Genomic DNA, 42,816 nt, shown 5'->3' on the forward strand with positions numbered 1-42,816 from the left:
AACTTATTTAATCGTAGGGTGGGTTAGGCACGGGCGATAATTTCAACACTTTCAACCAATAATTAAGTTCCCGTGCCGTAACCCACCATCCCAGCTATCTGTAACATATACAAACATTTTCCACCATCAACCCGAAAGACCCGGCGCTATGAAGCACTCAATTTTGTGGCACCGTCTGACTACCTTGAGGAACAGTAACTGGCTGAACCGCAGGCGCATTATTGTTTTGGTTTGGAGAGATTAACTCAATGCCAGAACAAACCTCGGCAAATTGACCGGAAAGTCTAGCATTTCTCATAATTTGAATACATTGATTGATAGTAACTAAAGTAATATCAGTCCGAATTTTAGCTGCTTCTAAATTAGCTCTTTCCGTTTGCGCTTGGAGTGCCCGTAATTGAGCCTCACCAAGTTTTCTACAAGTGCGTGCGTTACCACCCCCCAGAGGTATGTTAATAGAAGCAACTGCGCCGATAGAAGTACTGGAAACTTCAGCATCAGAACCGCTACCATTGCCTAATCCTCCATACATCGATAACCCCAAAGTTGGACTCGGACAGGAAATACCAGGGCCAAACCCGTAGAATTGGTTGTTATTTACTTGTGTATTCTGTTGTTGGTTTACCGTAGTCCCGGCGCTGCTGGAAGTCGCTCTAGAATTGCTGCTAGTAGAGGGAAGGTTAAATGTGTCTTGAGAAAGTTCATCCGCCTTGACAGCATTTGTCCAACCCAGGCTATACAGAATAATTATAGCAGCTATAGCCCACTTTGTATTCATAGCTATAAAATCAAAAAAATTACTCTAATTCTAGGTATGATGCCCTGAGAATTAGCCACATATTTTCATCGCCATGAAAATATTATGTTCGGCGATTCTTTCCCATTTACTAGAAAGAAGCAAACACGCTCAGGTTAGTGGAAGTACCGTCAGCATTGGTAGTTGAATTTGTTTCAACCGTGCGAATATTACTACCAGTCAAATCTTGTTGCAGCAGATTAAAAGGTTTATCCGCATCGCGAATGCCAAAGTCTGTATTAACATTAATAACTGGGTTGTTTCCTAAAGGTTGCACGTTTTCCCCATCAATGTTAAATCCCCGGAGCGATCGCACGTCAACTTCATTAGAAACTGTTACCGTTTTGGAAGATTGCGTAGAAAACCCAACCGAAAAACCTACGCTTTGGGCTGCCGCTCTATTCGATATAACTGGGAAAGAGCCGACGATTATTAGCCATAATAAAAGATACTTCATTTTGCCTTTTACCTATTATTGAAACACCGTGAAAGACCTGCTTTGGGTTTCTGTAAAAGAGTCCTGTCCGGTAACTTTCACAGAAGTAGCCGCACCAGCATCAAAACGATTGATACCTAAATTAAATTGACCGCCTGGTTGGTAAATCACATAAGATGACTCTGGTGTGACGCGACCGCCAGGATCGGAAACCGATAAGTTATCTCCAGCGACAGCAAATCCCGCACCAGTGTTAGAATATTGGGTTTCGGTAATATTAGTGTTGACCGTTTGTTTGATGCAAGAAGTAGTGCGGGAAAAACCTGATGTAGGTTCGATAACTACTTGGGCGCTAACAGGTGCAGTCAAAATTACAGCAGTTACAACCGCACCCAAAACAGTTGAAAAGCCGCTCGTAAAATTGAGTTTTTTGCGCTCGAATTGTGAGCCTTTAGAAAAAATTATCATTTATCGTTCCTCCTTTGGATATTGCAGGTTTATGGTAGAAAATGTTTATCAATATTACATATTTGGGGATGGTGGTTTACGGCACGGTAACTTAACTGTTGGTGGAAAGCACTTAATTTATCGTCCGTGCCTAAGCGACCCTACTATTAGAGTTGATTTGACGAGCTAGTTTCTAGTTACTCTTCACTTAATTAAAAAGTAGAATTTTCAAACACGCTGAAACTATTGGTTTGAGTGAGGATAGCATTCGTTCCCGAACCGCCTGGGGTAACAGTTCCTTCTCCACTTCTGGAGATATTTCCCGATAATCCTTCGCTGTTACCACCGTTAGTCACGCTGACTTTCGAGTAAGCGGGTAGGCTGTTATTGCCTGTAGAGGTGAGCGATACTGGTGTCGTGTTATCGGCAGAGAAAGTGTTGAGAGAGAAGTTAAAAGGAGAGCTGTTTGTCGGGGCAGTAAATTGAGTATTTGGGTTCAAATTTGAACCTTGATTGAGGACGCCAGAAGCATCAATTCCGCTTCCGGAAATAGCAAAGCCGTTGAGTCGATTTGCTTCGGCAGTTCCGGAAGGAGCATCAACTCTTAACTGAATTTGGGTGGTGCGAGTTTGGGAGAAGTCAGCGCGGACTGGTAGTGTTGGTAGCGATAATGCTGTCACCAACAGCATTATTTTCAACCAGTTAATTTTGGCAGTAGCCATATTGATTTAGTTTTGGTTGTTGGTATCAGACTTGAATTGTGCCTGAATTGTGGCAAATTAAGAGTGGGAAAGCGAGAAATGCCGTTTCGCTTTCCCGTAACACAAGTTAGGTGTTAGGCAGGAAAGAAACCCAAGTTAGCGCAAAGGCGACTAACCTGCCTCGCCTAATTACTGACCGAATACGCTCATGCTACCGGTTTGCGACAAGACACCCACTGTACCTTGTCCGCCAGCAGTAACAGTACCCGTACCAATGCTGGAGACGGTACCTGCAAGAGTTCCGGCAGTACCGCCAACAGTGATATTTTGGATACCATAAGCAGGGCCTGCGATCGTACCTGAAGTGCTATCGAGGGTTGTCGCGCTTACGGCATCCAACACATAACTGGATGCGTTGTAGCTAAAAGTGCTGCCATCTGTGGGTGCAGCAGCGGTACCGGCAGTGATAGCACCGGTGGCATTTAGTGTTGGCAGGGTGACGGCTCCCAGATTGGAACCCGATACGCTAACGTTAGCACCTTTAGCTTCTGTTTGATTTTGGGCTGGTTGAACGATTAGCTGAAGTTGCGTGGTGTATTGGTTAGTAACTGCTGGGCCTGCATAAGCGCTCGATGTGGCGATGGAAAAGGCTCCGCCTAAGACTGCGGCTGAAGCAACTAGAAGAGCTTTGACTTTCATTGGAGTTCCTTGAATAAAAATTTAGGTTTCTAGCGGCTGCTGAATTTACGCATCAGCAAGCTTGCTATATCAATTTGTATTTGATTTAGTTTGGCAGCGTCGATACTGATTTCTTAAGGATCTGGCTTTTTTTGGCCGGGGAAAGGAGGGTAAGGTAAGGTAAGTGGCTGCTGCGCTACGTTGAACTACGTAATTAAAGTCTATGCTCTCTCAGTAGTCTCGCAATTGTCAATGGCAGCTAAACGGTTTAGGCAAACGACAGTCAATTACTACGATAGCTGAGAAAGCGCCTGGGATGCGATCGCTCTTTGCCCAAAATTTTTCAGATAGCCTGCGATCGGGCCGATTTTGAGCTTTATTTACCTATCGATCGACTCAGTGTTCTTTCCGTAGTTCGCTGGATTTTTCTCTGTTATCCACATCAGTATAAAAATCCCTTTGCTAACAATAGTAAGCGATCTGTATTAATATAAAAATAAAGTTTTTCTAAAGAGCAATGGTTAAATTGCTTTGGAGATTTTTTGGAGAGGCTCTACCTGCTGTGGTTTATAGGAAATACAGACATCATGGAATTTCAATCAGCCATCCAATTTGCAGATGCAGCCATTTTCGCACAGACTAACAGACATCTTAAAACTGTCGAATTAATGTTAATGCGTGGTGCTTGGTCAGGACAGACTTACCAAGAAATAGCGGCCACTATAGGTTATACACCTGAATATTTGCAGCACGATGTAGGGCCAAATTTATGGAAGATTCTTTCCAAAATAGCTGGTGAAAAGGTCAACAAAAATAATTTTCGAGCGGTAATTGAGCGGTGGTGTACATCGAAGCTTAATTACGCGAAAGAAGAAGCTATTGTTGCTGGATTTTTTTCTGGTTATACTCAGCCAATAAATAATCAAATTTCTCAGGGTACGCAATGCTCAAATTTGGCGATCGCAGAAATTGCAGAAATTACTACTATGGATATGGATTTTCTTCCCAGATACTCTACCCGTTCGGCGACGACATTAGAGTTACCTAGAGGTCAAGTACCTATTGATTCTAACTTTTATATCCAACGTCCTCCGATTGAACTGCATTGCTTGGAAGAAATTAGTCAGCCAGGAGGCTTGGTGAGGATAGAAGCGCCCAGACAAATGGGCAAAACTTCCTTAATGGCTAGAATTATCAATCAAGCCAAAAAGCAGGGGTATCGCACCGTGCTGTTGAACCTACAACTAGCAGAAAGAGAAATTTTTAAAGATTTGAATCGATTTTTAGAGTGGTTCTGTGCTAGCGTAGGTCAAAGTTTGCAATTACCAAATCGGATTGCCCATTATTGGGATGATTGTTTAGGTACTAGCTATAATACTACCGTTTATTTTGAAAAGTATTTACTAGCTAAGATTAATGGCCCTGTGGTGATGGCGATCGACGAAATGAATCGCATTTTTCAATATCCGGAAATTGCCTGGGACTTTTTGGGAATGCTGCGAGGCTGGTACGAAAAAGCCAGGTATGGAGAAAGTGTGTCCAATGCTTTTGAAAAGTTGCGATCGATCCTTATAAATTCTGGCGAAATTGATATATCTGCTGCTAGGAATTTGTCGGCATTTAATGCCGGATTGTTAGTAAAATTGTCAGGATTTAATTTTAATCAAATTAAAGAACTAGCAGATATACACGGATTGTATTGGGAGGATTCTCAGGTAGAAAAACTAATGAATTGGGTAGGCGGACATCCTTATCTGGTGCGCGTTGCTCTTTATCATATTGCCAGAAAAGATCTAACGCTGCCGCAATTATTGCAGACAGCCACTACACAGTTTGAAATTTATAAAGACCACTTGCAACGCCAGTGGTGGTATCTCCAGCAGGATCGGGAACTAGCGCAGGCATACAGTCAAATTGTGACTAGAGAAAGCTTGGTAAGTCTGGATTTAGAGCCTGCATTAAATTTGGAAAGTATAGGGCTGGTGAAGCTAATCAATAATCAGGCTATACCGAGCTGCGAGTTGTATCGTCAGTATTTCCGCGATCGCTTGCATAGCTAACACAACGATTATATCTATTTCGACAGATTTTTTACATTTTGTAATTTATCTAGGATAACAGAGATAGTCCATCTTATAAAGTTGCATCAATGGAAACTTACGACGTTGTAATCATTGGCGCAGGCCATAATGGTTTAGTTTGTGCGGCTTATCTGCTCAAAGCCGGATATAGCGTTCTTTTACTCGAAAAACGTCCCGTTCCTGGTGGCGCTGCTACTACCGAGGAAGCACTGCCAAAAGAAGCACCGGGTTTTAAATTTAACCTGTGTGCGATCGACCACGAATTCATCCATCTGGGGCCAGTAGTTGAAGAATTAGAACTGGAAAAATACGGTCTGGAGTATCTTTACTGCGACCCAGTGGTATTTTGTCCCCATCCAGATGGTAAATACTTCTTAGGACATAGATCCGTTGAGAAAACCTGTGCGGAAATTGCTCGCTACAATGAGCGCGACGCCAAAAAATACGCAGAATTCACAGCTTACTGGCAGCGCGTCCTTGGCGCGATGATTCCTATGTTCAACGCGCCGCCAAAGTCGATCGTCGATATTGTTGGTAACTACGACTTTAAAAAGCTAAAAGATTTATTTTCTGTGATCGGTAGCGCAGATAAAACGCTGGACTTTGTTCGTACAATGCTTACCAGCGCAGAGGATGTCATCAACGAGTGGTTTGATTCCGAGTTTCTCAAAGCACCTTTGGCAAGATTGGCATCGGAACTCGGTGCGCCTCCCTCTCAAAAAAGCATTGCCGTAGGTGCGATTATGATGGCGATGCGCCACAATCCCGGCATGGCTAGACCTAGAGGCGGTACTGGCGCTTTGGTGAAGGCGCTAGTTAATTTAGTCACAAGCTTGGGTGGAAAGATACTTACTGACCAGCACGTTGAGAAGATTTTAATTGATGACGGTAGGGCTGTGGGGGTTCGGGCTGGTGGTGGCAGGGAATACCGCGCCACTAAAGGTGTTATTTCTAACATCGATGCCAAGCGCCTGTTCTTGCAATTGGTCGATGAAAGCGATGTGAATGCTGCCGACCCAGATTTAAAGGAGCGTTTGGAACGTCGCATCGTTAACAATAACGAAACTATCCTCAAAATCGACCTGGCGATGGATGAACCGCTGCGCTTTGTGCATCACGACCACAAAGATGAATACCTGATCGGTTCTGTGTTGATTGCCGATTCTGTCAGACAGGTGGAAATTGCCCACAGCGATCCGTCTGTTGGTAAAATTCCGCTGGAAGACCCGTCAATGTATGTAGTTCAGCCGACGATGCTAGACCCGTCGATGGCTCCTCCAGGCAAGCATACGGTTTGGATCGAATATTTCGCGCCTTATCAAATTGCGGATGCGGAGGGAACGGGTTTAAATGGAACGGGCTGGACGGATGAATTGAAAAATAAAGTAGCCGATCGCGTTATCGATAAGCTTGCAGAATACGCGCCCAATGTCAAGACGGCGACGATCGCACGTCGTGTGGAAAGTCCCGCCGAACTGGGTGCGCGTCTGGGAGCGTACAAAGGTAACTACTACCATATCGACATGACGCTGGATCAGATGGTGTTTTTCCGTCCGTTACCGGAATTAGCTAATTACAAAACGCCAATTGATGGACTGTATCTCACCGGTGCGGGAACTCATCCGGGTGGCTCAATTTCCGGGATGCCGGGACGCAATTGCGCTCGCATCTTCCTGCACGCACAGCAGCCTCTAGCCCAAACTCTCAAAGATGCGGGCAATTCTCTCAAGTCTACTGTCGCGTCAGTGTTCCGCATCTCTTAATCCCTCTTTGAAAGAAAAGTCATCCTTGCTAAGGATGGCGAGGATGACTTACATTTGCTCCACTGAGGTTAAAGAGATCGAATTTTAAAAATGACAGATAAAGTTTTAATTGTGGGAGGAAGCGGGCGAATTGGCAGCAGCGTTGCTGCGGATTTAGTTGCCCACACAAAGGCAGAAATTACTATTACGGGGAGAGATTCGGCGGCTGGGTCAGCGGTGGCCCAGGAGTTGGGGTCGCAAGTAAAATTTTTGACTTTGGATTTGGCGGAAAAAGAGAAATTGCGGAATGCGATCGCATCTTCCGATATTGTCATCCACTGTGCTGGGCCATTTCACTATCGCGATGCGATCGTTCTCAAAACCTGCATCGAAGAAGGCGTTAATTATTTGGATGTCAGCGATCATCGCTCTTTTACAATCAAAGCGCTCAATTATAAATCTGCCGCCGAACAAGCTGGCGTAACCGCAATTGTCAATACGGGTATTTTTCCCGGCATTTCTAATAGCATGGTGCGACAGGGTGTAGAACAATTGGATGAGGCAGACAAGATTCACCTCAGTTATGTAGTATCGGGTTCTGGCGGTGCGGGAATCACGGTGATGCGAACGACGTTTTTGGGTTTGCAAAATCCCTTTGAAGCTTGGATAAATGGCAAGTGGGAGACACTGAAACCTTATAGCGATCGCGAAGCAGTTGTATTCCCGCCTCCCTACGATCGCACGGGCGTTTACTGGTACGATATGCCAGAAACTTTCACTTTGCCGGATACTTTCCCCGTCAAAACTGTGATTACAAAATTCGGTTCTGTTCCCGATTTTTACAATTACCTAACTTGGTGGGTTGCTAAGTTCTGGCCGCCCAAAGTGCTAAAAAATACCGCGACGATCGAGTTTTTATCTACTGTCAGTCACAAAATGACTAATTTTACCGATCGCTTCAGCGGTATTGGCGTAGCAATTCGTGCGGAAGTCACAGGAAAAAAAGATGGGAAAACAGCTATTTTTTGTTCGACTTTAGTACATGAAAATACCGCAATTTCAGCAGGCTACGGCACCGGCAGCATTGCCGAATTATTGCTGAACGGCAAGCTGAAAAAACCCGGTGTTTGGGCGGTGGAACAAGCATTGCCAACCGATTTGTTTGAACAAACAATGGCAAGCCGTGGTGTAACTATTCAGGGAGAGTGGCTAAATTAGTATCTCATCGTAGGGTGGGTTAGGTACGGGCGATAACTTTACTTTAAGCATTCGGACACAAAAATTGTTGCCGATCGCGATCGATTGTCGCCCGAATGCTTCGCCCCTACACAATATATATCTTGTTCTTTTTGTCAATTTATTCTACTGGACTGGCGTTCTAGCGATCGACCTCCCGGAGTGTGACAGAAGAGGAGTAAGTGCGATGCTTGTTTACTCTTGAGAAAGGAGGAAAAAAGAAATCGCACCAACTACATCTGTAAGCGAAACATAATCGAAGCTTTTTTGCCAAACACCTCGCTAAGTGCAGCCAAAAATTCAGCTTCCTTCAAGTGCAGGCGTTGGGTTTTGAGTTCGGGAACGTTCCGCAGTTCGATCGAGATATTGCAATAGGTATCGCTATCCTCAACGGAAAATAAGCCAGCATTCTCCCTCAAAAATTCTGCCGTAGAACTGTGACAGCGGGAAAGAAAGAGTTTCCACTGGCGGGCATATTTCTTGCGAATATCGGGGTTGCCTACAGCAGGTAATGCTTTAGTTTTCTGTTGGAGGGCAACTATTTTTTGCGCTGGCTGAGGTGGCTGAGGTGGCTGAGAAGTTAACTTCTGTTGTTCTAAAGATTTTCGCTTAGACATAGCTTCTAAAGCCGCCAGACGGTTTTGGTGTTTAAGTTTACCTTCCAAGTACAATTCCCAAGCAATCTTAGTAGGAATAGTATGAGTCGGTTCCACCAATTTTACTATTCTCCGCCAATCGCCCAAACTAAAATCATCGATAATTTTGATAAACTGCCGGAAAATAGCTTTATAAATTTTATCGGGCGTACTGATTGAAGGTTGAGTCTTCACAAAATGATAAACTTGTTTAATAATTGATGGTGTAGAATTTAAATTGAGTTCTACTAACTCGGTTTGCCTACCTACAGTGAGCCTCACTCTGACTCGCTGATGATTTTTGCCTTCTCTTTCTTTAGTAGAAAAGGGCACATCACTACCGCAGCCCGGACAAGTAGCCCGATAGTGTCTGATGATATATCCATCTTTATCTATTTCGGCCTCTATAACTTTTAGTTCCTCGGTGAGCGGTCTAAATATATGAGAGCAGAATTCGCATTTTTTTAAACCGATATGATTGGTTGGGGGCGGCGTAGCTTGCAGAGTCCATTCAAAGTTATCATCCGGCAAACCGTGTTTGTTCCAGTTATCGGTAACATCAATAATAATCGCGGTTGATTTATTTTCGCTAATTCTCAATCCCCGTCCCACCATTTGCAACCAAAGAGTTAAACTTTCCGTCGGTCTTAAGCAATAGATACATTCGATGTTTTCACAGTCGTATCCTTCGGTTAATATCTCATAATTAGTGATGATTTTAGTAGAACCTTTTTCAAAGCGTTTCAAAATCTCAAAACGGGTTTTGATGGGGGTGTCTCCATCTAAATGTTCGGCTTGAATGTGAGATGCTCTCAATGCTTTGGCAATATCTTTGCTGTGTTGGACGGATGCGGCATAAATTATGGTACGCTTATTAGCAGCATATTTGAGGTAGTTTTGGACAATTTCATCAACTCCTACTTGGGTAGTTACGGCTAAGGCTAAATCTCTGGAGTTAAAATCTCTTTCATTTTTGGCTACTCCGTAGGTAGAAATCGTTTTATCTGTAGCAAACAAACGAAATTTACTCAGATAACCTGCGGCGATTAATTTTTCGGTGGAAACTCCCAGGATCAGTCGATCGAATAAGTTTTCAAATCCCTGTCCGTCAATGCGTTTGGGGGTGGCGGTGACTCCTAAAATCAGGGATTCTTTGTAATGTTCGATTAACTGACGGTATGATGAGGCGGTGACGTGATGGGCTTCGTCAAAAACGACCAGTCCGATATTGGTTGGTAATTCTTTGCGTCTAATTAAAGTTTGGATCGAGGCGACTTGAATTTGACAACTGGGGTCAGCTTTCATGCCAGCTTTAATGATACCTACGGGAACGCCGACCGCTTTTTCTAATTTAGAAGCGGCTTGGTTAATCAATTCGATTCTATGGGCAATTACTAGCACATTTTGAGATTTTTTGAAAAATTCCCGACAGATATAAGCAAAACAAATCGTTTTGCCCGCGCCACAGGGTAATTGCGCTAAAACATATCGAGAACCTTGCGACCAAGCATCGAATATATCTTGAATCCATTCAATTTGATATTCTCTTAGTTTGGTTGTCAGTGGGGTAGTGAGCATGAGGTTGTAAATACAAAATACAGTGCGATCGATCGCTTTTAACAAGATAATTTAATTTGGCCCTGATTTGCACCTGCTGGTCGGCAAAACAAAAAATTCCACTCCTTCACCGCCTGAAGGAAGCACCGCAATAAGGACAAAAGCGAAGCTTCAGAGACTCGATCGGCTGAGAGCAGTGAGGACAGCGCTACCCGCAGCGCTGTCCCACAAGCAAAAGTCCAGCACCACGAAATCATCCGCTACGAAGACCCGCATACACTCGAAGTTGCTGCCGAGTAAGGCTTTGGGCAAAAACTAATGCAAATATCTAAAAAGCCCTACATTTCATACTTGATGCGTAAGTTTTAAAATAATTGAACAATGGGCGCAACTTCTTGACGGCGAATAAATTCGCAGGTGTCGGCTTTCATCCCCGCAATCTTCTTGATGGGGCTTCCATCCTCCCGTTTTTCTCTGTGATAGGTTCAAAAAAACAGCTGATGGTGTTCTATTATGGTTCGTTCTGTTCGGGTAGCTGACCATTGTATCGAAAAAGTCAAATCGGCTCTGGCTCGCAATGGCTTTCCCACCCAAGGACACCTCGCTAGCGAGCTAGAGATAGGTCTGTCTACGATCAACAAGTTTTTCAACGGTAAACCCGTCTATTTTTCCAAATGCGAAGATATTTGCGATCGTTTGGGCTTGCAATGGCAAGAAATCATCGATATAGGTAATGCTGACGTTACTGTTGCTGCACCCAGCATCGCAGAAGCCGAGACTGCACAACACTCTGAGACGATCGCCAAGCGATCGGCTCCGATCGGGTTTTATTCCTGGGATGACTCCTGGGTAGGACGGGAAAAACTTATCTTGGAATTAAGTGCTAAGTTGCGTTCCGAATGCCGTTTGTTATTGATTTTGGGTTTGACAGGCATTGGCAAAACGGCTTTGGCAGAAAGATTGGCGATCGAATTGCAAGATTGGTTTTCTCAAGATTGGAAGAATAACTGTAAAAGAGCTAATTTTGATTATCAGGAAAAAGTTACCGATTTTACTTCGGTGGCTCTCCAATGGTTGGAAGAATGGGGGCAACCTATGGCTGCTGAAGATAAAAAACCAGAAATATTACTGCCAAAATTAGTCAAATATCTGCGAGAGAATCAAATATTACTGATAATTGACTCTTTAGAAATACTACTAACGGTAAATGAAGAGCTTGGAACGGGTGAATTTATCGATCCGTATTGGGAAAAATTCTTTCTGTCGCTATTATCAGCGGAATCATGCCAAAGCCGGGTAATTGTTACCTCGCAGGATTTACCAGTAAAATTGCTTTCTTATCGCTATAAAAACTTTTGGTATCGACAAGTTTTATATGGATTAGAAGAAGCGGAACAATTGGCATTGTTTGAGGTATCGGGATTCGATCTGAGTTCAAATAGTGTCGATCGCTCTTGTTTGTTACGCATGGGAAAAGCTTACAAAGGTCATCCTTTGGCTTTGCGAGTGATTATCGGCGAAATAGGCAGCGAACCTTATTATGGAAACGTACAGGCATATTGGAATGATGTTGGTAGCAAAATAGAAGAAGTGGAAATAGCACTATTGGAAGCAGAGCAAGGAAAAATTGAAGGGGAGGAAGATGATTGGCAGTTACATCGATTGACTGCTGAATTACGAATACAGGTAAACGAACGATTAGAAGCGACTTTTCAGCGATTGGCTAGAGATATAAAAGATGCTTACTTATTAATTTGTGCCGCTTCTGTTTATCGCGCACCCGTGCAACAAGAAGGATGGCTGATGCAGTTGGCTGCTTTTGCCAAACGTTTATCAGGAAAGGCTTGTAGTCTGGAACGCCAAGAAATCGCCTTAGAACAATTATGCGATCGCTTTTTGGTGGAAGAATCAGTTAATCACAATAATAAGCGCGTTCTGGGACAACATAACTTAGTTCGCAGTGTAGCGCTAGCTCACCATAAAAAATTGTTGCAGCGTTTGAAGGATGGCACTTTTTAGCGGTACTTACTCAAACGCTGTCGCCGTCATATCTCAACTCATACACGAACTCATAAACGAGCAATACTAACTCACATACGAACTCATATAGTCCCCTGTAAAACTATAAAAGTTAGAAGGAAAAAGTAAAAAAGCAAAAGAAATATTTAATTAATCTTTCTTTTGACTTTTAACTTTTTACTTATTCAGCGGGGTATTTAATGGAATTTACCCAAGAACAGTTGATAGCTGCTTGGCTGCAAGTCCGTTTGGGAAGTCGCAGTGCAGGCGTGGATGGGATTACGGTTGATTTGTTTGCTGGTATTGCTAACGAACAGTTGAAGTATATCCAGCACCAATTACAAACGGAATCTTATACTGCTAGTCCCGCCAAAGGATTTTATTTACCCAAACGTAGTGGAGGTAAGCGATTAATTGGGATTCCCACAGTGCGCGATCGCATTGTTTCTCGCGTGCTGTTGGAGGAGATTTATCAACCGTTGGAAGATAAATTTCTTGATTGTTCTTATGCTTATCGTCCAAATCGGGGAATCCAAATTGCTGTCAAGCATTTTTACTCGTACTACGTTCAATATCCTTGGGTTGTCAAAGCTGATATCGCGCAGTTTTTTGACAATCTTTGTTGGGCGTTGTTGTTGACCGATTTGGAACAATTGCAGCTAGAACCTATTTTAGTACAATTAGTTTCCCAACAACTTAAATCTGGGATTGTCATTGCTGGAAAGCGGTTATTTCCAGGGAAAGGCGTGTTGCAAGGAGGTGTACTTTCCGGTGCGTTAGCCAATTTATATCTGACTGATTTCGATCGGCGCTGTCTTCAGGAAGGTATTAATTTAGTCCGCTATGGCGATGATTTTGCTATTGCTTGTTCTAGCTTTCTGGAAGCTACGCGCACTCTCGAAAAAATTACAGTTTGGTTGGCAGAAATTTACCTGTATCTTCAACCGGAAAAAACTCATATTTTCTCACCAGATGACGAGTTTACTTTTCTCGGTTATCAATTTGCCAAAGGGGAAGTTTACGCGCCACCTCCACCTGTCATCAAAGCGGGAGAATGGGTAATCAACGATTCGGGAATGCCTTACTTTCGACGCAAATCCCGACGACCCGCGAAAGGTTTTTCTCAACGTCCGAAGGCTTCCAGCATTGTCAAGCCCGTCACTTTACCTACAGCTACTAGCGAACATTACTTCACGAAATTTATGACTACATTATACGTGACTGACCAAGGTGCTTATTTGAGCGTTCGCAATCAACAGTTTCAGGTATATTACCACCAGGAACTCCGCATTAAAGTTCCGGTGAATCGAGTCAGCCATATTGTTTTGTTTGGCTGTTGCAATTTATCGCACGGTGCTGTTAGTTTGGCACTGCGACGACGAATTCCCATTATGTACTTATCCCAAAAAGGACGTTATTTCGGACGGTTGGAAACTGAGGGAACTGCTAAAGTTGAATATTTGATTCAGCAAGTGAAATGTTCTCTCGATCCGCAATTTACTCGCTTGCAAGCAGAAGCGATCGTCCGAGCAAAATTACACAATTCTCGGATTCTGTTGATGCGATTAAATCGGCGTCGCAACTCGAAGGATAAGGATGAATCGCTGGCGATGCGAGCAGTTGATGCGATCGAGACTTTAATGGATAATTTACCAACGGCTGACAATATGGATGCTCTGCGAGGTTACGAAGGTAAGGGAGCAACCCTTTATTTTCAAGCGTTGGGTTCTTTGTTTACCGGAGTTTTTACTTTTGACAAGCGTACTAAGCGTCCGCCAACCGATCCGATTAACAGTTTGCTCAGTTTGGGTTATACGCTATTAAGTCAGAATGTCTACTCTTTTATTCAAGCAGTCGGATTGCATCCCCATTTCGGTAACTTGCACGTCCCTCGCGATAATCACCCGGCGTTGGTATCCGATTTGATGGAGGAATTTCGCGCTCAATTAGTTGATTCTTTGGTGGCTTATTTAATCAATTCTAAGATTTTTGTCCCGGAAGATTTTACGCCGCCGGATGAGTGGGGTGGTGTATATTTGCACCCTTATGCTTTGAAGAAATTTTTGAAGCACTGGGAGGAGAAGTTACAAGCGGAAACTACCCACCCGCACACGGGTTACAAAGTGCCATACCGCCGCTGTTTGGAATTGCAGGTACGGGAGTATATTGCTTGTTTGATGAGAGAGGTGGATGTATATCGACCGATGACGTGGGATAAGTAGCAAGTTGGCATTTAGGTGCTGTTTAAGTCTAATTTGGCCTAAATAGCTACTTTAAAGCCGTTGGTTTCATCACCAACGGCTTTTCTATGACGGCTGAAAATCAGATTTTCGCGGGGGTAGGGTAAGGGCTGAAACCCGCATTCTCTCGTTGACCCCCGCGAAACGCTCTCTGGGTATGGGTTGTGATGGTGCGATCGCGCGGCTTATTGAGAGTAGTTAGCAACTATTTTGGGTTGATTTTGACCCCCGCGAAAAATGGCTGTAGAATTGTCTCAGGGCAAGGCTTTTAGAGGCTAGCCTTTAAGCTTCTTCGGAAGTTGAATTAATGGAAACGATTTAGTAGGCACAGGCACATTTTGCAGAGACGCAAAACTTTAAGCTTCTTCGGAAGTTGAATTAATGGAAACCCACTGCTTGATTTTTTGACAAAGGCATAATCCCACCTTTAAGCTTCTTCGGAAGTTGAATTAATGGAAACTTCCCGTAGGTCGCCCAAGAAAAGTTGACACTGCATACTTTAAGCTTCTTCGGAAGTTGAATTAATGGAAACTATTTTTCCGGCAATGGCTTGGTTGACACTTAACGGCTTTAAGCTTCTTCGGAAGTTGAATTAATGGAAACCAATTTTTAGGCACATCGTTTGCGAAGTTCATTAAACTGCTTTAAGCTTCTTCGGAAGTTGAATTAATGGAAACCTTTCCCGATTGTTGACTATGTCGTTGTAGTCAACTTCCAGAACTTTAAGCTTCTTCGGAAGTTGAATTAATGGAAACTTCAGCGTAGTCGTTGCCTTCGCCGCCGTAGATTTGATCTTTAAGCTTCTTCGGAAGTTGAATTAATGGAAACTTCCGAATTAGTTCCTTCAACTCTTTCTCGAACTCAGTATCCTTTAAGCTTCTTCGGAAGTTGAATTAATGGAAACAAAGTTAGCCGACGCGAGTAACCAAAGTTACGCGAACATCAGCTTTAAGCTTCTTCGGAAGTTGAATTAATGGAAACGTTGGATGGCACCCACAAAAAAGAATCAGAAAAACCACTACTTTAAGCTTCTTCGGAAGTTGAATTAATGGAAACTCTCCAATTTGAATTCCGGCGGCGAGGCCGGAAATGAAGCAACTTTAAGCTTCTTCGGAAGTTGAATTAATGGAAACTAGTTGCCCCAAGGGTTGCATCGGCACCTGATTTGTCTTTAAGCTTCTTCGGAAGTTGAATTAATGGAAACGTTGAGCCGAACCCAACCCCTGCGAAAATTAGTCCGAGTACTTTAAGCTTCTTCGGAAGTTGAATTAATGGAAACGTGCGGGGTTCTCCCGCACTATTCAGGTTTGTGCAAACTTTAAGCTTCTTCGGAAGTTGAATTAATGGAAACTGATCAAATACTTCAAAAGTGGAATTACAATACTGCTTTAAGCTTCTTCGGAAGTTGAATTAATGGAAACAATTCTACAGACCATGTGGAGGCTTGAGTTGCCCCCAAGGCTTTAAGCTTCTTCGGAAGTTGAATTAATGGAAACTGTACCATGTCCCGCCAGGGGACTTATAATCAAATTTGTGACTCTTTAAGCTTCTTCGGAAGTTGAATTAATGGAAACGTCACGTTCATCTGAACGGACTGATCCATAATTGCTGAAGCTTTAAGCTTCTTCGGAAGTTGAATTAATGGAAACCCAGTATCTTGCACAGTTGGCCGTATCGGTAACGGCCAAATTCTTTAAGCTTCTTCGGAAGTTGAATTAATGGAAACTTGATAGCCGGAATGTAAAAAACATTGCACCCAACCTTTAAGCTTCTTCGGAAGTTGAATTAATGGAAACCACGGACCCGGAAAGCGGTCCAGATGTCCAGCTATAGCTTTAAGCTTCTTCGGAAGTTGAATTAATGGAAACTGTTGGGCGATTATGATATTCATTTTGTTTGCTATCAAACGCTTTAAGCTTCTTCGGAAGTTGAATTAATGGAAACCGTCGATTGTGCGTGCTAGACCTTTTTTATAGTCACACTTTAAGCTTCTTCGGAAGTTGAATTAATGGAAACAACATGAAAAAACATGTTCCTGAAATCCCTAACATTGCTTTAAGCTTCTTCGGAAGTTGAATTAATGGAAACCAAAAGTTGCTGAGTAGGAGTCAGCTGCCGCTGGGGGCTTTAAGCTTCTTCGGAAGTTGAATTAATGGAAACGATATGCCACTTTTTCGTGGCATTGGACCATTAAAACTTTAAGCTTCTTCGGAAGTTGAATTAATGGAAACTTGAAAACACCTTGCTCATCTTCTCCGACTCCGCTCATTCTTTAAGCTTCTTCGGAAGTTGAATTAATGGAAACTTTTTAACACGAGATCCGTTGCGTATGGCATGAAATATAAATTCTTTAAGCTTCTTCGGAAGTTGAATTAATGGAAACAAAACTTTTCAAAAATGTTTGCGAAATCAGCAAGTTCAACTTTAAGCTTCTTCGGAAGTTGAATTAATGGAAACTTTCCAAACTGGAAAAAAATACATCGTCATGGGAATAACTTTAAGCTTCTTCGGAAGATGAATTAATGGAAACAATTAATGGCTTGGCCGACATAGTACACAAATCCGCAGTCTTTAAGCTTCTTCGGAAGTTGAATTAATGGAAACTTTACCCATAAAATCCTCCAAAAAGTTCCCACAAAATCCCAATTCTTTAAGCTTCTTCGGAAGTTGAATTAATGGAAACGTCTGAATACCAGATGCACACACAGCCAGTGAGACCGCTGCTTTAAGCTTCTTCGGAAGTTGAATTAATGGAAACAAACTCCAAATGTCATCAAGGGTGTTTGATCCAAAACTACTTTAAGCTTCTTCGGAAGTTGAATTAATGGAAACTTTTCCTTCGTGACTTTCGCGTGTCACGGGGAGAAAAATAACTTTAAGCTTCTTCGGAAGTTGAATTAATGGAAACTAGAAAGCAGGAAAATATTACAACTGTCTCTGGGTTCTTTAAGCTTCTTCGGAAGTTGAATTAATGGAAACCAGCGGGTCTCGTATTCTCCGTTGGATTTCATCAATACTTTAAGCTTCTTCGGAAGTTGAATTAATGGAAACTTGAGCTTGTTCCCAAGCCCAACTTTCCAACACCCGCTTTAAGCTTCTTCGGAAGTTGAATTAATGGAAACCAAACTTATCTTTATACACGGAAACAGAGTTTCCGGAAGACTTTAAGCTTCTTCGGAAGTTGAATTAATGGAAACTAATCAGTCCTGCACTCGCTAATATGGCAAACAAAATTGCCAATACTTTAAGCTTCTTCGGAAGTTGAATTAATGGAAACACAAACTGACGACTGCAAGAGCCGCCAAAAAGAGCAAAACTCTTTAAACTTCTTCGGAAGTTGAATTAATGGGAAGACGATCGCTCCACTGACAAATTGCACTTATCTTGCATCTTTAAGCTTTCTCGGAAGCAGGATATGTGCTGATTGTCAGTGGATTTTTCGTTGTCGCAATTGCTATCAACTGAGTTTAGGTTATTATATAAAAATGAAGTCTACAAATTGCATAGATGATGCGCTCTTTAATTCACTCGACTTTTCACCTGAAGGGATAAATAATAATGACTGACACGCAAACACTAGGTCAATTACTGTTTGGCAAGCTGAAAATCGACCTTGATGAAGTGCCGATCGATCGCCTTTCTGAGTATATAGCAGTGGAGTATTATCTTACCAATGAAGACGACCCGCCGCCAGAAGCAACTAATATAGAAAAGGTAAATCGTTATTTGCAAGCATTTCATCATCTTAGCGAAGCAGAAGATTGGTCAAGAGCGATCGAAGTTATTTCTATTTGTTTTGATGCACGTACTGAGGAAGAATTATACAAGCAGTTGCATATTTGGGGTTATTACCATCAATCGATCGAGTTGTTCGATCGCATCGCAGGTAAACTAAGTCCTAGCATGGATGCCATTTTATTAAATGGATTGGGTAATGCTTACCACTATCTTGGCAATCAGACGAAAGCGATCGAGTATTTCCAGCAAAGTTTAGCCATCACTCGCGAAAGCGGTAATCGTCAAGGTGAAGGCGCAATGTTGGGAAGTTTGGGACTTGCTTATATTTATCTCGGAGAATACGAACAAGCAATTTATTATCACGAACAAAGTTTAGAACTGGCGATTGAAACTGAAGATTTTAAAGGAGTAGTTAATACTCTGGGACATTTGGGAGTAGCTTATTACGATATAGGAGAGTACCAACAAGCAATTGAATACCAACGGCAAAGCTTGTCAATTGCCCAAAAACTCGATTATCTTCAGGGAGAAGCAGCCGCTTTAGGTAATTTGGGAATTGTTCATTTAGCTTTAGGAGATTACCAGCAAACAATTGATTACTTAGACCGACAATTAAAAATAGCAGAAATAATTGACGATCGCCGCGCCCAAGAAGATGCAATAGGTAATTTAGGTATTGCTTACGATTGCTTAGGCGATTATCCTACCGCTATCGAATATCAGCAAAAGCGCTTAGTTATAGCTAGAGAGACTGGCAATCGACGTGGTGAAGAGATGGCATTAGGAAACTTAGGATTGATTTATCAATCACTTGGGGATTATACCAAATCCCTAGAATACCAACAGCAGAGTTTAGCAATTGCTAGGGATATTAAAAATCGGCGAGGTGAAGAAACAGCGTTAGGAAATCTCGGTACTGTTTACTATTATTTAGGAGACTATACCCTAGCAATTGATTACTTACAACAAAGTGTAGATATTGCAAGAGACATTGGCAATCGATCGGGAGAAGCAAGCGCGTTAGGAAATTTAGGACTTGCTTACGATGCTTTGGGAGATTATCAAAAAGCAATTGAGTACCAGCAACAGCGCTTAGTAATTGTACGGGAAATAGGCGATCGCTCTGGGGAAGGCGAAGCGCTGGGAAATTTGGGAATGATTTATTTTTCCTTAGAAGATTACGAAAAAGCAATTGAATATGTAGAGCAAGATTTAGCGATCGCGCAGTCAATAGGTAACCGATTGAGTGAAGGTAATTCGCTCGGTAATTTAGGTGGTATTTATTGTGCTATGGGCGATTACAAAAAGGCGCTCGACTATCTCCAGCAACATTTAGCGATCGCTCAAGAAATCGGACACCAGCAAGGTGAAGGAAATACGTTAGGAAATTTGGGAATAGCTTTCACTAAATTAGAACAGTATCCTTTAGCGATCGAACATTTTGAGAAATCGTTGCAAATTTTTAAGGCGATCGGTAATGTACCGGGCGAAGCTACTACCCTGCAAAATTTAGCAAAAGTTTATCACGAAATCGGTGAAGATACGTTAGCTGCTGAATATTGCGATCGAGCTTTAGCGATCGCACTCAAGTTAGGCATTCCCTTAGCGCAAGAATGCCAGGATTTTCGAGAAAAGTTGCTCAAAGACAGATTGCAGTAGTTCTAAGCCGCTGTCTTTTGGTACAACTCATACACGAACTCATACACGAACTCATATACAACTTTTTTCTACTCACGCACGAACTTACATATTCGCTTTGGAAGATAGGGACGTACAGCAAGAAAGCCAAAAGCAACCTTGCTAAATCAACCTAATTCCAATTGAAGATATGACAGCAATCTATCTCACAGACATCAAAGCCAAAGTAAAAGTGAAATCGCCTTACTTGTTGGTTTTGCATAACCAACAAACTTGCCAAAAAATTAACATCACTCAAGTTAGCCAAATTGTTCTTTGGAGTCGCTGTTATCTTGACCGCGAAGTCGCATCGTTAGTATCGTTTCGTGGCATACCGATTATGTTTGTGGGAAATCAAGGAGAAAACATAGGCAGCTTAGAACACTCTTTGAAAAAGCATCCCAAATGTCTGAAGTACCAAAAGCAGCGATCCTTAGATGCAGAATTTACCCTGGCAATTGCGGAAAGCATTGTGCGGGCTAAACTGCACAATTGCTACATCGTATTGCAACGACTGCACAAAAATCAGCCCACTCCAGTGATGCAAACTGCCTTGGATGTGCTGGTAATGCTGATTGATGATTTGGCAATGGCAAATTCAGTGCGGGAATTGCGCGAGTATGCGGTAATGGCTGCGAGTTTCTATTATCCTGCTTTAGCCTCACTATTACCGCGTCGGTTTCATTTTCAGCGTCGTAAAAAGCAACCGCCTACTGATGGAATTAACTGTCTGCTCAATTTAGGTTATAACCTGTTGCATCAGATAGTTGAGATGTTTTTACAGGAATTGGGGCTGCATCCTAACTGGGGCAATCTTTATGCTAATAGCCAGCATCAATCTCCCCTCGCCTGCGATTTGATGGCAGAATTTCGCGCCCCATTGGTAGATGAATTGGTGGCACAGTTGGCTATGTCTGAAATCATTCAGCCGAATGATTTTCTGCCGCTCTCCCAAGGCGGAGTGTCTTTACATCCAGCACTGCTGAAAACGTTTTTTCAGTATTGGGAAGAAAAATTACAACTTGAAATTATTCATCCCTATGCTGGAACGGTAAGTTATCGCCAGTGCGTGCAGTTGCAAGTGAAGGAATATGTCGCTTTCTTGTTAGGCGATACTAACAGTTACCGTCCGATGGTGTTGCAAGTAAATTCTGCTCCGTTGCATATTGGGTTAACTCGCAAGCAGGAAGTGAAACAACTGACTTTAGTTAAGGCGTAAGAAGCAAGCTGAAGAGAGAGGACAAATAAAATATTGTCCTTTCTCTACTGACTGTACCGAGATTATTGAGGATGAACAAATCTTCATGTTTTACTTGGTCTGCTACGACATCGTAAATAATAGTCGTCGCCAGAAAGTTTCTAAATTACTAGAAACTTACGGTTGGCGAGTGCAAAAGTCAGTATTTGAGTGCGTTTTGGAGGATAAACAGCAAGAAATGTTGCAAAATCGATTAACTAAAATGCTGAATAAACGGGAAGACCAAATTCGATTTTATCCTTTATCCGCGCACTGTCGTACTAAGGTAGTGGTGCTGGGTATACAGGCAGAATTTGCGGTCGATGATGCAGCGTTTATTGTTTAAACCAAAAGTTAAAAGCTAAAGAGTCAGGTTTTTACTTTTAGCTTTTGGAATTTTATGAACTTTGAGATTAAGTTTAGTCCCAAAGCGATCGAACAACTTGAAAACCTGCCGCTGAAAGTTCAAAAACAATACCGCAAAGCTTTTCAGTTAATTGCTACTGAAGGGCCAACATACAGAAGTTTACGAACCCATCGATACCGTCAAAAAAAAGGAGAAATTTGGGGTTCGGCTGCTTCGATGGCTTTGCGATTCTATTGGGAATATGCGGGGAAGCAAACAATTGTGGTGATAGGAATCGATTCTCATTAGTTAGCGATCGGCGGTTAACAGTCAGCAGCCAGTAGTTAATAATTAGTAATTTTTGATAATTGACTGCTGGCTTTTTTACTTTTTACTTTTTACTTATGAAACAGCCTCGAACTTTGCAAGAACGGGAGTTAGCGCTGATTCAATTATATAGCCAGTGTCAGTTGGGAATGACACCCCAACAATTTTATAGGAAGTGGGGGGTAACTTACGAGCAAATGGCGATAATTTGCTCTCGTTCCGATTCTACTGTGCGGGGATGGTTCAAGCGAGGACGCTTACGCCGATATCCTACCCAAGCAGATTTACGAAATCTAGCACTCATGGATTTTTTACTGGAGCATTTTGAAGAAATCCCCGCATCTTTGTGGCATATTCTTTGTCCGCCGTCAACTTAGGACGGAAGTGATAGGAAGTGTCAAGGTCAGCTTGACCTGTTTTGGTTAGGTTTCTTGAATTAATCTATTAATTGAAAGCTTCTTCGTAAGCTGAATTAATGGAAACATCCAGATTACGTAGATAATATCTGCCGAATTTATCTGCTGAATACAGAGTTGTTTCTGTGTTCCAGGTGCAAGTAATGGCGAAAAGCTAAATACTTGCGATCGGCACAAAGGGGTTCAGCCGTTGGTTTCATCACCAACGGTTTTTGTATGGCTGCTGAGGTCGAAAGTCACATTTTCGCGGGGGTAGGGTAAGGGCTGAAACCCGCATTCTCTCGTAGACCCCCGCGAAACGCGCTCTGGGTATGGGTTGTGATGGTGCGATCGAGCGGTTTATTGACAATTAGTAGCAAGTATCAATGGCTAAATTTGACCCCCAAGAAAAAGTGCTGTAGAATTGGCTCAGGGCAAGGCTTTTAGAGGCGACGCTTTAAGCTTCTTCGGAAGTTGAATTAATGGAAACGACTGGGTACTCTGATAGGTACCCACCCCGCTCCCGTTCTTTAAGCTTCTTCGGAAGTTGAATTAATGGAAACGATTGGGGTATTTCTACCCCGAAAAGCAGGCTGGCTGAAGCTTTAAGCTTCTTCGGAAGTTGAATTAATGGAAACCTTTCCAGCTTTTTCCGAATTAGTTCCTTCAACTCTTTCTCCTTTAAGCTTCTTCGGAAGTTGAATTAATGGAAACCAGATGCACCCACTATCGCTGGTGCAAGGAGTTTTTTCTTTAAGCTTCTTCGGAAGTTGAATTAATGGAAACCTAACAACCTGCCCTGTCGCTGGCTTTTTAACCGGCCTTTAAGCTTCTTCGGAAGTTGAATTAATGGAAACCCATAGGAACTCCGTTCACAATCACCGCGTTAGTTCCTGACTTTAAGCTTCTTCGGAAGTTGAATTAATGGAAACGTTTTACTAACTTCCCCGATATTTATGTTTCTCGACACCAACTCTTTAAGCTTCTTCGGAAGTTGAATTAATGGAAACGTACAATGTTTTGCTTATTCCCAATTAAACGCCACAAAACTTTAAGCTTCTTCGGAAGTTGAATTAATGGAAACGTGCCGGCAAGAAACTGCTGCACTTCGGGTGCAGCCAGCTTTAAGCTTCTTCGGAAGTTGAATTAATGGAAACCCTCACTGGTATTGTACTTCCAGTCTAATCCTCCTACTTTAAGCTTCTTCGGAAGTTGAATTAATGGAAACCATACACCGGACAAGCCGGTGATCCATTTTCTCTCCCACTTTAAGCTTCTTCGGAAGTTGAATTAATGGAAACTATCCACCGGCCGCATCGAGAATTCTTGCCCACCCGCGCTTTAAGCTTCTTCGGAAGTTGAATTAATGGAAACAGAAGTAGTTTTGTTTCCAGCACAAAAATTGCTGGATTCAAGCTTTAAGCTTCTTCGGAAGTTGAATTAATGGAAACAAAAACTTTTTAAGTTTTTTATCAAATTCCCGCTGTGCTTTAAGCTTCTTCGGAAGTTGAATTAATGGAAACCAAAAGATTCTGTCTTCGTCCGGATCAGCCGGAGCAGAATCTTTAAGCTTCTTCGGAAGTTGAATTAATGGAAACCCGTTGATAACTAGCACCTTCCACATCCGCATAAGCACAGGCTTTAAGCTTCTTCGGAAGTTGAATTAATGGAAACTTAACCGCTTTTTCCAGCATCTTGTCACCCATCTTTACTTTAAGCTTCTTCGGAAGTTGAATTAATGGAAACTGTTCTTTTTCCACACTCATAGTTTGAATACTCCGGCTTTAAGCTTCTTCGGAAGTTGAATTAATGGAAACCCGGATTTGGCTTGGGTCGGCGGCGCATCGACCGCAACGACTTTAAGCTTCTTCGGAAGTTGAATTAATGGAAACTAGCTAGAAGCTAGGTAAAAAAACTCACAAACTACCAGGCTTTAAGCTTCTTCGGAAGTTGAATTAATGGAAACACTTGTACCAAATACGCCCATACCAAAAATGTGCAAACTTTAAGCTTCTTCGGAAGTTGAATTAATGGAAACCCTGGTTTGGTGCGGGTGCAGGGGGCGGGGGAGTCATACTTTAAGCTTCTTCGGAAGTTGAATTAATGGAAACGAGCCACTGGTTTTATTCCGGTCGCTTTCCCCACAACAGCTTGCCATAGTTTAGCTGCTCGAAAGTAGTTAACCAGCCTTTCTTTTCTCGATCGTTAGCTGGTAATAATTTCGTTTCGGTTGGCAAATTATCCCGATCTTTAAACAAATACACGCTACCTGGAGGAACGAAGGCGCGTTGAGGTAGGAGTGCAAATTCAGCTTTTCCTCGTTCCTCAGAGTCGAGGAGACGGCGGTGAATGGTGGAAACTCCGCCCCAGAGAATAGCGCGATCGCTTACACATCCTTGCAAATAAGGTTGCCACTCTTGAGGATAAACACCGTAAAGTGGTTGATGAGAAATTCTCATTTCCCCATTACGTTTTTTCTGGATAATTTCTTCCACAGTGAGAGCAAGACCAGGCGTTAACAGGTAAGCAAAATCATGAGATTTTTGTGGGCGATCGGAGTCAGTTAAAAATTTAAGTTGTTGCTCTAATTGTTGAAAGTGGGCATAATTTTCTTCAGAAGATGAAGGTGATGTTAACTTATTAACAATTGCTCGGTGTCCTTCACCGCCCAATCGCACAACTGTTTCCTCTAATAGTTCGCTCAAAGCAGCTAAAAAACACCATCCTGGTTTGAGGCGAATTGCTACTTCCGTGAAATATCCATCTTTCTCTAAAACTTGTCTTGTACCCGATTCAATATGAATATGGGGTAACACTTGAATACCCCAAGGATCTTCAATAAAATCAGATGGTTTCCAATGGTTGTCGTTACCGTTGAGATACTCAATTAAAGCTGCTGCTTTCACCCAAGGTAGAGGTTTTCCCCAATCGCGATTTGGTAAGGGAGGCACCATCGGCGAAATTTGATTTTCATCAAAGCATAAATATTTCCAAGCGGGATCTGTTTGTTTTAGTGGCTGCAATCGCATCACTTTTTCCCAATTACTCGTTGCTTCCTTACGATTAATCTTTTGTCCCTGTTTCCCATCTCGATCTTTTTCAGGATAAAGGCAAACTAAATCTTTGGGAGTTGGTAGCCAAAGAGTATAGTTTTCTTGTAACAAAAACGGGCCAAAAAATTCCAAATTTTTACCCGATTTAGCAGCTGAACGTAGTGCTTGAAAAACAGGAGTAGGCATGGGGGGAAACTGACCTTTAGCCCAAGCTCCATCGCCAGGACTAAAAGGTTTCGACTCTCGAAATAAAAGAATATCCAGTGGGGTTAACGTATACCAATTCATTAGCTATTCTCCTCTTAAGGAAGTAATGTCCATTTTTGCCGTTCTACCATTTTGTCTACCCAAAAGGCACTAAAACGCAGTAATTTACCTAAATCTTCCGGCTTTGTGCCAATGGCTTTTTCTTCTTCTTGAGGAATGGTTTTTACCCAATCTTCCCAAGCATCTAACCATTTGATTAATGATTTTTCCAGATCGGAATTGAGTTTTTTCGATTCATCTCGACGAGAAAGAATTACTTTTGCTGCTTTCGAGAAAAGGTGATAATCGTCGGTGACAACGGCGCGACGCGGCAATTCTTCCGCAAGGCGATAAAGTAAAGGACTCAAATCTTGGTTGTAGTTTTTAACTAAGTCCCACCAAAGTGATAGTAAATGACCTTTCATCAGAGCTTCTAGTTGATTACCCCCGCCATAAATGACTCGAAAACATAGACCATCTTTGGTGGGATTTTCAACTTCAGGATTTTTGCCAAGAAGTTTTTTAGCTCGGTCTTTTTCTGCTTCCCAAAGGCTTTCTAAAACTGTTGGTAATGGAACAGTTTTATAAGCAATTACAATGCCCATACTGATGGTAGCATCGGCTCCCATTGTAAATAATGGACGATCGGGTAATTGAGTGCGATCGCCATCAGGTATTTTCCACTCCGGTTGCCAATATCCTCCTTGTTCGACAAACTTAATATTAGGGTCTTTATCCCCACCAGAATCGGCTTTACCACTCCAAGCTGCTCTTAATGACAAGAGATATTCTGGTAAATCTTCTAATGGCATAATAGCCATGACATCATCGCCACCGCTATAGATAACTTTCCCACAAAAACGCTGTTCGGTTAAGTAAGGAACTAGGCGGTTAGAAAAGTCCAATAAGGCACGATTGAGTCCGACATGAGTAGCGGGTCCCATCCGCTTTTTAGTTTTATTTAATAAGTCATTAAACTCATCTTGATTTGAGATTTCTGGCTCGATTTCTGGCAAAACAATGTAATCCTTGTAATATTTGAGATTTTCTCCAGAAACATAATCACCCATACCATCTCCATCCGCCAGAACAATTGCCCACCAATCGGCGGGACTACCTTCACCAAATTGCATTTTCTGATGAGCTTGTTCTACAAATATTTTTAAAGTCTCCAATTCATTTTTTTGCAATCCCATGTCATCAGCTAACCACTTACTAGAAAACATCGTGCCGTTATACGAGCGATTTTGCGTGGCTGGATCTATGGCGATCGCACTGTCTGTTTTGGGAACTTGAAAAGGTCGTCTCGTTTTGGATTCAAATGCTTTCTTTTGTTCGCGATCGAAGCTAGAACAACCATCAATTCGACTTTTGAGTTCTTGCCAATATTTTTTCACTAAATCAGGCCGATCGCACGCAAATCGAGCAGATGCGATCGAGCTTAAATTAGGAAAGCGAATCCAGGTTTCATAATCTTGGGAACTTGATATATCTATCCCTAAAGATTCTGCTACTCCGCCATATACCCAAGCCATTCGCTTAGTTAATTCCAAGCAATTAAGTTTTTCTGAACCGTTGAACAATCCAGGGTAAGCTTTCTGCATCACGAACCAAAACAAGCGCATAGAACTGGCAGGTAATCCACCACCTTCGCAGAAATCATCGCGATATTTCAGTCGTGGATGTGCAGCGCTAAATTGCCCGGAAATAGTGGAACGTTCGCCCGGTGCAGGTGGAATTTGCCAAGTGCGTAAATTTTTGACAGCGCGTAGAGATTCCCCCAATCTAGCTTGCAAGCTTCCCCACCAAGTTCCTACATTTAGTAATTCATAAGTAGACTTTTCTGGTTCTGATGGAAGCTTTAAATTAGATTGTGCGATCGATGTTTGTGCTGCAATCCAATCTTCTGGGAAAGATTCCGTTTTCAGACGATTAATTTGCATTGCGCGATCGGGATTTCCCAGAGGTATAGCCGTCCAATAAGGTTCCCAAGTGTGATTCAATTGAGCTTCCCACAGTCGATTCCATTCCCAACAACTTGGTTGTTGCCAAGTTTGCAATTCTTCCAGTATGGCAGTCAAATCGGTATTAGGAAAAAAATCTGCGATCGTCGTGAGAAAACGATCGCGCTTCTCAGATTCAGTCAGGGTTTTGTCAAGGTATTCTCTCACCTGCTTCTTAATATTTTCCCGAACTTTTCGACCAATACCTACCCATTCTTTTTTCAATTTTAATGTTAACTCTTTCCCCAATCTTTTGGCGGCTTTTTCTCCAGGTACTAAAGCAATCATAATATTAGGAAAGCCTGCGGTACTTAAAGAGGTAGATACACCTTCATTAAATTTATTAATAGGTGTAGATTGAAAATGTCTTTCAAAGCTTTCCTGAAAAACTGTCGAATCTTTAAACTTTTCCAACATTAAAGCATCGATAATTTCCTGACTCCAAAGTGAAGGAGTAATAATCGCATCCGGCCCATATCGATCGGCAATATGCCAGCAAAGTTTAACCCCTAGATAATGCAACAAATATGAGCCAGCCCAGAAATCTAAAAACTTACGAGAAGATTTTATAAATTCCTGTACTGGTGAGAAACTAAAGATTAGTAAGTAGGGCTGTTCGTGTTTTTTTAAGCCCTCTTTTTGTGTAGTTTCCCAACCTTTCGGAAACATCGCCCCTGCTAAAGCTGAAACAGTGCTTCTATAACTATGCCAAGGACAATCAGGAAGTATTCTGTGAGCGGGAAATAGCAATCCATTTTTATTTTTACTGTTTGCATTTCTCGAACCAACTAATTCAGGATAAAAGCGCCAAAACCACCAAAATAGCTTTTTGGCATTGCCAGTGGAAATTGGTGCGATCGCACTCCGTATATCATCAATTTCCTGCGCGGTTAAATTATCCAAACCACCTACATCTTGGGTCTGTCCGCTGATGGGATGACAGGCTTTTACTGGGGAAGAATTATTAGCTGCTTTCTGTTGCAAATTTACTCTGTCAGAAGAACTAGCAATTTCTGCCGACACTGACCTCTGTTGGTTTTCTCCATTCCACCACCAATTGTCCAATTCTGTTAACTGCGATACGGAAAAACATCCCAGTTTTTGCAAAATTGTATTGTATCTAGCAGGCAGTTCCGAGTCGTGCAATAAGGCGTAGAGTTTGCGTTGATAAAAGCTCATGATCGGTTACTTTGAATCAGAAGGTTAGTAAAGAATCGGATCGACATCAATTACAACAGGACTCATTTGACCTTTCGGTAAAGGATTTCCCTGCCAATCTCTTTGCGAATCCATATATTGCATCCTTCGTCCCGGTGGAATGCAAGCCATAGCCAGCGCAACACTCATCATTTTTGTACCACCCGTAATATCTGCCACTAAAACTTCATCTTTATAGCCAGCTTCGCGAAATATTTTTTCGCCTAATTGACAGAGGCTTGCATAATCATAATCCTTGACAGAAAGGTTTTTGGTATGAATATCAAGTCTTTGTTGACCATATTGGAAGTGCAGATATTTTTCCAAAATCGCCGCTGTAATTTCCGAACCTTTCACGGTGTCGTAACTTTCGCTACAAATCAGCCAAACATCCCGCAAACTACCCTGTTGGATATGATATTCGATTGCTTTTATTTGCGGAAGTAGATTAGAAGATGGCAAACTTATATTATCAAAATCTGCTGCTTGAGGTTGAGGAGAATTGAGCAGCGTATCGAGTAATTGCTTGAGAAGTTTTTCATCTTTAAGAGAAGGATTCATGGGATTATAAGGGCTGAGCAAGAGAATCAAGCCTTTCGCAGGACGCGGACTTTCTTTATTCACAGAGAAAGCCGTTCTTTGCGCTTGTTTCCGGGTGCGCCACCGATCTATTTGCCACCAAACAAGTGCAAATAGGGAGACAAAGATAAATCCTATAGGTTGACCAGCCCAAATCAAAGGTATCATCCCTGATACTATAGTATAGCCTAGAAATTCTAGGGGCGATCGAGGAGAAAAAAAACCTTCAATTTGCGGTAAATTCTTGGATTTTTTGGTGAGCATAAGTTTGAATTAATTGGTAAAGTTTTACGTGAAAGGCCAGAGTTGGATGTAGTTTTGGGGGGATGTGCGATCGCTATACTATTGCTGTGTTGGCGGTTGAACTCCAAATAAATGAACAGCACCAGAGATTTTGGCAAGGTCATTGAGAAATTGCGATCGCAAATGATTAGATCCTGGTCTTTGTCCACCCATAAACAAGCAAACAATTTCTTGACAATTCGTATTTTCTTTTTCATTAGGAATATTCATCCGTTTAATGCTTACCCAAGAACAAAAAGATCCACCATTTCCAGCAATTCCTCCTACATCAATTTTTCGTTTATAAGTTGGTTGATAAATTAGATCAACTCCATCTCCGCGAGTATCTAAGGGATTAGTTTCTTGCCATTCAATATCGACCAATTCAAGAGGTTCATCACTAGGGCCAGGAACTACATAAACCGCACAGCTTTCTGGAGAAAAAACCTCTGCTATAGGATTGTTGTAACCGGAAATAACTCGCTTTGGCCAACGGTTTTGCATAGCATTTCGCCAATCATCATAAGTCTTTTTCCAATCATTCGATGGCGACAAACGATAAGGAACGTCTTTCAACTCATCTGTACCTTTCTTTTTAAGTTTTTGAGTTAAGGTTAGATGAGTACCTCTTGCAGCCTCAAAGTTGCGATCGTTCCTAAAAATATGCAATGGTCGTCGCCAACCTCGTCCTACACCGCCAACACTGACAGCAAATCTGACAATTGGTAGGATAATTTCATTTAAAATTTCGTTGGGTGCGTTTAAAACAAGCCTACCTTTCCAAACGTAAAAAGAGGGTGAATTTTCTGATACTTTTACCTTCTGGATTTTAATCATTTCCGATCGCACACACCCCTTCCGACTATCGGGTTCTAAAATCCCCATTAATTCTGCTAGTGTTAATTTGGCATCATTTTCAGACATTACTCCTAATAAAAATCGCAATACCCAAGAACGTAACCATCCCCGCCAGTGAGAAGGACGTAAATCAGGGTTATTTTGCGTATCTGTGCCATAACATCCTTGGCTGTAAAGAGTAAAATCAAACCGTTTGATTGCATAATCAGGATCGGCTTTAGGTTTGGGTACATCTTTAGTTTTAATCGCACCATAACCAGAAGCAGTGCGACTGCCAACTCCGTATAAACTAAGTCCTTGTTGTACCCATTCCCATACTTCCTCAACCTCTGTTTGTGTAACTTTACCGGGAATACCCCGAATAGCAACAGTTATATTTATAGTGTCTTTACCGTTGCCTAGTGTATAGAAAGATAGAGGCGTGCTTTGGCCTTGATGATAAACTTGAAAAGGCTCTTGGGGATTGACGATATCTAATGTTAACTTGGTGGCATTTTCAGGCCAAGCATCCAAAAACTCAATTTTTCCAGGGTTGATATTTTCGTTATCTTGAAACCCCAAAATTTCCAACATTCTTGGTTTAATTTCCGGCCTTTGCTTTGCCCAAGCTCTCACTAAACCTCGAATAGAAGACCCTGGAATATATCCGTTTAGTGGTAGCACTGGTAATAACTTTAAATTATCACCTACATTGCGTTTATCTTCTGGTCTTCCATTAGTTATTTTCCACGCACCGCAAGGTTCACCCGCAGAAACAATCGTTTCTGCATCGGGATGAGGAAAATAACCAACTTTGGCTCGCCACTGGATAGTAAAAGTGCCTTTTTTGAACAAGCCTTTGTATTTTTCTGACTGTTGCGATCGCGTTTCGTGCTGTTTCTCCAACAGTTCAATTAATCGATTTCCAGAATACATTAATCCTCCTGATAGGCTCTTGCCCAAAAGTTCCAATGATTTGATAAATTCAGAGATTTTCGCCAGTTTGCCATATACTCAGATGGTTGCTGATTAGCTATCCTGACAACTTGTTCCATTAACTCTCTTGCCATCTCATTTGGATCTTCGATTTCCATCAGTTTGGGAGTACCTGGCAGATTAAGTTCATCGATCATTTGCCCTAATAATACTCGCCACACGGGGGCAGTTCTTTGGCGAGTCTTATTATTCTCTTGTGCATTGGATTGATTTACATAACCTACAGCGGATAGCAAACCAAATACTCGCAAATGCTGAGATAGCCGCAAAATGGCATTCAAATCATTTTTATCTATTTTTGACTTATCGCTAATCTCCAGATATTTCTGAATGTGGCGATGAGCATCTAAGCTGATTTGTTCTGGTTTTATTCTGCTAGATTGAGAAGTTGGATTCGCTTCTTGTGCCGCAGGTATAGTATTTGGCGCACTATTAGGCTTATTAAGATTGCCAGAACTTTCCGCAGATGCACTTTGATTGGAAGGATTCGATTTAGAATTTTTGTGTTTTTTAGACATGGCTAACCTCTACATTTGTAGCAATCGATTCAGATTCTGAGAATTTAAAAGTGTCATCGCTAACCCAGCTTTGCACCCAACCTCGCCCTACATTTGCTTGTCCGCCAACTTGCAATAAACCTTCCAACACTTCTATCATTGATTTGTGTTGTAGCTCGGTAACAGGGTTTTCTTTTAGCAAGCGGTAGCCCCAAGTAAAATACAAAATGGTATCTCTGGGAATACAAACATCTGTCCAAAATACTTCCGCCGATCCTGCTTGATTTGCACCTTTTGTTTCCTCCTGAATTTTGTTGCGAACTTGCGTCCAAAGTGAGTGTTCCATTAAAACTTGGAAATCTGCATCTGGCAGGACAATGTGATTTTTTTCCCAATTGGGTTTAACGGAATCTTGCAGTGAAGATGGCCAATCGCCAGCAAGTGCGATCGCATTTTTTTGCTGGTCATTCATAGCGGATACTTCAATCTGTGCATCTGCTACTATGTAAGTACCTGCACGAGTTCCCACAGGTCGATCTGGGAAGGCAACGAATTGTTTATTAGATGCGATCGCATGATCTCTAATTAAAGAGTGACAACTTACCCAAGTGAAAATATCAGCACCGCCTCTTAAAGACATCGTTCGCATGGGAACCCACAGCAAACGCGCATCCCCAAACCAAACTTGATGTACTCCCATTTGACCGTTTTCATCTAGTTCCTTCCCGAATAAAATATCTACTGCTTTTGGATCGAGTAATTTCACTTCATCTCTCAAGCTACCTCGCAAAGAAGAACCTGGTACATAAGGAAAATTGGTATGTACTTCACGGGCAATTTCTAAAATGTTACCCAAATCGCCTTCACCACCACAATGAATAGGTGCGAGACTGTAAAGATAACCAATCCGAAAGTCTTTCATCTTCATTACTCCTGATAAGAAATCCACAACAATTCTGAATAACCTAATTGCCGCCAACGTTTAGCTTGTTCTGTTCCCTCTTCGCTATCCTGAAACAATTCTTGCGGTTGTTGCAAGTAATAAATACTGCCAGCAGGTGCAGCAAATACTTGCGGCGCGGGGACGCTATCGCCTTGATGCCGAAGGCGGCAGCTAATAGGAACGGCTTTATCGGTGGCGATCGCAACTAATTGACCTCGGTTTTGGTTAGGATTGGTAGCGTGGGCTAATTTCCATTCCCAAGGCCATGCCTGACAGATGGCTTTGTTACCATCGTGGAGGCGTTCAAATACTCCTGGTGTAATTAGGTAAGCAAGTTTTCTTCCTCCTGGTGTAAAATTGGATTGCGATCGCGTTTGCAAGTTGTCCCATTGTGCGTCTAATTCCCGACAGCGCTTTAAAATTACGCGATGACCTTCGCCACCAAGTCGTAAGGTAGCTGGGGTGGGAATTTCTCGATCGACTCCAATAGCTAAACTCCAATCTTTTTTCAGTCGGATGGCGTTTTCCACGAAGTAACCATCCGCGTCTTTGACTTGGCGCGTACCTTCAAGAAGGGCATTGTGCGATCGCGTCTCGATGGCCCAAGGTTGGCTTTCTCCTTCTTCTTTCACCAACCAATCTTCTGGGCTGATTTTACCTGTTTCGAGATATTCGCTTACTATATCATAAGGTAAAAATTGCCGATATTTGAAGGATTTTCGCTCGAATTCTTCTTCATTTTCGCTATCTTTGTCGGGTGGGTACGGACGCGATAACGGGCATGGTTGTTGTTTATCCCATAGGGCGTTATTTAGAGGCGACTTTTTATTCCAAGCGATGGGAATTAACGGGATAATACCGTCAAATCCTAAAGGTCGGGGCAAGTATAGAATTTGCTCTTGGTAGCAGAAGAATGGCCCTTTTAATTGAAAGTTAACTTTGTCGCCCAAGAGTCCGCGTAATGCACCTGCGATCGCATGGCCGTTGGGCGGGAAACTGCTACTCGCCCACGCCCTTTCGCCTGGAGTAAATGGTTTGGCATCGCGGAACATTAATACGTCTAATGAAATTAGATTATACCACAACATTGGCTTGCTTTCTTAATTGGATTTGACGATTTCGGAGCGTAAAGGCAGCTATTTTTAACCAGCTTTGCATTTGGCTATCTAGGTTTTCTGTCTGGGTAGTATTCCATAACTTATCGATGAAATCTGTTAGTTTTTGCTGAAATTTATTTTTGGCATTCTCATCGGATTTGAAGAAGTCGCGGCGGCTGCAAAAGGCTTTTGTCCAAGGTGCGATCGCTTCTTTTACCGGAATACGATGTTGCGTTAAAAGTTGGGCTGCTTGTTCAAATATCGCACTGTCTAAGTTTGGTGTGGCAGTTAGCAATTGTTGCCATTCTCGGAAAGTGTCGAATTTAGCGGTAGCTTTTAGAATGTTGCCGTTTCCGTAAATTATCCTGACTTGAACGGCATCTTTTGTGATATAATTTTTATCAACATATTTGTGTTCTTTTGCTTCTGATTCAGCTAACCAGAGATTTTCTAAGGCAATGGCTAAAGGGACGGAATAATGGGCGATAATAATACCGAAACTGATGGTAGCTTCATGTCCCATCGTGAACAGGGGACGCTGGGATAAACCTGATGGTAATTCGGATCGATCGCAATTCCAATACCAGTAATCACCATCGCGATCGAAATACTTTCCTTCGTTATTTTCCTCTCCTGCAAACGGGTCTTCAAATCCTCGAAAACATTGCCGAATATCCCACAACCATTTATCCCATTCCCAAAGATTTGTATAAGCTAAAACATCATCGCCACCACTGTAAATTAACCTGCCCGCATAACGTTGTTCTGTGAGATAAGGAACTAATTGATTCGAGAAATCTAATAAAGCGCGACTGAGGGCGTTGTGAGTGGATGGCCCCATGCGTTTCGGCAATTCTAAAAACTTTTGGAAACTTTCTCCTTTAGTTGCTAAATCCGAGGCAATATAGTGACGGTAACTTTTTAGTTTCTCCCCTTTCAACCATTTACTCATATTATCGCCGTCGCCAGCGGCTAGCACGTACCAATCGGCTGGGTTATTATTGGGATAGTAATCGTCTATGACTTTTTGGACTTGCTGGCGATATTCAATTTTGATTTTGTTGTCGTTACCGATATCTTCTGTTGGCAAATCTTCCACTAACCAACCTGCATTTAGCAAGCGAGGATGAGATTTTTTCGGGGAAGGATTGCTATCTATCCAGGGAATACCCCACTTACTCCTCATATCTGCGATCGCATTTTTCGCCCAATCAAATTCCTTTAAGATAGCTTGACAAGCAGCATCGAAATTTTGCTGATGGTTGATATCGCCAGCATTCACTTTCAAATATCCCGCCACGCCTGCGGTTAAGTCCGGGTAAGAAGCGACAATTTCATCTTCTGATATCCCTAACAGTTCGGGTAATACTTTTTCTAAAGTGCGTTTGACTATTTCCGTCGCATTCAATTGTTCTCTACCATCAAATAAACCAACTCGTTGCTGCCAATATTTTTTCGTTTCTCCTTCCGTTATCCAATCAGCGCCGGGATGGACAACTGGCCCTAAACCGGATATAGTAGAACGAGGGCCGAAAGCAGTGGGAATTTGCCAAGTACGGGCATTTTTGACGGCGGCTAAGGCAAAGCGAGTTTGGTCGAAAATTTTTGGCCACCAAGAACCAACATTCACGCTAAATTTTCTGCCTTGTTTCTCTAAACGTTGTTGGTATGCTTCCCGGAGAAAGGCGATTTCGTTATCGTGAAATAAGTTATCTTTTTGGTTGGTAACGTAAGCTTGATTTTGCGCGTCTAGCCAAAGTTGAAATTCGGTTTCCCTTTCCTTCGGAATGGCAGCATTTTTCAGTTCTTCCCCTTCTTTCCCAATCGGTACTGCACTCCAGTAAGTTTGCCATTGGCTGTTCAGCCAGCCGAACCAAGTGCTACTATTAGGTTGTAAATCTGGCATCCATTTTCTATTATTTTGCAATTCGTCGAGAACTCGGTTACCTAAGTCGCGCCAAGCTTCTTTGACAATTTGTTTGGCAGTTTGCATCGCATCGGCTACCTTATCTTTTGGTAGCACTAATACCAAAACATTGGGAAATCCGGCGGTGAGGAGAGAACGGGAATTTGGTTTTTTTATCCAATCTTGGAATTCGGGATATTTTTGCAGCAACCACAAATCAATTAACGGTTGCTGGTACAAACTGGGATATATTAAAGTATCGGGGCCGTATTGCAGGGCGAGTTTCCAGCTAAGTGTGGCGGAAATATAGTGCAACAGCCAAGAACCTGCCCAAAAATCGCGTGTTTTGCGACTGGCTTTGATTAATTCTTGCACAGGGGTAAAGCTGAAGCTGACAAGATAAGGATGGGATAAGGTTTTGTCCGATGGCCATTTTTTCTCGATGTCGGCGGGTGTGAGATGGTATCCTGCTAACGCACCTGCTAAAGCGGCGGTGATGCTGGCGTGACTCCAGATGGAACTGTCGGGAAGGCGCGTTTCGGCTGGCATTAGCAGGAGGGTGTTATCTTGTAGTTGCTGACAGGCGGCTTCTGGCAAACAGCGCCACAACCACCAAAACAAACATTTGATATCTTGTTTGGCGATGTTTGGTATTTTTTGTAGCAGTTCGGTTTCTTGGTTTTGGAGATAATTTTGTCGATCGCACATTACTTCTTCATGCGCTTTTACTTTCCAGCGCAGTTTTTCCCCGGATAGCAGGTGGGAAATTTCCAAGCCGTTTTGATTGTAGTTGATGCTGTCCGTGACGCTACCGATCGCACCTCTGTCACTAGCCGATGCGATATAATCTGCCAAGTGGATGTGTTCGAGAATTTTCTTCCCCGATTCTTCGGGATTCCAACTTTTTTCTTTCCACTCTTGCATCACTTCCAGCTGTTGCCAGAAGCTATTTCCGCCACGTCCGTCGTTATTGTGCAATGCTTTGAAAATGGGGTCGTGTAGCAGTCCCCAAATTTTCGCTTGCCAGTATGCTTGCGACACGAATTTATCCTTATATATATAGTGGTTCAATGGCAGCAATTTGCGATCGGCAAGTGCGGGGATGAATATTTCTTTACTCTCCCATTCCGCACTCTCCTGTATTGCACTGTATCAAGCATTGCTCTAATTTTGCCCGAATAAGCAAATATCCAGATTCTTTTAATGTCTATGCCTAGAAGCTTGTGCTGGTCAGGGTTTGGGAAGCTTGCACAATTTTTAATGATTATTGGCTTTTGGTTGACAAATTTGTGCGATCGTGCTTTGCGGAAAATGGGGCAATAACTCAGAATCAGTTTTTGTATAGGCTTCACAGCATATTTCCTTTCTACTTTCTGCTTAAGAATGAAGCAAAGTCCTGATATGTGACACTCTAGCGGCTACCTTGAGGATATCAATAAGATTGGTAAAGCCAAGAATAATCAAAATTTATATTGAAATCAAAATAATAAATAAAAATTTATTATTTTATCTTGGAAATTTTGTCACATTGGAATATCCCAGTCACAACATAGAGGAGGTTATGGTTATGAAATTCATTTCTCAAATACAAGAGGAGCAAGCAAATATTTCTGGCACCATCTTAAAATTGGTTCAAGAGTACTACAAGTTAGCTATCCTTCCACACCTATCTGAAGATGATGCGGAAGGCATGGCAACTTTACTAGAATTAGCGGTGTATGACGATGAGCTAAACTTCTGGCTCAAAAAGGTCGATTGTTTCGTAGCTCATGAGTTAGGCTAGTTTGGAGAGTAGTCGCGACGATCCGAACATTAGAGAAACAAGTTAAAGATTTTGTACTGCTGTCAATGAGTATTAATACTCGTTATTTAGGAGGAATAAATTTATGAGCTAAAACTTACTATTCAGGCACTACACAATTTTTCATTCGATTATCTTTTCCATCGACTGAAAATATTGTGAACTTGACATCTGTTCAAAATCAATTAACAGCAAGAAAACAATGGAATTGAATAGCTCAACCTTAGCAGACTTGAAAATTTTTTTTAGATATCGTCTGCAACAATTTGGCTTGCTAGGTTCCCATGAGCCAGATGATGTAATCAATGAATCTATCGTGCGTTTAGATCGTGCGATTAAAGCAGGAAAACAAATTCTAAATCTGGAAGCCTGGATTCGTGTTACTGGCTTGAACTACATACGTGAACTCAGCAGAAAGCAAAAAAAATGTCAAGCATTCGATCCTTTTGAACTTGATAAGCATACAGAGAGCGAACAATGCGACTTTATTTTAGAAGAGGCAGACACTTCAGAGCATAGGAAAGTTCGCGAGGCACTTCAGGAATTAAAACCACAAGAACGGGAGATTTTGGAATTACGCTTTTTTGAAAAATTGTCTTGGCAAGACATAGCTCAATACCTAGCTAACAAAGGTAACTGTGCCACTGTTGACGCTTTACGTAAAAAGGGAGAGCGAGCAATTAAACGGCTTAGAAAAGTGTTTTTAAGTAAATATTTCTGATCGCGGAATTTGCAAGTTAGATGTCAGGCTGGTAGTTTTGTTTATCCACAATTATTACTCAGCTAATAAAAAGCCCGGTTATAACCGGGCTTTTTATTAATGTCCCCAAAAGACATTATGTACTTGACATCTTTTCAACATCAATTAGATGTGTTCGTTTCCATTCAACTAATTTCTCCTTTTTAGGAGAGTCTATAAATCTTAGCATATATAGAGCTAAGACGAGTCTTTGCCTTCAACAAAATTTGCTTGAAGTTAAGGAATTGCTTGCGATACCTTAACTTCAAGCTTACTTAGTATTTTCTATTTTGTATTTTTTTCAGTACTTCCGCAATTTTGTCGTATTTATCTTCATTATGTTTCGCAAATTGCGCGTCAACAATTTCGCAAACGATCCAAACCGTTGCTGTAATTGTGCCACTGAGTACGGCGTTACTGGAGTAAACTGAAACAATCCCTGTACAACTAATACCTACTACCTTCCAAAACAAGATAACATTATGAATGGTACGATGTTTACCTTGGTTTTGATAACGTACAAACTTGGTTAGGTCAGGTTTTTTGAGTTCTTTGAGTTTGCTCATATATTACCTATCACGCTTCGATCCATTAATAGTCAAATTTGGAAACAAGCACAGTGTCCAAATCTTTCTACATATAAGTGAACTTACTTTCGTTATGTGACATTTAACAGTAGGCATTGCTTGACAAATTTGTGCGATCGTGCTTGGAAAACAAACCCAGTGAAAGCAGGAGTTACCGAGTTTCTGAGCGCTTCTGGTGTCAGGCATATCGGCTACAATTTCATCATGCTTTTCTTTTAATATCGAATGACTGTATTTCCTTACGACCAATTTGCCAAAGACTATCTCAAAGAATTGTTAGCACCATTGGGAGAAGTAAAAACAAGTCAAAATATCGCTGGTGAAGTGAGGGAGATTGATGTTTGGTTTGTACCTGCGGCGCAAGCTGGGAATGCAACCGCATTGGGATTGCTAGCGCGTTTAGCGGCGACATCGGCGATTTTTGAACCTTTTCGGAATGCGATCGATCTTGGTGACGTGCGTAGCTGTATCGGCAAATTGTTCGATCTTTTTGCTTTTTTAGAACGTCAAGCAAGACGAAAAAATAGCCGTCTTGAAGAGACAGACTTACCTCACCTGTGGATTATTTCTCCCACGGCATCGGAGTCCCTATTGACAGGTTTTGGAGCTACACTTGATGTAAACAACCCGGTCAGTGGGGTTTATGCGTTTCCTCCACATTGGAAAGGGGGAATTGTGGTGATTCACCAACTACCACAGACGCCAGAAACGCTTTGGTTGCGAATTTTAGGAAAAGGGAGAGTACAGCAACAAGCAATTGATGAATTAGCAGCACTTCCAGAAAATGACTTGTTTCGGGGTGCAGTGTTGGAATTGTTAAGTAACCTCAAGGCTATATTAGAGGTAAAACAAAATTTAGAACCGGAGGAACGAGATTTAGTTATGCGGTTGTCACCACTTTACGAACAACGTCTAGCTGAAGCTACTCAGCAAGGTATCGAACAAGGGATCGAGCGCGGTATTCAGCAAGGTATTGAACAAGGGATTGAACGCGGTATCCAGCAAGGTATTGGGCAAGGCGTTCGCCAAGGACAGCGAATTTTTGTGGAAAATTTGTTGAGAGCTAAATTTGGCGATTTGGATGAGGAATTAAGGGCAATTATTGAGCCTTTGTTGGCTTTGCCGCCAGAAGATTCTACTGCTTTATTGCTGCAATTATCCCGTGAGGAGTTGTTAGCTAGGTTTAATTAGGTTCGGTGAGTTTAAAAATTAGGAACCGGGTTTCTTAAAGGAATCCGGTTTCTCGATTAATATGCTAGATTTAGCTAAAATTTAGAACCGGAGGAGCGAGATTTAATTATGCGGTTGTCACCACTTTACGAACAACGTCTAGCTGAAGCTACTCAGCAAGGTATCGAACAAGGTATCGAACAAGGGATCGAACAAGGGATCGAACAAGGTGTTCGCCAAGGACAGCGAATTTTTGTGGAAAATTTGTTGAGGGCTAAATTTGGCGATTTGGATGAGGAATTAACGGCAATTATTGAGCCTTTGTTGGCATTACCGCCAGCAGATTCCACGGCTTTGTTGCTAAATTCATCTCGTGAGGAATTGTTGGCTAGGTTTAATTAGGTTTTGTCTGTTGAAAAAAAGAAACCCGGTTTCGTAATAGTTACCGGGTTTCTCTGTTTTGTTATTTCCACAACTAATTTCCCTAGCGAGTAGGGAGATATCCAGTAACAGAAGATGATTATATTGCGGATGAACGTTTCCATTCAACTAATTTCCCTAGCGAGTAGGGAGGTATTGCACCTGTACCACCATAATTAGGGTCAATGTTTCCATTCAACTAATTTCCCTAGCGAGTAGGGAGTGGAGAGTAAATCATGTTGTATATCAGCACTTCTTACAGTTTCCATTCAACTAATTTCCCTAGCGAGTAGGGAGTCAAAAACAACTTCAACAACAGCAACAAGAAATGGAGTTTCCATTCAACTAATTTCCCTAGCGAGTAGGGAGGTATTTTGTAGGGTTCATGGTTATAAAGTTCCTCTGAATTGTTTCCATTCAACTAATTTCCCTAGCGAGTAGGGAGGCTTAAAAATCGAAGGACAAAGCAATGGAAAAATTCAAGTTTCCATTCAACTAATTTCCCTAGCGAGTAGGGAGAACTTAGGATTTGACGAACTCGATGATTTCGACGCTTTCAAGTTTCCATTCAACTAATTTCCCTAGCGAGTAGGGAGTGTATAATTGCTTGGCTACGTTCTTCTTCGCTCCAGTTTCCATTCAACTAATTTCCCTAGCGAGTAGGGAGCTTAAAGATCCTCGCTCCGGTAAATTTATTGAGCGGTTTCCATTCAACTAATTTCCCTAGCGAGTAGGGAGTTGATATTCTCGGCGCCTTCAAGGTTCATGTGGAAGGCAGTTTCCATTCAACTAATTTCCCTAGCGAGTAGGGAGAACGGTAATAAAGACGAGGGAAACAGCGTATCTGTATCAAAACGTTTCCATTCAACTAATTTCCCTAGCGAGTAGGGAGATCAGCCGGTTTTTAATATCGAAAATGACTGGGCAATTTTTGTTTCCATTCAACTAATTTCCCTAGCGAGTAGGGAGAACGGGCCAAACAACTAATCAAAGAAGTGGAAGCCTTAAGTTTCCATTCAACTAATTTCCCTAGCGAGTAGGGAGAATTTGTTCGTCTTCGCGTCGGTTTCTCATCTTCGTTTCCATTCAACTAATTTCCCTAGCGAGTAGGGAGCTAATTATGGAGAAAACAGCAGTTTAGCGCGATGTTTCCATTCAACTAATTTCCCTAGCGAGTAGGGAGTCCCATTCGAGCATCGGTTGTGCCTTCTGTATCCAAAAAGTTTCCATTCAACTAATTTCCCTAGCGAGTAGGGAGAGAAAAGAGGCGATCGCGCAAACCTCAGTGGTGCAGACCTCTATGGTGCAATTTCCATTCAACTAATTTCCCTAGCGAGTAGGGAGCATTGACAACTTCGATTACCATCCGTCGATCGTTCCATTGATATTTCCATTCAACTAATTTCCCTAGCGAGTAGGGAGTTCAGCGGTTACAGAAAGCGATCGAACAGTTAGAAGATTTCCATTCAACTAATTTCCCTAGCGAGTAGGGAGCATCATTGCCTGTCGATGTACTTGCGACAGTCAAATTGATTTCCATTCAACTAATTTCCCTAGCGAGTAGGGAGAAGGTGAACTACCAGTATTTGGTGGCGAACCAAAATATTTCCATTCAACTAATTTCCCTAGCGAGTAGGGAGGTGGGACTGACTTAGGTAAGCTGGGAGAATTGCAGTATTTCCATTCAACTAATTTCCCTAGCGAGTAGGGAGCCTCAGAGGTGCAGACCTCGGTGGCGCAGACCTCAGCGGCGATTTCCATTCAACTAATTTCCCTAGCGAGTAGGGAGATCAATGACGCCTACCTATGCTGGATTGGTTCCGGCTATTTCCATTCAACTAATTTCCCTAGCGAGTAGGGAGGCCACCAGCAGCACCGCGCTGGCCGGCAGTGCCACCAGCATTTCCATTCAACTAATTTCCCTAGCGAGTAGGGAGCAGAAATCAATACAGCTATGACCAGTGCAGTAGACGAGTATTTCCATTCAACTAATTTCCCTAGCGAGTAGGGAGAATATTGGCAGGTGGTGGAAGCCAATACCCAGATGATATTTCCATTCAACTAATTTCCCTAGCGAGTAGGGAGAGAAGCAAATTGCGGCGATCGTATCTGCGATCGCACTCCCTACTATTTCCATTCAACTAATTTCCCTAGCGAGTAGGGAGGCATCTTCTC

General features: G+C 42.2%; 30 protein-coding genes and 3 CRISPR repeat arrays. Of the genes, 15 read left to right on the top strand and 15 right to left on the bottom strand.

The window, feature by feature from the left end:
* Positions 1 to 157: 157 nt before the first annotated feature.
* The 5 genes from ACE1CD_RS01400 to ACE1CD_RS01420 form a co-directional block, all read right to left on the bottom strand.
* Positions 158 to 778 (bottom strand): hypothetical protein, encoded by a 621-nt coding sequence (locus tag ACE1CD_RS01400; RefSeq protein ID WP_374796351.1) that lies wholly within the window; start codon positions 776 to 778, stop codon positions 158 to 160.
* A 109-nt stretch (positions 779 to 887) separates the two neighbouring features.
* Positions 888 to 1,253: a hypothetical protein gene (locus ACE1CD_RS01405; protein ID WP_374796353.1), complete on the bottom strand. Its 366-nt coding sequence runs from the start codon at positions 1,251 to 1,253 to the stop codon at positions 888 to 890.
* Positions 1,254 to 1,268: 15 nt separating this feature from the next.
* Positions 1,269 to 1,700: a hypothetical protein gene (locus ACE1CD_RS01410; RefSeq protein ID WP_374796355.1), complete on the bottom strand. Its 432-nt coding sequence runs from the start codon at positions 1,698 to 1,700 to the stop codon at positions 1,269 to 1,271.
* Positions 1,701 to 1,891: 191 nt separating this feature from the next.
* Positions 1,892 to 2,401, bottom strand: a complete 510-nt coding sequence (locus ACE1CD_RS01415) for a hypothetical protein (RefSeq protein WP_374796359.1) — start codon at positions 2,399 to 2,401, stop codon at positions 1,892 to 1,894.
* 168 nt (positions 2,402 to 2,569) lie between these two features.
* Positions 2,570 to 3,079 carry a hypothetical protein gene (locus ACE1CD_RS01420; protein ID WP_374796361.1) on the bottom strand — a complete coding sequence of 170 codons (510 nt, stop codon included), beginning with the start codon at positions 3,077 to 3,079 and terminating at the stop codon, positions 2,570 to 2,572.
* A 566-nt stretch (positions 3,080 to 3,645) separates the two neighbouring features.
* Between ACE1CD_RS01420 and ACE1CD_RS01425 the strand changes: the two genes are divergently transcribed.
* The 3 genes from ACE1CD_RS01425 to ACE1CD_RS01435 all read left to right on the top strand — a co-directional run bounded on the left by ACE1CD_RS01425 (position 3,646) and on the right by ACE1CD_RS01435 (position 8,099).
* The gene (locus ACE1CD_RS01425) at positions 3,646 to 5,118 is read left to right on the top strand and encodes an AAA-like domain-containing protein (RefSeq protein ID WP_374796363.1); all 1,473 of its coding nucleotides are present in this window, start codon (positions 3,646 to 3,648) and stop codon (positions 5,116 to 5,118) included.
* An 89-nt stretch (positions 5,119 to 5,207) separates the two neighbouring features.
* On the top strand, positions 5,208 to 6,902 hold the full coding sequence (gene crtO / locus ACE1CD_RS01430) for a beta-carotene ketolase CrtO (RefSeq protein ID WP_374821002.1): 1,695 nt from the start codon (positions 5,208 to 5,210) through the stop codon (positions 6,900 to 6,902).
* A gap of 90 nt (positions 6,903 to 6,992) precedes the next feature.
* Positions 6,993 to 8,099 (top strand): saccharopine dehydrogenase NADP-binding domain-containing protein, encoded by a 1,107-nt coding sequence (locus tag ACE1CD_RS01435; protein ID WP_374821005.1) that lies wholly within the window; start codon positions 6,993 to 6,995, stop codon positions 8,097 to 8,099.
* Between the two features lie 251 nt (positions 8,100 to 8,350).
* Here ACE1CD_RS01435 and ACE1CD_RS01440 read toward each other — a convergent pair whose 3' ends face one another.
* A complete protein-coding gene (locus ACE1CD_RS01440) occupies positions 8,351 to 10,375 on the bottom strand; it encodes a DEAD/DEAH box helicase (RefSeq protein WP_374821008.1) in 2,025 nt (674 codons plus the stop codon).
* Positions 10,376 to 10,822: 447 nt separating this feature from the next.
* Here ACE1CD_RS01440 and ACE1CD_RS01445 point away from each other — a divergent pair, with 447 nt between their 5' ends.
* From ACE1CD_RS01445 to ACE1CD_RS01475, 7 genes are all read left to right on the top strand, one after another.
* Complete coding sequence (locus ACE1CD_RS01445; RefSeq protein WP_374796371.1) at positions 10,823 to 12,328, top strand: ATP-binding protein; 1,506 nt, start codon at positions 10,823 to 10,825, stop codon at positions 12,326 to 12,328.
* Positions 12,329 to 12,528: 200 nt separating this feature from the next.
* Positions 12,529 to 14,550: a CRISPR-associated endonuclease Cas1 gene (cas1, locus tag ACE1CD_RS01450; RefSeq protein ID WP_374821011.1), complete on the top strand. Its 2,022-nt coding sequence runs from the start codon at positions 12,529 to 12,531 to the stop codon at positions 14,548 to 14,550.
* A 298-nt stretch (positions 14,551 to 14,848) separates the two neighbouring features.
* Positions 14,849 to 17,921: direct repeats of the CRISPR family, unit length 35 nt; unit sequence CTTTAAGCTTCTTCGGAAGTTGAATTAATGGAAAC.
* 205 nt (positions 17,922 to 18,126) lie between these two features.
* Positions 18,127 to 19,965 (top strand): tetratricopeptide repeat protein, encoded by a 1,839-nt coding sequence (locus ACE1CD_RS01455; RefSeq protein ID WP_374821014.1) that lies wholly within the window; start codon positions 18,127 to 18,129, stop codon positions 19,963 to 19,965.
* Between the two features lie 169 nt (positions 19,966 to 20,134).
* Positions 20,135 to 21,202, top strand: coding sequence for a CRISPR-associated endonuclease Cas1 (gene cas1, locus ACE1CD_RS01460; protein ID WP_374821017.1), 1,068 nt, complete (start codon positions 20,135 to 20,137; stop codon positions 21,200 to 21,202).
* An 85-nt stretch (positions 21,203 to 21,287) separates the two neighbouring features.
* Positions 21,288 to 21,566, top strand: a complete 279-nt coding sequence (gene cas2 / locus ACE1CD_RS01465) for a CRISPR-associated endonuclease Cas2 (RefSeq protein WP_374821019.1) — start codon at positions 21,288 to 21,290, stop codon at positions 21,564 to 21,566.
* Between the two features lie 54 nt (positions 21,567 to 21,620).
* The gene (locus ACE1CD_RS01470) at positions 21,621 to 21,875 is read left to right on the top strand and encodes a type II toxin-antitoxin system RelE/ParE family toxin (RefSeq protein WP_374821022.1); all 255 of its coding nucleotides are present in this window, start codon (positions 21,621 to 21,623) and stop codon (positions 21,873 to 21,875) included.
* 95 nt (positions 21,876 to 21,970) lie between these two features.
* A complete protein-coding gene (locus ACE1CD_RS01475) occupies positions 21,971 to 22,270 on the top strand; it encodes a helix-turn-helix domain-containing protein (RefSeq protein ID WP_374796383.1) in 300 nt (99 codons plus the stop codon).
* Between the two features lie 473 nt (positions 22,271 to 22,743).
* Positions 22,744 to 24,399: a CRISPR direct-repeat array (repeat unit 35 nt; unit sequence CTTTAAGCTTCTTCGGAAGTTGAATTAATGGAAAC).
* Between the two features lie 12 nt (positions 24,400 to 24,411).
* On the opposite strand, the gene ACE1CD_RS01480 is transcribed toward ACE1CD_RS01475, so the two are convergent.
* From ACE1CD_RS01480 to cas10 (ACE1CD_RS01515), 8 genes are all read right to left on the bottom strand, one after another.
* Positions 24,412 to 25,629: a type III-B CRISPR module-associated Cmr3 family protein gene (locus tag ACE1CD_RS01480; protein ID WP_374821025.1), complete on the bottom strand. Its 1,218-nt coding sequence runs from the start codon at positions 25,627 to 25,629 to the stop codon at positions 24,412 to 24,414.
* Positions 25,630 to 25,643: 14 nt separating this feature from the next.
* Complete coding sequence (gene cas10, locus ACE1CD_RS01485) at positions 25,644 to 28,769, bottom strand: type III-B CRISPR-associated protein Cas10/Cmr2 (protein ID WP_374821028.1); 3,126 nt, start codon at positions 28,767 to 28,769, stop codon at positions 25,644 to 25,646.
* 24 nt (positions 28,770 to 28,793) lie between these two features.
* Positions 28,794 to 29,630 carry a hypothetical protein gene (locus ACE1CD_RS01490; RefSeq protein WP_374821031.1) on the bottom strand — a complete coding sequence of 279 codons (837 nt, stop codon included), beginning with the start codon at positions 29,628 to 29,630 and terminating at the stop codon, positions 28,794 to 28,796.
* A 78-nt stretch (positions 29,631 to 29,708) separates the two neighbouring features.
* Entirely contained in the window at positions 29,709 to 31,421 is a 1,713-nt protein-coding gene (locus ACE1CD_RS01495) for an RAMP superfamily CRISPR-associated protein (RefSeq protein WP_374821034.1), read from the bottom strand.
* Positions 31,421 to 31,999, bottom strand: coding sequence for a hypothetical protein (locus ACE1CD_RS01500; RefSeq protein WP_374821037.1), 579 nt, complete (start codon positions 31,997 to 31,999; stop codon positions 31,421 to 31,423). Before ACE1CD_RS01500 ends, ACE1CD_RS01495 begins: the two co-directional genes overlap by 1 nt.
* On the bottom strand, positions 31,992 to 32,900 hold the full coding sequence (gene cmr4, locus ACE1CD_RS01505) for a type III-B CRISPR module RAMP protein Cmr4 (RefSeq protein ID WP_374821040.1): 909 nt from the start codon (positions 32,898 to 32,900) through the stop codon (positions 31,992 to 31,994). Before cmr4 ends, ACE1CD_RS01500 begins: the two co-directional genes overlap by 8 nt.
* Positions 32,901 to 32,905: 5 nt before the next feature.
* A complete protein-coding gene (locus ACE1CD_RS01510) occupies positions 32,906 to 34,009 on the bottom strand; it encodes a type III-B CRISPR module-associated Cmr3 family protein (RefSeq protein ID WP_374821043.1) in 1,104 nt (367 codons plus the stop codon).
* Positions 33,996 to 36,965, bottom strand: coding sequence for a type III-B CRISPR-associated protein Cas10/Cmr2 (cas10, locus tag ACE1CD_RS01515; RefSeq protein ID WP_374821046.1), 2,970 nt, complete (start codon positions 36,963 to 36,965; stop codon positions 33,996 to 33,998). Before cas10 (ACE1CD_RS01515) ends, ACE1CD_RS01510 begins: the two co-directional genes overlap by 14 nt.
* A 526-nt stretch (positions 36,966 to 37,491) precedes the next feature.
* Between cas10 (ACE1CD_RS01515) and ACE1CD_RS01520 the strand changes: the two genes are divergently transcribed.
* Both ACE1CD_RS01520 and ACE1CD_RS01525 read left to right on the top strand, forming a co-directional pair.
* Positions 37,492 to 37,707, top strand: a complete 216-nt coding sequence (locus tag ACE1CD_RS01520; RefSeq protein WP_374821049.1) for a hypothetical protein — start codon at positions 37,492 to 37,494, stop codon at positions 37,705 to 37,707.
* A gap of 220 nt (positions 37,708 to 37,927) precedes the next feature.
* The gene (locus ACE1CD_RS01525; RefSeq protein WP_374821052.1) at positions 37,928 to 38,446 is read left to right on the top strand and encodes a sigma-70 family RNA polymerase sigma factor; all 519 of its coding nucleotides are present in this window, start codon (positions 37,928 to 37,930) and stop codon (positions 38,444 to 38,446) included.
* A 293-nt stretch (positions 38,447 to 38,739) separates the two neighbouring features.
* Here ACE1CD_RS01525 and ACE1CD_RS01530 read toward each other — a convergent pair whose 3' ends face one another.
* Entirely contained in the window at positions 38,740 to 39,030 is a 291-nt protein-coding gene (locus ACE1CD_RS01530) for a hypothetical protein (protein WP_374821055.1), read from the bottom strand.
* A gap of 96 nt (positions 39,031 to 39,126) precedes the next feature.
* On the opposite strand from ACE1CD_RS01530, the gene ACE1CD_RS01535 reads away from it, so the two are divergent.
* The 3 genes from ACE1CD_RS01535 (at position 39,127) to ACE1CD_RS01545 (ending at position 40,623) form a co-directional block, all read left to right on the top strand.
* Positions 39,127 to 39,270, top strand: coding sequence for a hypothetical protein (locus ACE1CD_RS01535; protein ID WP_374821058.1), 144 nt, complete (start codon positions 39,127 to 39,129; stop codon positions 39,268 to 39,270).
* 6 nt (positions 39,271 to 39,276) lie between these two features.
* Positions 39,277 to 40,242: a hypothetical protein gene (locus ACE1CD_RS01540; protein ID WP_374821061.1), complete on the top strand. Its 966-nt coding sequence runs from the start codon at positions 39,277 to 39,279 to the stop codon at positions 40,240 to 40,242.
* A gap of 108 nt (positions 40,243 to 40,350) precedes the next feature.
* Entirely contained in the window at positions 40,351 to 40,623 is a 273-nt protein-coding gene (locus ACE1CD_RS01545; protein ID WP_374821064.1) for a hypothetical protein, read from the top strand.
* 62 nt (positions 40,624 to 40,685) lie between these two features.
* Positions 40,686 to 42,806: a CRISPR direct-repeat array (repeat unit 35 nt; unit sequence TTTCCATTCAACTAATTTCCCTAGCGAGTAGGGAG).
* Positions 42,807 to 42,816: the final 10 nt, after the last annotated feature.

The sequence above is a fragment of the Aerosakkonema sp. BLCC-F183 genome (assembly GCF_041929145.1).
Classification (GTDB): Bacteria; Cyanobacteriota; Cyanobacteriia; order Cyanobacteriales; family Aerosakkonemataceae; genus Aerosakkonema.

Excerpts from the sequence above, each read along its gene's own strand:
- ACE1CD_RS01400 (WP_374796351.1), bottom strand. The coding sequence starts at position 778 with ATGAATACAAAGTGGGCTATAGCTGCTATAATTATTCTGTATAGCCTG.
- ACE1CD_RS01405 (WP_374796353.1), bottom strand. The coding sequence starts at position 1,253 with ATGAAGTATCTTTTATTATGGCTAATAATCGTCGGCTCTTTCCCAGTT.
- ACE1CD_RS01410 (WP_374796355.1), bottom strand. The coding sequence starts at position 1,700 with ATGATAATTTTTTCTAAAGGCTCACAATTCGAGCGCAAAAAACTCAAT.
- ACE1CD_RS01415 (WP_374796359.1), bottom strand. The coding sequence starts at position 2,401 with ATGGCTACTGCCAAAATTAACTGGTTGAAAATAATGCTGTTGGTGACA.
- ACE1CD_RS01420 (WP_374796361.1), bottom strand. The coding sequence starts at position 3,079 with ATGAAAGTCAAAGCTCTTCTAGTTGCTTCAGCCGCAGTCTTAGGCGGA.
- ACE1CD_RS01425 (WP_374796363.1), top strand. The coding sequence starts at position 3,646 with ATGGAATTTCAATCAGCCATCCAATTTGCAGATGCAGCCATTTTCGCA.
- crtO (WP_374821002.1), top strand. The coding sequence starts at position 5,208 with ATGGAAACTTACGACGTTGTAATCATTGGCGCAGGCCATAATGGTTTA.
- ACE1CD_RS01435 (WP_374821005.1), top strand. The coding sequence starts at position 6,993 with ATGACAGATAAAGTTTTAATTGTGGGAGGAAGCGGGCGAATTGGCAGC.
- ACE1CD_RS01445 (WP_374796371.1), top strand. The coding sequence starts at position 10,823 with ATGGTTCGTTCTGTTCGGGTAGCTGACCATTGTATCGAAAAAGTCAAA.
- cas1 (WP_374821011.1), top strand. The coding sequence starts at position 12,529 with ATGGAATTTACCCAAGAACAGTTGATAGCTGCTTGGCTGCAAGTCCGT.
- ACE1CD_RS01455 (WP_374821014.1), top strand. The coding sequence starts at position 18,127 with ATGACTGACACGCAAACACTAGGTCAATTACTGTTTGGCAAGCTGAAA.
- cas1 (WP_374821017.1), top strand. The coding sequence starts at position 20,135 with ATGACAGCAATCTATCTCACAGACATCAAAGCCAAAGTAAAAGTGAAA.
- cas2 (WP_374821019.1), top strand. The coding sequence starts at position 21,288 with ATGTTTTACTTGGTCTGCTACGACATCGTAAATAATAGTCGTCGCCAG.
- ACE1CD_RS01470 (WP_374821022.1), top strand. The coding sequence starts at position 21,621 with ATGAACTTTGAGATTAAGTTTAGTCCCAAAGCGATCGAACAACTTGAA.
- ACE1CD_RS01475 (WP_374796383.1), top strand. The coding sequence starts at position 21,971 with ATGAAACAGCCTCGAACTTTGCAAGAACGGGAGTTAGCGCTGATTCAA.
- ACE1CD_RS01480 (WP_374821025.1), bottom strand. The coding sequence starts at position 25,629 with ATGAATTGGTATACGTTAACCCCACTGGATATTCTTTTATTTCGAGAG.
- cas10 (WP_374821028.1), bottom strand. The coding sequence starts at position 28,769 with ATGAGCTTTTATCAACGCAAACTCTACGCCTTATTGCACGACTCGGAA.
- ACE1CD_RS01490 (WP_374821031.1), bottom strand. The coding sequence starts at position 29,630 with ATGCTCACCAAAAAATCCAAGAATTTACCGCAAATTGAAGGTTTTTTT.
- ACE1CD_RS01495 (WP_374821034.1), bottom strand. The coding sequence starts at position 31,421 with ATGTATTCTGGAAATCGATTAATTGAACTGTTGGAGAAACAGCACGAA.
- ACE1CD_RS01500 (WP_374821037.1), bottom strand. The coding sequence starts at position 31,999 with ATGTCTAAAAAACACAAAAATTCTAAATCGAATCCTTCCAATCAAAGT.
- cmr4 (WP_374821040.1), bottom strand. The coding sequence starts at position 32,900 with ATGAAAGACTTTCGGATTGGTTATCTTTACAGTCTCGCACCTATTCAT.
- ACE1CD_RS01510 (WP_374821043.1), bottom strand. The coding sequence starts at position 34,009 with ATGTTGTGGTATAATCTAATTTCATTAGACGTATTAATGTTCCGCGAT.
- ACE1CD_RS01520 (WP_374821049.1), top strand. The coding sequence starts at position 37,492 with ATGAAATTCATTTCTCAAATACAAGAGGAGCAAGCAAATATTTCTGGC.
- ACE1CD_RS01525 (WP_374821052.1), top strand. The coding sequence starts at position 37,928 with ATGGAATTGAATAGCTCAACCTTAGCAGACTTGAAAATTTTTTTTAGA.
- ACE1CD_RS01530 (WP_374821055.1), bottom strand. The coding sequence starts at position 39,030 with ATGAGCAAACTCAAAGAACTCAAAAAACCTGACCTAACCAAGTTTGTA.
- ACE1CD_RS01540 (WP_374821061.1), top strand. The coding sequence starts at position 39,277 with ATGACTGTATTTCCTTACGACCAATTTGCCAAAGACTATCTCAAAGAA.
- ACE1CD_RS01545 (WP_374821064.1), top strand. The coding sequence starts at position 40,351 with ATGCGGTTGTCACCACTTTACGAACAACGTCTAGCTGAAGCTACTCAG.